This is a genomic window from Marinobacter sp. ATCH36, from assembly GCF_023555055.1.
GTDB lineage: Bacteria > Pseudomonadota > Gammaproteobacteria > Pseudomonadales > Oleiphilaceae > Marinobacter.
Genome location: NZ_JAMJPL010000002.1, coordinates 627079 through 672370, shown reverse-complemented (window position 1 = coordinate 672370; position 45292 = coordinate 627079). Strand labels below are relative to the sequence as shown.

Annotated in this window: 43 protein-coding genes, 2 rRNA genes and 1 other RNA gene (1 of these 46 cut by a window edge); 38 read left to right on the top strand and 8 right to left on the bottom strand. The window is 56.9% G+C overall.

Translation table 11 applies throughout. From position 1 onward, the window contains the following. The 14 genes from M8010_RS10905 to M8010_RS10840 all read left to right on the top strand — a co-directional run. Window positions 1-108 (top strand): 23S ribosomal RNA (locus tag M8010_RS10905); the annotation flags it as partial. A gap of 83 nt (window positions 109-191) precedes the next feature. Continuing rightward, window positions 192-307, top strand: a 5S ribosomal RNA gene (rrf, locus tag M8010_RS10900). Window positions 308-426: 119 nt separating this feature from the next. Further along, the gene (locus tag M8010_RS10895; protein ID WP_250091127.1) at window positions 427-1977 is read left to right on the top strand and encodes a 2-isopropylmalate synthase; all 1551 of its coding nucleotides are present in this window, start codon (window positions 427-429) and stop codon (window positions 1975-1977) included. 28 nt (window positions 1978-2005) lie between these two features. Then, window positions 2006-2830 (top strand): hypothetical protein, encoded by an 825-nt coding sequence (locus M8010_RS10890; protein WP_250091126.1) that lies wholly within the window; start codon window positions 2006-2008, stop codon window positions 2828-2830. A gap of 3 nt (window positions 2831-2833) precedes the next feature. Then, window positions 2834-3340, top strand: a complete 507-nt coding sequence (gene rimI / locus M8010_RS10885; RefSeq protein WP_250091125.1) for a ribosomal protein S18-alanine N-acetyltransferase — start codon at window positions 2834-2836, stop codon at window positions 3338-3340. 45 nt (window positions 3341-3385) lie between these two features. Beyond that, complete coding sequence (gene prfC, locus M8010_RS10880) at window positions 3386-4966, top strand: peptide chain release factor 3 (RefSeq protein ID WP_250091123.1); 1581 nt, start codon at window positions 3386-3388, stop codon at window positions 4964-4966. 17 nt (window positions 4967-4983) lie between these two features. Beyond that, window positions 4984-5772, top strand: a complete 789-nt coding sequence (locus M8010_RS10875) for a TatD family hydrolase (RefSeq protein WP_250091121.1) — start codon at window positions 4984-4986, stop codon at window positions 5770-5772. Between the two features lie 254 nt (window positions 5773-6026). Beyond that, window positions 6027-6455 (top strand): 50S ribosomal protein L13, encoded by a 429-nt coding sequence (rplM, locus tag M8010_RS10870; protein ID WP_250091119.1) that lies wholly within the window; start codon window positions 6027-6029, stop codon window positions 6453-6455. Window positions 6456-6467: 12 nt separating this feature from the next. Then, window positions 6468-6860 (top strand): 30S ribosomal protein S9, encoded by a 393-nt coding sequence (gene rpsI, locus M8010_RS10865; protein WP_250091118.1) that lies wholly within the window; start codon window positions 6468-6470, stop codon window positions 6858-6860. 239 nt (window positions 6861-7099) lie between these two features. Beyond that, window positions 7100-7696, top strand: a complete 597-nt coding sequence (petA, locus tag M8010_RS10860) for a ubiquinol-cytochrome c reductase iron-sulfur subunit (RefSeq protein WP_250091116.1) — start codon at window positions 7100-7102, stop codon at window positions 7694-7696. Beyond that, window positions 7696-8928, top strand: coding sequence for a cytochrome b (locus M8010_RS10855; RefSeq protein WP_250091114.1), 1233 nt, complete (start codon window positions 7696-7698; stop codon window positions 8926-8928). Before petA ends, M8010_RS10855 begins: the two co-directional genes overlap by 1 nt. Continuing rightward, entirely contained in the window at window positions 8928-9683 is a 756-nt protein-coding gene (locus M8010_RS10850; RefSeq protein WP_250091112.1) for a cytochrome c1, read from the top strand. The genes M8010_RS10855 and M8010_RS10850 overlap by 1 nt, the downstream gene beginning before the upstream one ends. Window positions 9684-9791: 108 nt before the next feature. Then, window positions 9792-10421: a glutathione S-transferase N-terminal domain-containing protein gene (locus tag M8010_RS10845; protein WP_137437372.1), complete on the top strand. Its 630-nt coding sequence runs from the start codon at window positions 9792-9794 to the stop codon at window positions 10419-10421. A gap of 56 nt (window positions 10422-10477) precedes the next feature. Next, window positions 10478-10894: a ClpXP protease specificity-enhancing factor gene (locus tag M8010_RS10840; protein WP_250091170.1), complete on the top strand. Its 417-nt coding sequence runs from the start codon at window positions 10478-10480 to the stop codon at window positions 10892-10894. Window positions 10895-10967: 73 nt separating this feature from the next. On the opposite strand, the gene M8010_RS10835 is transcribed toward M8010_RS10840, so the two are convergent. From M8010_RS10835 to M8010_RS10825, 3 genes are read right to left on the bottom strand one after another with little or no spacing between them, the layout of a single operon-like run. Next, on the bottom strand, window positions 10968-11558 hold the full coding sequence (locus M8010_RS10835) for an SIS domain-containing protein (protein ID WP_250091110.1): 591 nt from the start codon (window positions 11556-11558) through the stop codon (window positions 10968-10970). A gap of 2 nt (window positions 11559-11560) precedes the next feature. Then, the gene (locus M8010_RS10830; protein ID WP_250091107.1) at window positions 11561-11935 is read right to left on the bottom strand and encodes a YraN family protein; all 375 of its coding nucleotides are present in this window, start codon (window positions 11933-11935) and stop codon (window positions 11561-11563) included. Between the two features lie 18 nt (window positions 11936-11953). Next, a complete protein-coding gene (locus M8010_RS10825; RefSeq protein WP_250091105.1) occupies window positions 11954-13822 on the bottom strand; it encodes a penicillin-binding protein activator in 1869 nt (622 codons plus the stop codon). A gap of 159 nt (window positions 13823-13981) precedes the next feature. Between M8010_RS10825 and rsmI the strand changes: the two genes are divergently transcribed. From rsmI to lpxC, 18 genes are all read left to right on the top strand, one after another. Further along, window positions 13982-14875, top strand: coding sequence for a 16S rRNA (cytidine(1402)-2'-O)-methyltransferase (rsmI, locus tag M8010_RS10820; RefSeq protein ID WP_250091169.1), 894 nt, complete (start codon window positions 13982-13984; stop codon window positions 14873-14875). A gap of 63 nt (window positions 14876-14938) precedes the next feature. Continuing rightward, window positions 14939-15300: RNase P RNA component class A (gene rnpB, locus M8010_RS10815), an RNA gene on the top strand. Window positions 15301-15605: 305 nt separating this feature from the next. Further along, window positions 15606-16058, top strand: coding sequence for a division/cell wall cluster transcriptional repressor MraZ (gene mraZ / locus M8010_RS10810; protein WP_250091104.1), 453 nt, complete (start codon window positions 15606-15608; stop codon window positions 16056-16058). Beyond that, window positions 16055-17014: a 16S rRNA (cytosine(1402)-N(4))-methyltransferase RsmH gene (gene rsmH / locus M8010_RS10805; RefSeq protein WP_250091102.1), complete on the top strand. Its 960-nt coding sequence runs from the start codon at window positions 16055-16057 to the stop codon at window positions 17012-17014. The genes mraZ and rsmH overlap by 4 nt, the downstream gene beginning before the upstream one ends. Before the next feature lie 31 nt (window positions 17015-17045). Continuing rightward, window positions 17046-17453, top strand: a complete 408-nt coding sequence (ftsL, locus tag M8010_RS10800) for a cell division protein FtsL (RefSeq protein WP_250091099.1) — start codon at window positions 17046-17048, stop codon at window positions 17451-17453. Window positions 17454-17483: 30 nt separating this feature from the next. After that, a complete protein-coding gene (locus M8010_RS10795) occupies window positions 17484-19223 on the top strand; it encodes a peptidoglycan D,D-transpeptidase FtsI family protein (RefSeq protein WP_250091097.1) in 1740 nt (579 codons plus the stop codon). Between the two features lie 4 nt (window positions 19224-19227). Beyond that, window positions 19228-20715 carry a UDP-N-acetylmuramoyl-L-alanyl-D-glutamate--2,6-diaminopimelate ligase gene (locus M8010_RS10790; protein WP_250091096.1) on the top strand — a complete coding sequence of 496 codons (1488 nt, stop codon included), beginning with the start codon at window positions 19228-19230 and terminating at the stop codon, window positions 20713-20715. After that, on the top strand, window positions 20712-22103 hold the full coding sequence (locus M8010_RS10785; RefSeq protein ID WP_250091094.1) for a UDP-N-acetylmuramoyl-tripeptide--D-alanyl-D-alanine ligase: 1392 nt from the start codon (window positions 20712-20714) through the stop codon (window positions 22101-22103). Before M8010_RS10790 ends, M8010_RS10785 begins: the two co-directional genes overlap by 4 nt. Further along, window positions 22088-23173 (top strand): phospho-N-acetylmuramoyl-pentapeptide-transferase, encoded by a 1086-nt coding sequence (gene mraY / locus M8010_RS10780; protein WP_250091093.1) that lies wholly within the window; start codon window positions 22088-22090, stop codon window positions 23171-23173. The genes M8010_RS10785 and mraY overlap by 16 nt, the downstream gene beginning before the upstream one ends. 14 nt (window positions 23174-23187) lie before the next feature. Continuing rightward, window positions 23188-24528: a UDP-N-acetylmuramoyl-L-alanine--D-glutamate ligase gene (gene murD, locus M8010_RS10775; protein ID WP_250091091.1), complete on the top strand. Its 1341-nt coding sequence runs from the start codon at window positions 23188-23190 to the stop codon at window positions 24526-24528. Continuing rightward, the gene (gene ftsW, locus M8010_RS10770) at window positions 24528-25730 is read left to right on the top strand and encodes a putative lipid II flippase FtsW (protein ID WP_250091089.1); all 1203 of its coding nucleotides are present in this window, start codon (window positions 24528-24530) and stop codon (window positions 25728-25730) included. Before murD ends, ftsW begins: the two co-directional genes overlap by 1 nt. Beyond that, complete coding sequence (murG, locus tag M8010_RS10765; RefSeq protein WP_250091088.1) at window positions 25723-26808, top strand: undecaprenyldiphospho-muramoylpentapeptide beta-N-acetylglucosaminyltransferase; 1086 nt, start codon at window positions 25723-25725, stop codon at window positions 26806-26808. The genes ftsW and murG overlap by 8 nt, the downstream gene beginning before the upstream one ends. Then, entirely contained in the window at window positions 26801-28246 is a 1446-nt protein-coding gene (murC, locus tag M8010_RS10760; protein ID WP_250091086.1) for a UDP-N-acetylmuramate--L-alanine ligase, read from the top strand. Before murG ends, murC begins: the two co-directional genes overlap by 8 nt. Further along, window positions 28239-29213 carry a D-alanine--D-alanine ligase gene (locus tag M8010_RS10755; protein WP_284048050.1) on the top strand — a complete coding sequence of 325 codons (975 nt, stop codon included), beginning with the start codon at window positions 28239-28241 and terminating at the stop codon, window positions 29211-29213. Before murC ends, M8010_RS10755 begins: the two co-directional genes overlap by 8 nt. Continuing rightward, window positions 29206-30045, top strand: a complete 840-nt coding sequence (locus tag M8010_RS10750; RefSeq protein WP_250091085.1) for a cell division protein FtsQ/DivIB — start codon at window positions 29206-29208, stop codon at window positions 30043-30045. The genes M8010_RS10755 and M8010_RS10750 overlap by 8 nt, the downstream gene beginning before the upstream one ends. Window positions 30046-30081: 36 nt before the next feature. Then, entirely contained in the window at window positions 30082-31317 is a 1236-nt protein-coding gene (gene ftsA, locus M8010_RS10745) for a cell division protein FtsA (protein ID WP_250091083.1), read from the top strand. Window positions 31318-31417: 100 nt separating this feature from the next. Next, window positions 31418-32575 carry a cell division protein FtsZ gene (gene ftsZ, locus M8010_RS10740; RefSeq protein WP_250091081.1) on the top strand — a complete coding sequence of 386 codons (1158 nt, stop codon included), beginning with the start codon at window positions 31418-31420 and terminating at the stop codon, window positions 32573-32575. A gap of 206 nt (window positions 32576-32781) precedes the next feature. Then, window positions 32782-33696 (top strand): UDP-3-O-acyl-N-acetylglucosamine deacetylase, encoded by a 915-nt coding sequence (lpxC, locus tag M8010_RS10735; RefSeq protein ID WP_250091080.1) that lies wholly within the window; start codon window positions 32782-32784, stop codon window positions 33694-33696. A gap of 11 nt (window positions 33697-33707) precedes the next feature. On the opposite strand, the gene M8010_RS10730 is transcribed toward lpxC, so the two are convergent. Continuing rightward, complete coding sequence (locus tag M8010_RS10730) at window positions 33708-34154, bottom strand: DciA family protein (protein WP_250091079.1); 447 nt, start codon at window positions 34152-34154, stop codon at window positions 33708-33710. 221 nt (window positions 34155-34375) lie between these two features. Here M8010_RS10730 and M8010_RS10725 point away from each other — a divergent pair, with 221 nt between their 5' ends. The 6 genes from M8010_RS10725 (at window position 34376) to ribA (ending at window position 41821) form a co-directional block, all read left to right on the top strand. After that, window positions 34376-35329 (top strand): M23 family metallopeptidase, encoded by a 954-nt coding sequence (locus M8010_RS10725; protein WP_250091077.1) that lies wholly within the window; start codon window positions 34376-34378, stop codon window positions 35327-35329. Between the two features lie 176 nt (window positions 35330-35505). After that, window positions 35506-38253: a preprotein translocase subunit SecA gene (secA, locus tag M8010_RS10720; RefSeq protein ID WP_250091076.1), complete on the top strand. Its 2748-nt coding sequence runs from the start codon at window positions 35506-35508 to the stop codon at window positions 38251-38253. Between the two features lie 95 nt (window positions 38254-38348). Next, the gene (gene argJ, locus M8010_RS10715; RefSeq protein WP_250091074.1) at window positions 38349-39566 is read left to right on the top strand and encodes a bifunctional glutamate N-acetyltransferase/amino-acid acetyltransferase ArgJ; all 1218 of its coding nucleotides are present in this window, start codon (window positions 38349-38351) and stop codon (window positions 39564-39566) included. A 2-nt stretch (window positions 39567-39568) separates the two neighbouring features. Further along, window positions 39569-40528: a Nudix family hydrolase gene (locus M8010_RS10710; protein ID WP_250091073.1), complete on the top strand. Its 960-nt coding sequence runs from the start codon at window positions 39569-39571 to the stop codon at window positions 40526-40528. Between the two features lie 79 nt (window positions 40529-40607). After that, window positions 40608-41096, top strand: a complete 489-nt coding sequence (gene moaC, locus M8010_RS10705) for a cyclic pyranopterin monophosphate synthase MoaC (protein ID WP_250091072.1) — start codon at window positions 40608-40610, stop codon at window positions 41094-41096. 110 nt (window positions 41097-41206) lie between these two features. Continuing rightward, window positions 41207-41821: a GTP cyclohydrolase II gene (ribA, locus tag M8010_RS10700; protein ID WP_250091070.1), complete on the top strand. Its 615-nt coding sequence runs from the start codon at window positions 41207-41209 to the stop codon at window positions 41819-41821. Between the two features lie 18 nt (window positions 41822-41839). Here the strand turns inward: ribA and dxs are convergent, their stop codons facing one another. The 4 genes from dxs to M8010_RS10680 all read right to left on the bottom strand — a co-directional run. Then, window positions 41840-43774 carry a 1-deoxy-D-xylulose-5-phosphate synthase gene (dxs, locus tag M8010_RS10695; RefSeq protein WP_250091069.1) on the bottom strand — a complete coding sequence of 645 codons (1935 nt, stop codon included), beginning with the start codon at window positions 43772-43774 and terminating at the stop codon, window positions 41840-41842. Window positions 43775-43916: 142 nt separating this feature from the next. After that, a complete protein-coding gene (locus M8010_RS10690; protein ID WP_250091068.1) occupies window positions 43917-44816 on the bottom strand; it encodes a polyprenyl synthetase family protein in 900 nt (299 codons plus the stop codon). Next, complete coding sequence (locus M8010_RS10685) at window positions 44816-45070, bottom strand: exodeoxyribonuclease VII small subunit (protein ID WP_137437402.1); 255 nt, start codon at window positions 45068-45070, stop codon at window positions 44816-44818. Before M8010_RS10685 ends, M8010_RS10690 begins: the two co-directional genes overlap by 1 nt. A 48-nt stretch (window positions 45071-45118) precedes the next feature. Further along, on the bottom strand, window positions 45119-45292 hold the 3' end of the coding sequence (locus M8010_RS10680; RefSeq protein ID WP_250091066.1) for an NRDE family protein. 612 nt of this gene lie beyond the right edge of the window; 174 of the gene's 786 nt are visible here — the last part of the coding sequence; its start codon lies beyond the right edge, outside the window — the gene reads right to left on this strand; the stop codon is at window positions 45119-45121.

The window sequence follows — 45292 nt, the reverse complement described above, 5'->3', positions numbered from 1 at the left end:
TTGAGGTCCCTGAAGAGCCGTTCAAGACCAGGACGTTGATAGGTCGGGTGTGTAAGCGCTGCGAGGCGTTGAGCTAACCGATACTAATTGCTCGTGCGGCTTGACTATATAACACCCAAGACAATTGCGGATAACGCAACGAAATCAACATCACACGTTCCATCTCGTCCACCCAGTGATCAACCGTTTTGCCTGACGACCATAGCGGTCTGGAACCACCTGATCCCATCCCGAACTCAGCCGTGAAACAGACCAGCGCCGATGGTAGTGTGGCTTCTGCCCATGTGAGAGTAGGTCATCGTCAGGCTCTTAATACCGAAAAACCCCGTCAGCAAACGCTGCCGGGGTTTTTTATTGGCGGATGAAAAGTGCTTCAGTGATATACTTCCGGAAAACACTCGTTGAATCGTTCTGACGGAGATTGCTATGTCCGCTACAGACCACCTTGTTATCTTTGATACCACTTTACGCGACGGTGAGCAGAGTCCCGGCGCCACCATGACAAAAGCGGAAAAGCTGCGCATCGCAAAGGTGCTGGAAAAACTCCGTGTTGATGTAATCGAAGCCGGTTTTGCAATTGCCAGCCAGGGCGATTTCGAGGCGGTGAAAGGCATAGCGGAGTCCATAAAAGGCTCTACTATTTGCAGCCTCGCCAGAGCGCTGGACAAGGATATTGATCGGGCCGCGGAAGCAGTTAGACCGGCTGAACGCGGCCGGATACACACGTTCATTGCAACCTCCCCCATTCATATGAAACACAAGCTGCAGATGCAGCCTGATGAAGTGGTGGCGCAGGCGGTCAGGTCGGTAAAACGCGCCCGTGGTCATGTGGATGATGTTGAGTTTTCCTGTGAAGACGCCGGCCGCTCAGAACTCGACTTCCTGTGCCGTATTATTGAAGCGGCGATAAAGGCCGGAGCAACCACCATCAATATCCCTGACACAGTGGGGTACGCCATTCCGGAGCAGTTCGGTGAGACAATCCGTCAGTTGCTAAACCGTGTGCCGAATGCGGATAAAGCGGTCTTTTCCGTACATTGCCACAATGACCTTGGTCTTGCGGTTGCCAATTCTTTGGCTGCGGTAAGCAGTGGTGCCCGTCAGGTGGAGTGCACTATCAATGGGCTGGGCGAGCGTGCCGGTAATGCCTCCCTGGAAGAGCTGGTAATGGCTGTACGTACTCGTCAGGATCTCTATACCATCGATACCCGCATTGATACACAGCACATTGTTCCCGCGTCGCGACTTGTATCCACCATTACAGGGTTTCCTGTGCAGCCCAACAAGGCAATTGTCGGTGCAAACGCCTTTGCTCACGAGTCGGGAATCCATCAGGATGGCGTTCTGAAGCATCGGGAAACCTACGAGATCATGCGTGCTCAGGACGTCGGCTGGCACACCAACAGCCTTGTGCTCGGCAAGCACTCAGGCCGAAACGCTTTCCGTTCACGTCTGCTGGAGCTGGGGATTCAGTTCGAGACTGAAACCGAGCTCAACGAGGCGTTCACCCGTTTCAAGGCCCTGGCGGATCTGAAGCACGAGATTTTCGATGAGGATCTCCAGGCAATTGCCAGTGACACCCGCCAAAAAGAGGAAGATGGCCGGTATGGTCTTGTTACCATGCAGGTGTGCTCCGAAACCGGTGTTGTGCCGAAGGCCTACCTGACGCTGTTGATGGATGGCAAGGAGCACAAGGTCGACGCCGAAGGCAGTGGCCCGGTAGATGCGACGTTCAAGGCTATTGAATCCCTTGTGGATTCGGGCTGTAATCTTCAGCTCTATTCAGTAAACAACATTACCAGTGGAACCGATGCGCAGGGCGAAGTGACTGTGCGCCTTGAAAGGGGCGGTCGGATTGTAAACGGCGTAGGGGCTGATACCGATATCATTATTGCTTCTGCAAAGGCTTACATTGAAGCGCTCAACCTGATCAGCCGTGGTGGAATCCGGCAGCATCCCCAAGGAGCTGACGTCTGAGCACTAAAGTTAGTAACGGATCATTACTATGATGTCAGAGGCAGAGCGCCAGTATTACCTGGGAAGGGTCGGTGTCCATCTCTGGTATGCCCGCGCGCCCCTACCCGGCGCGGCTCCCAGTCCCGAATTCCGGTTTCCGTTAGACGACAGTACTCCGGAGCCTGAATCGGATCGGATAGTAACACGCTCTTCGCAGCCGTCAGCGCGGCGTAGTGTCAGCGATGGTGCGGCCAAGGATCGACTTGCCGGTCTGCAGGCGTTAATGGCGAACACCAAATCAGAAACCCATGAGGACACAGGGACTGTCGTACCAGAAGAGCCAGTTGATACCGATGCCGTCGAGTCACCCACTGCTGTAGCGGATGTGCTATTGCCGAAGGATCTATCTGCTGTTTCAGATACGGCTGCTGAACCCGATATGCAGGGCAAAATTGACGCGCATCTGGGCTTCTGGGTATCCGAGCACTTTGTGCTTGTCAGCAATGTATCGGAAGAGGCCAGTGAGCAATTGCAGAACACGCTTGCTGAAAATATTCTTGCGTCGATCGGAGGTTCCATCGTTAAAGAGGCCATCCACATCCGCTGGCCGGTTTTCGGGAACCCGCGGGTGCCTGGTAATAGCATCGATGATTTTGGGCAGGTTCTTCGGTCTGTCAGCAAGGGTTTCGGATCCAGAAAACTGCTGCTATTGGGCGTTCTGCCAGATGACATGCCCTCAGGTCGGTCTGAATGGCTGGTAACTGCTTTGGGAGCTTCCTGTGTTGATTTCCCCCGGAGTCTGGCCGAACTGGCTGCGGCGCCGGCCTACAAGCGTGAGCTTTGGCAACAACTCAAAGTCGCTGTCGGAGTCTGAACTGTGCCCCGAGACGTCTACCCTAAGGTCGAAGTCAGTGATATGACGATCAGGGCTCTGTGCGAGGATGACTTGCCTGAAGTTCTTGATATCGAACGCCAGGGCTATTCCTTTCCCTGGAGCGAATCGGTATTCCGCGGCTGCTTTCGTCCGGACTATCGGCTGTGGGCTCTGGATATCGGCGACGGACTCTCAGGCTATGCAGTGGTTGCGTATATGGCGGGTGAGGCGCATTTACTGAACCTGTGTGTTGCTGCCGGCCAGAGGAGGTCGGGTGCCGGCCGGCGACTGCTGAGGCATCTGGTTGCGGAATCCGCACGGGACGGTATGTCGCAGGTTCTTCTGGAAGTACGGAACAGTAATGACGGCGCGCTGGATTTGTATGTCAGCGAAGGCTTCTCTGTCATTGGTCGCCGCCCCGGTTATTACCCCGGGGGCCAGGAGCGGGAAGATGCGTTAGTGATGGCCTTGCAGACACGCACTCGCGTGAGTGGGCTATTATCCTTATAATGGCGTCCGTTTTTTCAGACTCTCCGATTCAGGCTTTTACCAATTATGACCAGCATTGCCAGCGAAGTATCCCATCGCCGCACATTTGCGATTATCTCGCATCCGGATGCCGGTAAAACCACGATTACAGAGAAAGTACTCCTGTTCGGCCAGGCCATACAGAAGGCTGGCACGGTGAAGGGCAAGAAATCCGGTCAGCACGCCAAGTCCGACTGGATGGAGATGGAGAAAGAGCGTGGTATTTCCGTCACCACGTCAGTGATGCAGTTCCCTTACGGTGGCAGGCTGGTGAATCTGCTGGACACTCCTGGCCACGAAGACTTCTCCGAGGATACATACCGGACCTTGACTGCTGTCGACTCGTGTCTGATGGTCATTGACAGTGCAAAAGGTGTCGAGGAGCGAACCATCAAGCTGATGGAAGTAACCCGGCTAAGGGACACCCCGATTCTTACCTTCATGAACAAGCTGGACCGTGAAACCAGGGACCCGGTGGAATTGATGGACGAAGTAGAAGAGGTCCTCAAGATCGCCTGTGCCCCGATCACCTGGCCCATCGGCATGGGTAAGAATTTCAAGGGCGTCTACCACCTGACTCGGGATGAAGTGATTCTCTACAAATCGGGGCAAGGACATACGATCCAGGAGAAGCGGGTTATCAACGGTATCGATAATCCAGAGCTGGACACAATTCTTGGCACTTATGCGGATGAGCTGAGGGGCGAGATCGAACTGGTGAAGGGTGCGTCCCATGAGTTCGATCAAGAGGCGTTCCTTGCCGGCGAACTTACTCCGGTGTTCTTCGGGACGGCCCTTGGCAACTTTGGTGTCGACCACATGCTCGATGGGCTTGTGGAATGGGCGCCGGAACCGCAGCCACGGGAAACGGACCAGCGTCTGGTTGAACCTGCTGAAGATGTTTTTTCCGGCTTTGTTTTCAAGATCCAGGCCAATATGGATCCTCAGCATCGGGATCGCGTGGCGTTTCTCAGGATCGTTTCGGGGCGTTACCATCAGGGCATGAAAGCGCGCCATGTTCGCATCGGTAAAGAAGTTCGGTTCTCCGATGCGTTAACCTTTATGGCAGGGGACAGGGAGCATGCAGGCGAAGCCTTTGCCGGTGACATTATAGGTCTGCACAACCATGGCACGATCCAGTTGGGGGACACGTTTACCTCCGGCGAAGATATGAAATTTACCGGCATCCCCAACTTTGCGCCGGAGCTCTTCCGCAGGATTCGCTTGAAAGACCCGTTAAAATCCAAGCAGTTGCAGAAAGGCTTGATTCAGCTTGCCGAAGAGGGGGCCGTTCAGGTTTTCCGGCCGTTGCGTAATAACGACCTGATTGTGGGTGCCGTCGGCGTACTGCAGTTTGATGTGGTGGTCAGCCGTCTCAAGAGTGAATACAAGGTAGAGGCGGTATATGAGCCGATCAACGTCGCAACTGCCCGCTGGGTGACATCGTCTGACGAGCGCAAGCTGGATGAGTTTGAGCGCAAAGCCAACGACTTTCTGGCGCTGGATGGTAGTGATCGTCTGACCTACATTGCCCCGACCATGGTCAATCTGCAGCTGGCCCAGGAAAGGTATCCGGATGTCAGCTTCCACAAAACCCGGGAGCACTAGATAGGCTGGGGTGGTGAATGAGACTCATCGACGCACATTGCCATTTCGATTTTGCGGAATTCGACGGGCGTCGTGAGGCTGTGCTTGAGGAGGCTCACGGAGCCGGCCTGTCCAGCCTGGTGATTCCCGGCGTGCGCCGCCGCGACTGGGACAGGGTGAAACAGGTTGCCGCGGAACATGAGGGGATTTACTACTGTCTCGGAATCCATCCCTGGTATTTCGGTGAGCATAACGATGACGACCTGACTGCCCTCGGTGAGGCGCTCGTGAGTCATCCCGGCCATTGCGTTGCATTGGGAGAGTGTGGGCTCGATCGTCTGCATGGCGAACTGAAAGACCAGTTTTACTGGTTCGAGGCACAGGTCGACATTGCAAGACAGACACACTTTCCACTTGTTGTGCATTCGGTGAAGACTCATGACGAAGTGCATGAAGTGCTGCGGCGAAAACGCTTTTCGGGGCGGGTGCTAGTGCATGGATTTTCGGGCAGCTACCAGCAGGCGTCAAAGTTGATTGATCTGGGCTGTTTTATCGGTGTTGGCGGTGTTATTACCCACGCCCGGGCCCGAAAGACCCGGGATACCATTGCCCGTTTACCTATCGATGCGTTGGTTCTGGAGACGGACGCACCGGACATGGCCCCGGAGGGAGTGGCCCCGGGGCACAATTCACCTGCATATCTGCCGTCTATTTTCAGTGCTCTCGCAGACTTGCGCGGTGAGAACCGCGAGGACCTGGCTGGCGCGCTGCTTGGCAATGTCCAGCGTCTCTATGGCTGGAATGAAATCGGATCATCCGAGCGTTAAGGCCTGTTTTTCTCAGCAGTGAGCGTGGGTATTGGTGAATGAGTAAGTGAATAACGAAACGGCCCGCTTCAGGGTTGGCTTTCCTTGGTGGTTCGGATATACTTCGCGCCCTGGCTTTTCAAGGCGATGCCATCATCTCAGCCCCGAATGATGTCACTGCCGCATAACATACAGGTAAAGATCCTCCTCCGGATGCCAAGCATTTACCGGTGGCGGTTTTTAACGTTTCTTATATAGCGTTCAAGGCGGAATCAATGAAGACTCTGAGTGCGAAACCAGAAACAGTAACGCGTGACTGGTACGTTGTAGACGCAGCCGGCAAGACGCTGGGTCGTCTGTCAACTGAAATCGCCCTTCGTCTGCGGGGCAAGCACAAGCCTGAGTACACCCCTCATGTCGACACTGGTGATTACATAGTGGTTATCAATGCCAGTCAGGTACGGGTTACCGGCAAAAAAGCATCTGACAAGATGTACTACAGTCACACCGGCTTTCCGGGTGGAATCAAATCCATCAACTTCGAGAAGCTGGTCGACAAGGCTCCTGAGCAAATCATCCAGAAGTCTGTCAAAGGCATGCTTCCAAATGGCCCGCTCGGTCGTGCCATGTTCAAGAAGCTGAAAATTTATGCCGGCGCTGAGCATCCTCATGCAGCCCAGCAGCCCAAAGAACTCGACATTTAACGGAAGGCGGATATGTCTGTAGCACAAAATTACGGTACTGGTCGCCGCAAGACATCCACGGCTCGGGTTTTTATCAAGCCGGGAAGCGGTAACATTTCCATCAATGGTCGCACTATCGAGCAGTTTTTCGGTCGTGACACTCTGCGTATGATCGTTCGTCAGCCTCTCGTGGTTGCCGACTCCACCGATCGGTTTGATATCAATATCACCGTGAAAGGTGGTGGAAGTAGTGGTCAGGCGGGCGCGATTCGTCACGGGCTTACCCGGGCCCTGATGGATTACGACGAGACTCTGCGTCCTGCTCTGCGCAAAGAGGGTTACGTTACTCGTGATGCTCGTAAGGTTGAGCGTAAGAAAGTTGGTCTGCGCAAGGCGCGTAAGCGTCCTCAGTTCTCCAAGCGTTAAGTTCGCTGGAGCAGACCCGAAGAACCCGGTCCGTTGGCCGGGTTTTTTTATGGATTCAAAATCAATATCAATTTGATCCGGAACAGGTAATGGTCCGGCCTGAGAGCTTTCCGACTTGTAAGGGCAGGGTAATTTCATTACCATTTGAGCGCTTATATTTTTGGGTTGAGAGAAGTCCTTTTCGATGTGCAGGTTCCCTTTAGACAGGGCTGCATGTCGCCTGATGGGAGAAAACCATAATGAATAATGGCGACGTGAGCCAAGGCAGGCGCCGATTTCTGATCGGTGCCACGTCTGTGGTGGGTGGTGTCGGCGTCGTCGGTGCGGCCGTGCCTTTCGTAGCATCCTGGAATCCCAGTGCCAAAGCGGAAGCAGCCGGTGCACCGGTAACCGTCAATGTCAGTAAGCTTGAGCCGGGTCAGCAGATGACTGTTGAGTGGCGCGGAAAACCGGTGTGGGTCATTCGTCGCACCGACGAAATGAATGAGAACATTCGCAAGCTCGATGATCGCGTGAAAGACCCGCTTTCCGAGGATGCGGCGCAGCCAGCCTATATTGATGGTGAATTGCGTGCTATCAAGGAAGACTACGCTGTCATTGTCGGCATTTGTACGCATCTGGGTTGTTCACCCACGTTCCGGCCCGAGGTGGCTCCTGCTGACCTTGGTGAAGACTGGCTTGGCGGATTTTACTGCGCTTGTCACGGTTCACGATTCGACCTCGCTGGCCGTGTCTTTCCGGGTATGCCGGCACCAACGAATCTTGAGGTGCCTCCCTATCGCTACGACGACGAGAATACCCTGACCGTCGGTCTGGATCCTGAGGGGGCCGCGTAATGAACAAGTTAGTAAACTGGGTTGACGAGCGTCTCCCGATTGTTGAAGCGTGGAACAAGCACTTGGGCAAGTACTACGCGCCCAAGAACTTCAACATGTGGTATTTCTTCGGCTCGCTGGCCATGCTGGTGCTGGTCAACCAGCTGATCACCGGTATATGGCTGACCATGAGCTATAACCCCTCCGGCGAGGGGGCCTTCGCGTCCGTGGAATACATCATGCGTGACGTGGAGTGGGGCTGGTTGCTGCGTTATCTGCACTCCACCGGCGCTTCTGCGTTTTTCGTGGTGGTGTACCTCCACATGTTCCGTGGCTTGATGTATGGCTCATACCAAAAGCCTCGTGAGCTGATCTGGATCTTCGGTATGCTGATCTACCTGGTGCTTATGGCAGAAGCCTTTATGGGTTATCTGCTGCCCTGGGGACAGATGTCCTATTGGGGTGCTCAGGTTATTGTGAACCTCTTCGGTGCCATTCCGGTGATTGGTGACGATTTGTCGCTGTGGATTCGTGGTGACTACCTGATTTCCGGTATTACACTGAACCGCTTCTTTGCATTACACGTCGTCGCATTGCCGATCGTCCTTCTCGGTCTGGTGGTGTTGCATATCCTTGCACTGCACGAAGTGGGCTCCAACAATCCTGACGGTATCGACATCAAGAAGAACAAGGATGAAAACGGTGTGCCCAAAGATGGCATTCCATTCCACCCCTATTACACCGTGCACGACCTGATGGGGGTTGGTGTTTTCTTCTTTATCTTCTTTATAGTGGTGTTCTTCTTCCCGGAGATGGGTGGCCTGTTCCTTGAGAAGCCGAACTTCGAGCCGGCGAACCCCCTCAAGACGCCGGACCACATCGCGCCAGTGTGGTACTTCACGCCGTTCTACGCGATGCTACGGGCGGTGACAGTTGACCTCTTCGGCCTGGATGCCAAGTTCTGGGGTGTTGTCGTCATGGGCGGCGCCATTGCGATATTGTTTGTCCTGCCCTGGCTGGATAGAAGCCCGGTTCGCTCCATGCGTTACAAGGGGTGGCTGAGCAAGATTGCCCTGGCGATCTTTGCGGTGAGCTTTGTCATCCTGGGGTATCTCGGTATCGTTCCGGCGACAGAGGGTCGTACTATCGTTGCGCAGATTCTGACAACGCTCTACTTCCTCTACTTTATTCTCATGCCGTTCTATACGCGTATGGAGAAAACCAAGCCAGTTCCAGAGAGGGTGACAGGATAATGAGAAAGCTGATAGTTGGTCTTTTCATAGCGATCCTGCCAGCCCTCGGGCTGGCGGCCGGGCCATCCGTTGAACTGGATACCATGGAACCGGACCACACCAACAAGGAGTCTCTTCAGCGTGGTGCGGCCCTGTTTACGAACTACTGCATGGGGTGTCACTCCATGGAGTACGCTCGTTACAAGCGGGTATCGGATGATCTGGGCATTCCGCAGGAGCTTTACGAGGAGAATCTGATCTTCACCGGCGCGAAAATCGGTGAACTGATGAAAAACTCCATGAGCAAGGATATGGCTGCGGACTGGTTCGGTGCTCCGCCACCGGATCTTACGCTCGAGTCCCGCCTTCGTGGTGAGGACTGGATCTATTCTTACCTGCGTGGCTTCTACAAGGACGATACTCGTCCGCTGGGCGTAAACAACGTTGTCTTTGACAACGTCGGCATGCCCCATGTCATGGCAGATCTGCAAGGCCTGTGTGCTGTAGAGCCGCGAATTGGCGAAGGTGCCAGCGTTGACCCTCTTAGTGGCGATGTCCGTAACGCGGACACGTGCCCCCAGTGGGAAACCGAGGGCTCCATGTCACCAGCGGAATTCAACAGCGCCATGTATGACCTGACCAATTTCATGTCCTACATGGGCGATCCGGTAAAGGTTGAGCGTGAAAGGCTTGGTATGTTCGCCCTGATCTTCGTGGCGATCTTCTTTATCTTTGCCTACCTGCTTAATCGGGAATACTGGAAGGACGTACACTGAGATTTCAGGTATAATCCTTATCCCTGAGTTCCAGCGGGCAATTGCCGGCCCGCTGGATTTTTGCGTTTTTCAGGGTCAATTCGGTTAGTCAAATCGTGAGGTAGTTCTATGGGCGTTGTGACCAAGCGGTCATCAATGACGTTTTTCTCGGACCCGGCCAGTCATTACAGCCACAGAGTCCGCATTGTACTGGCAGAAAAGGGCGTAACGGTTGACGTCGTTAACGTTGATCCGGACAACCCTCCCGGAGAGCTGGCTGACCTGAACCCGTATAATGCCCTGCCGACGCTGGTGGATCGTGACCTTGTGCTCTATGAGCCCAACATCATGATGGAATATCTGGATGAGCGTTTCCCGCATCCACCCTTGCTTCCGGTATACCCGGTTGCCCGGGCGAACAGCCGGCTGATGATTCATCGCATCCAGAAAGACTGGTGCGGGCTGGTAGATCAGATTCTTGCCCAGCCTAACGCCAAAGCCTCTGATGTCGCTCGCAAAGAGCTTCGTGAGAGTCTGCTGGCCACTGCTCCGCTGTTTGGCGAAATGCCATTTTTCCTGTCGGAAGAATTCACCATTGTGGACTGCTGTATCGCACCGATTCTTTGGCGTTTGCCGTCTCTGGGCATTGAGCTCAATGAGAAGCAGGCAAAACCGCTTCAAAAGTATATGGATAGCATTTTCAGTCGTGAAGGGTTCAAGGCGAGCCTGTCGGACCTGGAAGAAGATATTCGCAGTTGATTTGCAGAGCCTGAAACCGGTTCAGGAGAAAGGCAGTGCCTGATAGCAAGATAACCATGACATCGAGCCGTCCCTATCTCGTCAGGGCGTTCAATGAATGGATTCTCGAAAACGACTGTACTCCCTACATTGTGGTGGATGCAGGCGTTCAGGGGGTCCAGGTTCCTACTGAACACGTCGCCAACGGGCAAATCGTGCTCAATATCAGCCCCGGAGCTGTCCGGGGCCTGGTGATCGGCAACGGCGCGCTGGAGTTCAGCGCTCGCTTTGGCGGTGTGCCTATGCAGGTGTTTATTCCTCTGCAAGCGGTTATGGCGGTCTACGCCAAGGAGAATGGCGAGGGCATGGTGTTTGGCAGCGAGCCAGGTTCGCCGGATCCGGAAGGCCCCGATGGGGACACCACCGGTACCGGTGATGACGGGCAAAGTGGAGATCGACCCAGTGGCCGGCCAACACTCAAGGTGGTGAAGTAACGCTTCGCTATCCTGGAAGCAGTATCAAGCCATAAAAGCCAGCTGCGAAACCAGCTGGCTTTTTTGCTATCCGTTACCCGCCGAAGAGTTTTTCGTCAATCAGCCCGCACAGGGCGTTGATAATGACCAGCATGATAGGCGTTGCTGCAGTCGGTGAAAGATTGTCGAGCGCAATCTCATGATCTTCGGGGTGTAGCAGTGACGTGATGTCGGTTTTTTCCTTGGCACTGAGCACCACCACATTCATTTCCCTGTCATGGGCTGCCTGTATTGCCTGTATGAGATTGGCTTTGTGGCCATCGTCAACAAACACCATTAACACATCGTTGGTTTTGCCAATGGCCCGCACTTGCCTGGAAAATGTGTCGTTGAAACGATTGTCGCGGCAGATCGCAGAATAGGTTGTTGCGTCTGCTCCAAGGTTGATCGCCGGTAGTGCCGGGCGATCCTGCTCGAATCGATTCAGCAGGGCGGTACAGAAGTACTGGGCCAGGATGTTGGCATTACCGTTGGCACAGGTAATAATCTTGCCGTCACTGAGCAGGGTGCCAACGAGGGCGTCCGAGGCTCTTTCTATGCCCGGCGCTGAGGAGCTGGCAGCGTGCGCGGTGTGCTCCATATGATTGGCGAACCATTGATTTATCTGTTGTTCTGTATCGGTCATAGTCAGGCCTGGATGGCGTTCTTGATCCATTGTATCCGGTATTTTGTGCGTTCACCCGGGGCGATAGCAACAACGTCGATTCGGCTATAGGCATTCCACAGACCATGCTTGTGGAGATAGAACGAGGCCGCCCTGATCAGTCGCTTCTGTTTGGTAGGAGTTATGGATTCCGCCGCGCTGGCGAGGCTGCCACTTCCCCGGAAGCGAACTTCGAAAAAGACCAGGGTTCCGTTATCAATGCCGACCAAGTCAATTTCACCGCCACGGCTGAAGACGTTTCGTTCAAGGATATTAACGCCACGACTCATCAGGTAGCGTGCGGCGACACCCTCCGCAACGTTGCCGGTCGCCTTTCGGGTTTTCTGATCGCCGTCCATGGCTACACTCTGTGTTTGTTATTCCTGTCTGGGCAGCTCGTCGATTTCCTGTACTTCGCTGGCCGTGGGCTCTTCAAGTTCCGGCAGTCTCTCCGGGGTTCCGTTGCGGAAGCGTGCCCACAGTTGTTCCCGGTGAATGCTGCCGTCAGGAGTCATGGCCATTTCACCGGTCTGTCCGTCAATGGTTGCGCCGTCAACATGCTGGAGCAGGGGAAGGCGCTTGCTCAGTTGCCAGGCGTCTGCGCCCATGGCGAACAGGCGACCAAGCTGGCCTTTGATATCCGGCATGACGTCTTTCACAACCGCACGGAACTGGTTGTCTTCTTCAAGTATCCAGGGAGTGTCGGTAAAAATAACGTCATTCAGGTCGCGATCCCGGGATGGGTCCGGATTGCCCTCATAGACCATGGAGGGAGAGTAAACCGGCAGGTCGCCACCAAAATAGAAGGCGAATAATGGCTTGAACTGTCTTGCAACCGTAGGCTCGGCGACCATAACGATGCCATCAGCATCCTGCCGGCGCCTCGGTTCGAACTCTACGTCGATGCCGGCGGTGCGCTCAACATCAATGGCGCGATTACGGGAGACGGTGATCCCCAGCAAATCAGCGGTCACTGCTCGCAGATTGTCTTCGCGGAAGTAGCGCTCTATATCTAACGCGACACCTTCCTTTTGTTCCAGGCGTTGCAGCAGGGCGCCCTCAAGTCTGTCACCCCACTCCCCAGCAGGGATCAGTACAAGAATCTGGTTGATACCCTCGGCCGCCAAGCGGTCGGCGATCTGTCGTGCTTCATCTTCTGCGGAGAGACCGAACTGGTACAGCCCGGAAGGAGCTTCAGTATTCGAGGGCAAATAATTCAGCCCAAGAACCGGAACCGGCAATGATTCCATATCAGACAATGTGGCCAGTGCGTCCTTCTCCAGCGGGCCGACGATCAGGTCCTGATTCTCATCGGCCAGTTCGCGATAAAGTTGGGGGAAGGAGCGGTCAGACGTGTCCACGACCCGGACGCTGATCTTGGAGCGATCCGCGGAATCGTCCTCATAATAGGCAGCGAAGAAGCCATCGCGGATGGCCGCGCCGGCGCTGGATAGGGGACCGCTGAGTGGAACTGCCAGTGTGATTCTTTCCGGGCGGGTCTCGGCCAGGCTGGCAATAAGCTGCAGCTCTGCTGGCGGCATAGAGGCTGCGGGATGGTCCGGCCAGTTGTTTTGCCAGCTGCGGATCATTCTGCCTTGCTCGTCCAGGCTGGCATCCGGCTCTCTGAGAATGCCCGCCAGCTCAAGCCAGCCCTGAGCCTGATAACCGATAGCGCGACCCTCCACATCCGCGAGTTCACTGTCAGAGGTCTTTTTCAGATTCTGCCAGATGGCGTCGTGGAGTGACTGGGTGTCTGCGTCGGTGTCTGCCTCTGCCAGAAGTATCAGGGTGACGGCAGCTGCCAGGTTATCGTCCGCAAGCACGTAGGTCTGCTCCTGGAGTCTTCCTGCACGGTTGATCAGGCCCGGTTCGAAGTTGAGAAAAAAATCGGGTTCAATCCGTGATGCGACTTCCGCTGCCCACCGGGCATCGTCCAGGGCTGTTGCGCTTGCCATCGACAGGAGCGCCAGTTGGTTAGCGGTTTCGTCGTCAGGTGAGTCAAACTGGTCACTTTGCAGGAGTGTTCTGGCGTCCCGGTGCTGGTTCTGACTCTGAAATCTGTCCGCGGCGCGTAACAGGTAGGCCTGTGCCTCTCTCCGGTCGGATACAATGGCAGCGACATCAAGGGCTTCGTTGGCGCTCTCGGCAACGTGAGATTCGAGGTTCACACTGGCGCAACCCGCAAACAGCAGTGCCAACGCCATCATTAGGGCGGTGATTCTCAGGTTCAGACGGTATCTGGTCATGGCTGGCTCACAATACTCCGGGTTATTACGCTTGTGGCGCCGGGTAATCGGCGGCATCATGCCGGAAGCCCTGTTCCCGCCGGGCTTCCTGTAATTGGTTTGCTTAATCAGGCCCGCAAGTTTAACAGCTCCCACGTGAATTCACATGACGTTGGTGTCATGCGCTGGAGCAAAAGAGAGGTGTTCGTGCATTCCGAGAATCATCAGCCAGAATACTCTGGCACACTCTATATAGTGGCTACTCCCATCGGTAATCTGGACGATATGTCTCCCAGGGCCGCGACGATTTTATCACGGGTTTCAGTGATCGCAGCAGAAGATACCCGGCATAGTGGTCGCCTGATGCAGCACCTGGGTATAAGCAAGCCCATGATGGCGTTACACGATCATAATGAGCGGGACAAGGTCGGTCAGGTTCTGGACAGGCTTGCTGCCTCCCAGGACGTTGCGCTGATTTCCGATGCAGGCACGCCGCTGATCTCTGATCCGGGCTATGTGCTTGTGCGCGAGGCGCGGCTGCGAGGGTTTCGGGTCAGCCCGGTGCCCGGGGCCTGCGCTCTTGTTTCAGCGCTGAGTGCAGCGGGTCTGCCGACCGACCGTTTCCTGTTCGAGGGGTTTCTGCCGGCCAAGCGGGGCGCAAGAAAAGCTGCACTGGAGCGACTGGCCAGAGAGACGGCAACCCTGGTGTTCTATGAATCGCCGCACCGAATTGTTGATGCTGTCAGGGATATCGAACTGGTCATGGGAAGCGAGCGGGAGCTGGTGTTGGCGCGGGAGCTTACGAAAGCCTTCGAGACATTCTATGCAGGTGCAGCGAGGTCGGTGGCAGAGGCTCTTGAGGCCGACCCCCACGGCAGTCGCGGCGAATTCGTGGTTATGGTGCACGGTGCCAGCGATGCAGAAACTGCCGTTGGCTCAATCGAAGTGGATCGTGTATTGAGTCTACTGTTGAGGGAATTGCCGGTGAAAAAGGCGGCGAAGCTGGCGGCGGATTTGACGGGTAGCTCCAAGAACGAACTTTATCAGCGCGCGCTGGAGTTGAAGGCGGAATGACCGACGTGTTGATGTTTTGCGTTTTCCCTTGCCTGCCATCATGAGCTGGAGTATGGTCTCGCCCGAGCTCGCCAGACAGTCGCCGCCGGTTTTACCGGGGGAGGAAAGTCCGGGCTCCATAGGGCAAGGTGCCAGGTAACGCCTGGGCGGCGCGAGCCGACGGAAAGTGCAACAGAAAGTATACCGCCTAAGTGGCCGTGACATGTTCGCGGGCACCGGTAAGGGTGAAATGGTGCGGTAAGAGCGCACCGCGTGACTGGCAACAGTTCACGGCGATGGTAAACCCCACCTGGAGCAAGACCAAATAGGAATCCTATGGCGCGGCCCGCGCTGGATTCGGGTAGGTCGCTTGAGGCCTGTGGTGACGCAGGCCCTAGATGAATGACTGTCCCAGACAGAACCCGGCTTACCGGCGAGCTCTTTTTTTCTTTCCGCTTTGTGTGACATTTGTCATTCTCACCAGCAAGCTTTTATAGCCAAAAAATCTTAGAGCTCACTTTTCCTCTTCAGTTCTGTCTGCAGGTGATTGATTTTTAGGTTTTTCTTTTTCGTAATCTCCAGCCTTTCACCAATCTTGTTATGTAACCTCTTGTCATAAAAGGAACTTTCCCGAGTCTGGCGCTGTTCGCGGCGCTTGCATTGTGTATTGCGTGTTTCTATAGTGTGCACAAGTGGGAAAAAGTGGTTTCTAGTGGTTATTTGTGGTTTCTAAACCCCGGAATTGGTGCAAATGAGCAATTTTCTTGGCAGTCATGCCATCAATATGGATGCGAAGGGTCGCCTTGCGATCCCCGCCAAAGTGCGTGAGGAGCTCGCGCACGCCTGTGGCGGCCGCATTGTGTTGACGGCCAATGCCGATGAAGAGCGCTGTCTGTTGGTCTATCCGGAGCCGCAGTGGGAAGCACTGAGGCCACAGATCGAAGCCCTTCCCAACATGAACAAGGCGGCCCGCAGGCTGCAGCGCCTGCTGCTGGGGCATGCCACGCAGCTGGAGCTGGATTCTGCCGGCAGAATCCTGGTGCCGCCCACATTGCGCAGTTATGCGCGCCTCGAGAAAAAGCTGATGTTGATTGGTCAGGGCAAAAAACTGGAGCTCTGGAGTGAAGAGCGCTGGTTCGCATGGCTCGACGAGTCGTCGGATGAAGACGAAATGCCACCGGAAATGGAGGCACTGTCGCTATGACCACTGGCCGCGGACAGGGGCCGGCCGCGCAGTACCGGCATCGTTCTGTGCTCCTGGACTCGGCGGTCGATCTGCTGGTTAACGATCCGGATGGGATTTATATCGATGGCACCTTCGGTCGCGGTGGCCACAGTCGCCTGATTCTCAGTCAGCTTGGGTCGGGCGGAAAGCTGCTGGGTATCGACAAGGATCCTGAAGCTATGCGGGTAGCTCGTGAGCTTGCGCTTGAAGACTCGCGTTTTCGAGCGTTCCACGGCTCCTTTGCCGAATTGGGTAAGGCTGCCGACGCCGAGGGATGGATGAAGGTTAATGGCGTGCTGCTGGATCTTGGTGTCTCATCCCCGCAGCTGGATGACGCGACCCGGGGATTCAGCTTTATGCGGGATGGACCGCTGGATATGAGAATGGATCCGGGCCAGGCGCCGAGTGCGGCGCAGTGGCTGGCCGAAGCGGACGAAAAAGACATTGCGTACGTTATCTGGCGATACGGTGAGGAGAAGTTCTCCCGCCGTATCGCCCGTCTCGTTGTGGAGCGCCGTAAGGAAGCTCCGCTCGAGACCACACATCAACTGGCATCACTGGTGAGTGAGGCGGTTCCAAAAAAGGAAAAGCACAAGCATCCGGCTACCCGGACGTTTCAGGCAATCCGGATTTTTATCAACCGGGAGCTGGAAGACCTGGAAGCCGGGCTTGGTGCTGCCGCTGAAAAGCTGATGCCCGGTGGAAGGCTGGTGGTTATAAGCTTTCATTCACTGGAAGACCGGCTGGTCAAGCGGTTCATGCGGGACCTGGCTCGTGGCCCGAGGCTGCCAAAAGGCGTCCCGGTGACTGCGGAGCAGGAAGCATCGGCATTCCGGCTGATCGGCAAGGCGAACAAAGCGGATTCGGAAGAAGTGGGTGACAACGTACGGGCGAGAAGCGCGGTCATGCGTGTTCTTGAGCGGATATCGGAATAACACAAGTAAAACAGGTAGGGAGCGCGTAACGATGGGCGCGGTAGCCATTGAAAGGCCGACAAAGACAGCACGACTTAACAAACAGCGTGTCAGGGATAGTGTAGCTACGGCAGTCAGACTGTCGCAGCAGGTATTCGCAGCGCTTCAACAAAAGCATGTACTGATATCCATGGGATTGGTGATGCTTCTGGTGATGTCATCGCTGGGTGTTGTGGTCAGTGCCCACGAGAACCGGGAGCTGTTCAATACTCTGTCCCAGTTGCAGCAGCAGCGTGATAATTACCAGCGGGAGTGGAGCCAGCTTCTGCTGGAGCAAAGTGCGCTGAGTGCTCATGGACGGGTAGAGCAGTTGGCTGCTGAACGTTTTGACATGGTTGTACCTGGCAAACAGGACATCGTCCTGGTGCCATTGATGGCGCCACTTGTCGGGGCTCGCTAAACGAACATAACAAACCGTAAGGTGAAGACATTGTCCGATCAGGGAAAGACAGCAACATGGGGCCAGCGACTGGCTGCCGGGCTTGGAGCCTGGCGGTATGGCACCGTGCTGGGTGTGTTTCTCCTGGTGGTCGGTGCCCTGGCCTGGCGTCTGGTCGACCTGCACGTTGTGGATAACGAGTTCCTGCGAAAGCAGGGTGATGTCAGGACTATAAGGGTAGAAAGCATTGATGCCCACCGCGGGGTCGTCACCGACCGTCATGGTGAGTCGCTGGCGGTCAGCACGCCGGTTCAGACGATCTGGGCCAATCCGTCCGAGATCGATGCTGCAGAACCCGGGTTGACGAATGTCGCGCGGTTACTTGGTCTCAATGAGGCCAGGCTGCGGGAGCGCCTGCGGAAATATTCAGAACGGGAGTTTGTCTATCTGCGTCGCAAACTGCAGCCGGAGACCGCAAGGCAGGTGCTTTCCATGGGCATTCCCGGATTGTACAGCCGCCAGGAGTATCGCCGTTATTATCCGGCCGGAGAGGTGACCTCCCATGTTGTCGGTTTTACAAATATTGATGAAAGCGGTCAGGAAGGCATCGAACTGGCCTACAACCAGTGGTTGAGTGGCGAAAGCGGTCGCAAACGTGTGCTCAAGGACAATCGCGGCCGGGTGATCAAGGATCTGACCCTTATTCGTGATGCCAAACCCGGTCGCAACCTGTCTCTCAGCATTGACCTGCGGCTGCAATATCTGGCGTATCGCGAGCTCAAGGCAGTGGTGGGTGCGCACGGTGCCAGAGGTGGCACCTTGGTGATGCTGGATGTAGACACCGGCGAAGTGCTGGCCATGGTGAACCAGGGCTCTTATAACCCCAACGACCGCACCCAGCTCAGCCCTGACCGATTGCGAAACAAGGCGATTACCGATCTGTTTGAGCCCGGGTCGACGATGAAGCCGGTTTCCATGGCGGCGGCCCTGGAGTCAGGAAAATTCAAGGCATCAAGCACTATAGACACGGCGCCGGGTTTTCGGCGCTTTGGTCGTTTCACGATTCGTGATCACCGGAATTATGGCGTGATCAGCCTGACTGACGTGATTGCGAAGTCGAGCAACGTGGGTATCAGCAAGATTGCCACCGAGCTGGGTGGAGACACCATAAGAAATCTGTACGCCCGCCTGGGGCTGGGGCAACCCACGGGGATTGGCTTTCCCGGAGAGGCGGTTGGCGTGTTGCCTGCGCCACCGAAATGGAGGCCAGTTGAAGAGGCAACCCTGTCTTATGGCTACGGCATGAGCGTCAACGCTCTTCAATTAGCGCAGGCTTACATGGTGCTGGCCAATGGTGGTATTCGCTACCCGTTAAGCCTGTTGAAAACTGAGGAACGGCCGGTCGGGGAACGAGTTCTTTCTGAGGACGTCTCATTTCAGATCAGGGAAATGTTGCGGGAAGTGGTGGAAAACGGTACCGGAAAACGCGCTCAGCCGGGCTTTTACTCCGCCGGGGGCAAAACCGGAACCGTTCACCTGGTCGGCAAGGGTGGATATGAAGACAGTCAGTACAAGGCAATATTTGCCGGTATGGCTCCAATCGACAATCCGAGAATTGTCACAGTGGTGGCTGTTGATGCTCCCCAGTCTGGAGAATATTACGGTGGCGAAGTTGCGGCACCGGTATTTGCCAGGGTGATGGGAGACGCGTTACGGCTGCTGAACGTAAAGCCGGAACTGGAGCTTGGCGAGGCGAAAGAGCCGCGTCGGGCTTCCGGGGAGCGGGGTTAGGGTTATGTGTATTACATCGCTCAGCACATTGTTGCAGGGGATAGCACCAGTGCCATCGGTGTTTGATGTCACAATTCACGGCCTGAAAACCGACAGCCGGGAGGTCAGAGCCGGCGATGCGTTTATTGCTCTGGCTGGCGCCCGAACGCCCGCGGACCATTACATAGAGCATGCCATCGGCGCTGGCGCCACCGTTATCCTGCTTGAGACAACACAAGCAGACGAAGAGTGCCACGAACATGAAGGTGTGCTGATTGTACCGGTGACAGATTTGCGGCCCCAACTCGGTAAGATCGCAGACCGGTTCTTCGAACACCCATCCCAGCGATTGCGGCTGATAGGCGTGACCGGCACCAATGGCAAAACTTCGGTCAGTCACTACATAGCGACGCTGTTGCAGGAAACCGGCACCCCCTGTGGGGTGATAGGCACAGTTGGTTACGGCATGCCCGGTTCACTGCAGCAGGGGTCGCACACGACACCGGATGTTGTTCAGGTCAATCGCGTTCTGTCGAAGATTATTGCCCAGGGTGGGCGCGCAGCGGCGATGGAGGTGTCTTCTCACGCTCTGGACCAGGGGCGCATTGATAACCTGACGATGACTGGAGCGGTGTTTACCAACCTCACCAGGGATCATCTTGATTATCATGGATCCATGGAGGCCTATGGTGCTGCAAAAGCGCGCCTGTTCGAGCGTGAGGAATTGCATTTCGCCGTGGTCAACTTTGATGACCCATTCGGCCGGCAGTTGTATGAACAGCTTGAGGGCAAGTGCGACCGTGTCCGTTACAGTCTGCACGAAGCCCAGACTGAGCTCTGGCTGACAGAGTTCTCGCCGTCCATTGACGGGTTTCATGCCAGTGTCGACGGTTTATGGGGCCGATTCACGATTTCTGCGCCGGTACTGGGCAGCTTCAATGTCAGCAACATTCTGGCGGCCATGGCAGCAGTTCTCAGCCTCGGTGTTCCGGTGGAGCGGGTGCAGCGCGCGGTCGAGCGCCTGTCACCGCCACCGGGGCGACTGGAGCCATTTGCCGGCGCAAACGGTGTCCGTGTGGTTGTGGATTACGCCCATACTCCCGATGCCCTGAACAGCGCCCTGGCAGCATTGCGCCCTCACGTGAGTGGCCGCCTGTTCTGTGTCTTCGGCTGCGGTGGGGACCGCGACACCGGCAAGCGCCCGGAGATGGCGCGGGAAGCGGAACAGGCAGCCGACGTGGTTATCGTGACGGATGACAATCCCCGCAACGAGGCCCCGGACATTATTACGGCGGATATCGTGGCCGGGTTCGTTCACCCGGACCGGGTTGCAGTTATCCACGATCGCGCCGAGGCCATTCGTCAGGCTATTCACTCAGCGGTGGAAGGGGACATTGTTCTGATTGCCGGTAAGGGACATGAAGCCTGGCAGGAAATGGCCGGGCAGCGGATTCCGTTCAGCGATGCCGAGCAGGTAAGGCACGCGCTGTCACTGAACGGAGGTGTCGCATGATGCAGGCGTTTGCCTTGACCGAGGCATTGAACTGGGTTGGCGGCACAGGAGCTGGAGGCAGTCTTGAAGGGTTGGTGTTCCGTGGCGTCTCCACCGATACGCGGAAAATAGCCCGGGGCGACCTGTTTGTAGCGCTGAGGGGTGAGCACTTTGATGGGCATGACTATCTGGATGTTGCCGAAAAGGCAGGCGCCGTGGCTGCAGTGGTGGATAAGGCAAGCCCGGATCTGGCGCTTCCGCAGATCCTGGTGCCAGACACTGTAGAAGCGCTGGCAAAACTGGCGGCGGGGAATCGTAACGCCAGTCCGGCGCGGTTTGTAGCCATTACCGGCAGCAGTGGCAAAACCACAGTGCGGGAAATGGTTGCCGCAATTCTCTCGCGTGTTGGCAACACCCTGGCTACCGAAGGCAACCTCAATAACCATATCGGTGTTCCCCTGACTCTGTTCCGACTCGCTCCCGAACATGAGTTCGGGGCTATTGAGCTTGGTGCCAGCGGACTGAATGAGATTTCTCACACAGTAAACATCGTGCGCCCGGATGTATCAATGCTTACCAATGCGGGGCAGGCCCATCTTGAGGGTTTCGGTGGCTACGACAATATCGTACTTGCCAAGGGTGAAATCATCGATGGTGTCGTCGAATCGGGCCTCGTCGTGCTGAACCGGGATGACCCTGCGTTTGAGCAATGGCAACGGCGAGCCGGTGAGCGCCGGGTTGTTGGTGTCAGCATGAAGGCCAGTGCCGGTGGAGACTATTTTTCCGAAGCTTTCCGCGATGACGGCACTTCGCAGAATTTCCGCGCCTGTGGCCCTGACGGCTGGTTCTGTGATGTGAGTCTGCCGTTGCACGGTGAACACAATATAACCAATGCATTGCTGGCGCTTGCAGCAGCGCGTGAACTGGGTGCCAGCGACGAAGCGGTCCAGCAAGGGCTGGCGTCAGTGCAACCGGTAAAGGGTCGCCTGCAGATTCTTGAGCTGTCGCCCGGGTTAACGATCATCGACGACAGCTACAACGCCAACCCTTCGTCGATAAAGGCAGCACTCGGTGTGTTGGCATCGCGTCCCGGCAATCGTGTTGTGGTGCTGGGAGCCATGGCGGAGCTGGGGCCGGATAGCCTGGCGCTGCATCGTGAGGTGGGTGAGTTTGCCAAAGCCCTGGGCGTCGAGCGCTTGCTGGTCGTGGGTAATGGTTGTGAAGGGTACGTTGAAGGGTTCGGAGATGCCGCTGAGGTGTGTGCGACCCATGACGACGCGGTGCGTCGTCTGTTGGAGGGGCCTGCCGATTCGCAGACGGTGCTGGTCAAGGGTTCTCGCAGTTCCGCCATGGATAGCGTGGTGGAGGGAATAAAAGAAAAGGTGGGTAACACATGCTGCTCTGGCTGACAGAGGCTCTTTCACATTACTTCTCAGCGCTGACGGTTTTCCAGTACCTGACAGTACGGGGGATTTTCGGGGTGCTGACCGCATTGCTGATTTCCCTGCTCATTGGGCCGTTCATGATTCGCAAACTGAGCCAGTACCAGATTGGTCAGGCGGTGCGTGATGACGGACCTCAGACACATCTGAGTAAAGCAGGTACGCCAACCATGGGCGGTGCGCTTATTCTGGTGGCTGTGGCCGTCAGCTCCCTGCTTTGGGCCGACCTGAGCAACCGCTACGTCTGGGTTGCGATTCTGGTTACGTTGTTATTCGGTGCCATCGGCTGGGTCGATGATTATCGCAAGGTGGTTGAGCGCAATCCCCGCGGTTTGCCGGGCCGCTGGAAATATTTCTGGCAGTCGGTGATTGGTGCCACAGCAGCCGTGGCACTATTCATGAGTTCCTCGCTGCCCCAGGAGACCTCGCTTTATGTGCCCTTCCTGAAGGATGTGTCGCTGACGCTGGGACCGGTTCTGTTCATCCTGCTGAGTTATTTTGTGATTGTTGGTAGCAGTAACGCGGTCAACCTCACCGACGGACTTGATGGCCTCGCGATTATGCCAACGGTGATGGTTGCCGCGGCCCTGGGCATCTTTGCTTATGTCTCCGGCCATGCGCAGTTTGCCGACTATCTATTGATACCCCACCTGCCGGGCACCGGCGAACTGATCGTTTTCTGCGGTGCATTGGTGGGCGCGGGGCTGGGTTTCCTGTGGTTCAACACCTATCCCGCTCAGGTATTCATGGGGGATGTGGGTGCCCTGGCCCTTGGCGCAGCGTTGGGCGTTGTGGCAGTCATCGTCCGGCAGGAAATTGTGCTTTTTATCATGGGTGGTGTGTTCGTGATGGAGACCATCTCGGTGATTCTGCAGGTGGCGTCTTTCAGGCTGACCGGCCGGCGGATATTCCGCATGGCGCCATTGCACCACCATTTTGAACTGAAAGGCTGGCCCGAGCCGCGCGTAATTGTGCGCTTCTGGGTCGTTACCGTTGTACTTGTACTGGTTGGCCTTGCCAGCCTGAAACTGAGATAGGGAAGCAGAGCACCATGGGTGTCATCGTTTCAGATCGTCGTACGCTGGTCGTAGGGCTCGGTCAAACCGGGCTCTCCTGCGTGCGCTATCTGTGCGAAAAAGGCCGCGATGTTGCCGTGGCTGACAGTCGTACTTCGCCTCCCGGCCTGGAGCAACTTACCGCCGGTTGGCCAGGGCTACCCGTGTATCTGGGTGATTTCGATCCAGAGGTATTTGCCGGCTTCAACGAACTGGTAGTCAGCCCCGGTATCAGCATTGCAGAACCTGCTATCCGCCATGCAGCGGAGCAGGGTGCCGTGATCCGTGGTGACATCGATCTGTTTGCAGAAGCGGCGGACGCACCGATCGTTGCCATTACCGGCTCCAACGGCAAAACCACGGTGACTTCCCTGGTGGGGGAAATGGCCAAAGCAGCGGGTCGTCGCGTGGAAGTGGGCGGCAATATCGGTACGCCTGCGTTGGACCTGCTTGGTCGCGGTGCCGATCTCTACGTCCTGGAGCTATCAAGCTTTCAACTTGAGACAACCCGTGAGCTCAATGCCCTGGCTGCGACAGTCCTCAACGTCAGCGATGACCACATGGACCGTTACCCCACCAAGATGGCCTATTTCCAGGCCAAGCAGCGGATTTTCAACGGCTGCAAGAATGCGGTTGTGAACCTGGATGATGCACTGAGTACACCCATGGCGAGGGACAGCCTCCGTTTCCTGTGTTTCGGGTTTCACCGGGTCAACCCGGATACCTTCAGCACCCGGGATGACGATGAGGGAACCTGGATTACTTTCGGCTTCGATAACCTGTTGTTGGCCAATGAGTTGGGCCTGATGGGTCGTCATAACATCAGTAATGTGATGGCTGCGCTGGCACTGGGACATGCGGCGGGACTGCCAATGGCTGTGATGCTGGAGACCGCAAGGAATTTCAGGGGGCTGCCGCACCGCTGCGAGTTCATCCGTCGGGTTGATGACGTGGATTACATCAATGACTCCAAGGGTACCAACGTGGGTGCGACTGTGGCCGCCATCGAAAGCCTGGTACCAGCCGACGGGAAAGTCGTTCTTATCGCCGGTGGCGAAGGCAAGGGTGCGGATTTCTCACCGCTGGCAGGGCCGATTTTAGCCCATTGTCGGGCTGCAGTTCTGATTGGCGCCGATGCCGGGCTGATTGCCTCTGCACTCGGTGATCAGGTTGACGTTGTTAACGTCGCCAGCATGGAGGATGCGGTCCACAAGGCAGCAGATCTGGCAGAGCCGGGAGACAGGGTGCTGTTATCTCCGGCCTGTGCCAGTTTCGACATGTTCCGCGATTACAAGGATCGCGGAGACAGTTTTCGTAAACAGGTGGAGGGGCTTTGATGAACGCTGATCTGTCGCTCTCTGGCCATCAAAGCCTGTTCCGCGATCTGCGCCCGTTGCCGTTGCTGATCATCAGCTCTGCGGCACTGTTGGTGATGGGCATTGTCATGATTTCATCCGCATCCATGGACATGGCAGCGGAAACCATGGGTAACAGTTACCACTATGTGATCCGGCAGCTTATCTTTGCCGGCATCGGTTGTGTGTTCGCTCTGATTGCGGTCAATGTTCCGATCTCCTGGTGGGAGCGCAGTGGCTGGCTGCTGCTGGGAATCGGGCTGCTATCTCTTTTGCTGGTTCTGACGCCACTGGGGCGCACGGTTAATGGCTCCACCCGCTGGATCTCCTTCGGCCTCTTTAATGTTCAGGTTTCAGAGATCGCAAAACTGTGCCTGATTGCCTATCTGGCAGGGTACGTGGTTCGTCGGCGGGAAGAGCTTCTGAATACCTGGGCAGGGTTTCTCAAGCCCCTTGGTGTTCTTGGTATTGCGTCTGTTCTTCTGGTTATCGAACCTGATTTCGGGGCCACGGTAGTACTCTTGGCAGCGGCTGCCGGCATGATCTTTCTGAGTGGGGTTCGCCTGAGCCGCTTTATGCCTCTGATTGGTGTGCTGGTCGTCATGGGTGCAGTACTGGTGTTCACACAGCCCTACCGGTTGAAGCGGGTTGTCAGTTATCTCGATCCCTGGAAGGACCAGTTTGATACCGGCTACCAGCTCACCCAGTCGTTGATAGCTTTTGGCCGTGGCGAATGGGCCGGAACGGGGCTTGGCAACTCGGTGCAGAAACTGTTTTACCTGCCAGAGGCTCATACCGATTTTATCTTCGCAATCATTGCCGAGGAGTTTGGATTACTCGGGTCGCTTATCGTGCTGGGTCTTTTCACCATTCTGGTGGTCACAGGATTCGTGATTGCCAGAAGGGCAGAAAAGGCTGGGATGCCATTCGCGGCGTGTTTCTCCTATGGCATCACGCTGCTGATCGGTTTGCAGGCCGGTATCAACATGTCCGTCAGTACCGGACTGCTGCCAACCAAGGGCCTGACACTGCCCCTGGTGAGCTATGGCGGTTCGAGCCTGATGATTACCGCGGTCTGTATTGGTGTATTGGCGCGGGTGGAAATGGAGCGTATCGACCGCGAAAAAGTGGCCGGTGACAAAGCCCGTAAGCCGGCGGCCAGGGGAGGTGCGGTTTATGACTGATAAACGGCGCTTTCTGATAATGGCCGGCGGTACCGGTGGCCACGTATTTCCGGCCCTGGCAACAGCAAGGAAGCTTCAGGAAAAGGGCCATGACGTTTTCTGGCTTGGCTCCCGGGGCGGCATGGAGGAGCGGTTGATAAGCGAAACCGACATACCCCTGTCGTTGATCCAGATTTCAGGCCTGCGGGGCAAGGGTCGGCTGGCGTTGTTGATGGCGCCATTCAGACTGATGCGGGCACTGGGTCAGGCTTTTACCGTTGTCCGGGGCATCCGCCCCCACTGCGTGATCGGAATGGGTGGGTTCGTGACTGGTCCCGGTGGTGTCGCAGCCTGGTTGACCAAAGCGCCCCTGGTCATCCATGAGCAGAATGCGATCGCGGGCATGACCAACAGGATTCTGGTGCGCTTTGCCACTACGGTGTTGGAAGCCTTTCCCGGTAGCTTCGGTGCGGATGTGGTTACCCGGTGTACCGGTAACCCGGTGAGGCAGGATCTGGCGGCACTCCCGGAACCGGAACAGCGGATGTCGGGCCGCGCCGGGGCGATCAGAGTGCTGGTGGTGGGAGGCAGCCTTGGTGCACAGGTCTTTAATCGCACGGTGCCCGCAGCCCTGGCGACGATGCCTGAATCCGAGCGCCCGACGGTGCGACACCAGTGTGGCGAGAAGAATGTCGAGGAAGCCCGGGAAGCGTACGGCGAACACAGCGTAGAAGCCTCTGTTGAACCCTTTATCAAAGATATGGCTGAGGCCTATGGCTGGGCGGATATTGTGTTGTGCCGGGCCGGCGCCTTGACGGTTTCAGAGTTGTGCGTTGCTGGTATCGGTGCAGTTCTGGTGCCTTTTCCCCATGCCGTGGACGACCATCAGACCAGGAACGCCCAGCAAATGGTCGAAGCCAAAGGCGCGATTCTGATTCCACAACCAAAGCTGACGGCGGATCTGTTGGCGGAAACCCTAACGGACCTTGGAAAGGATCGCAGCCGGATTATCGATATGGCGAAGGCCGCAAAGATGCTGGCCCGCCCTGATGCAACGGAGAGAGTCGTGAATTACTGTCTGGAGGCCGCCAATGGCTGAGCCCACTAACCCCCCGCTGGTCTATCAGGTGCCTGAGATGCGCCGTATCCGCAACATCCACTTTGTGGGGATTGGCGGTGCAGGCATGAGCGGTATCGCCGAAGTGCTGAAGAACCAGGGCTATGACGTTTCCGGTTCTGATATCCGTGAAGGCGCGGTGACTGATCGCCTGACTGCCATGGGCATCGAGGTTTTCATCGGGCATCGTGAACAGAACAGCGCCAAGGCGGACGTGGTGGTGGTTTCCTCAGCTGTGACGGGAGAAAACCCGGAAGTTACCTCTGCCCGCAGCAGGCGGGTACCGATCGTACCCCGGGCTGAAATGCTGGCGGAGATCATGCGTTATCGCCATGGCATTGCCGTGGCCGGGACCCACGGTAAAACCACGACGACCAGCCTGATCGCCTCAGTTCTGGCCGAAGCAGGCCTGGACCCTACGTTTGTGATCGGCGGCAAGCTTAACAGTGCCGGCACGAATGCACAGTTGGGCGGGTCCCGTTATCTGGTGGCAGAAGCCGATGAAAGTGATGCGTCGTTCCTGCACCTGACTCCGGTGATTTCGGTTGTCACCAATATTGAAGCCGACCATATGGATACCTATGGCGGCGACGTCGGGCGCCTGAAACAGACCTTTGTGGACTTCCTCCATAACCTGCCGTTCTACGGCGTTGCAGTGATGTGCGTGGATGACGATTACGTGCAGGAAATCATTCCCAGAATTTCCCGCGCCATCATTACCTACGGCATCGACAACCCGGAGGCGGATTACCGTGCTGAGAACATTCAGTCCGATGGGCTCCGAACCCGCTTTGTTGTTCGTCGCCCCGGGGGACGAAGTGACCTGGCCGTGGAACTGAAAATGCCCGGGCGTCACAACGTACTCAATGCCCTGGCCTCCATTGCGGTGGCCACGGATGAAGGCGTGGACGATGGCGCTATCTGTCGTGGTCTTGCGGGGTTTGCCGGTGTTGGTCGCCGCTTCCAGGTCTACGGCGATTACAAGACACGCAAGGGCACTATTACGCTGATCGACGACTATGGCCACCATCCCACGGAAGTCGAGGCGGTTATTCGCGCAGCCCATGACGCCTGGCCGGATCGCAGGCTGGTGATGTTGTACCAGCCCCACCGTTATACCCGGACCCGGGATCTTTACGAGGATTTCGTGCGGGTGTTGTCGGAAGTGGATGGTCTGCTGTTGATGGAGGTCTACTCCGCAGGTGAGCCTGCCATTACCGGTGCGGACAGCCGCGCGCTGTGTCGCAGTATTCGCCAGCGCGGCAACGTTGAACCGGTTTTCGTCGAAGACAACGGCGAGATTGAAGCCTTGCTCGCCAATAACCTGCGCGATGGCGACCTGCTGATTACGCAGGGGGCGGGGGATATCGGTGGTGTTGCGGCTCGTCTGGCGGCGGCAGGAGTGATTGCCGATGAGTGAATTGAATAAGGTGGATACCCAGGGCTATCAGGCCGATCCGGCAATGCTGAAAGCATTCGGGCGTGTCGCCGTCTTTATGGGCGGGGACTCTGCTGAGCGAGAGGTTTCTTTGAAAAGCGGCCAGGCGGTGCTGTCTGCCCTGCTGTCCGCGGGTGTCGACGCCTACCCGGTGGATGTTCGTGGCTGCCTGCTCAAAACCGTGGAAGACCCTCAGTTTGACCGGGTATTCATCGCATTGCACGGCCGCGGCGGAGAGGACGGCACCATTCAGGCAATCCTTTCCCAGGCGGGTATTCCCTACACAGGCAGCGAGCTCCTGGCCTCGGCACTGGCCATGGACAAGCTGCGGACCAAATACGTTTTTGAAGGCTGCGGCTTGCCAACACCGAAGTTTCACGCCATGGGCTCGGTGTCCGAAGCCGACAACATTCTCCGGGAGCTGACCCTGCCGCTGAGTGTCAAACCGTCGCGGGAAGGCTCCAGCATCGGTATTCGCAAGGTGGCGAGCCGTCAGGAGTTGGTGGAAGCCTATGAACAGGCAGCGATACTGGATCCGCTGGTTCTGATTGAAGAGTGGGTTGAGGGACCAGAGTTTACGGTCAGCCTTTTGCAGGACCAGGCTTTGCCAGCCATAGGCCTGAGCACGGACCACGTGTTCTATGACTATGACGCCAAGTACCTGGCCGACGACACCCGTTACCAGATTCCTTGCGGGCTTGATCCGGACAGCGAACTGAAACTGCAACACCTGGCACTGGAAGCGTTCAGGGTTCTGGGCTGCCGCACCTGGGGGCGGGTCGACATCATGCAGGACCGGAAGGGTGACTTCTGGTTGCTGGAAGTTAACACAGTTCCGGGAATGACGGATCACAGCCTGGTACCCATGTCCGCCAAAGCGGCGGGAATCAGTTTCGAAGAGCTGGTGGTGCGGATTCTTACCGACACACTGGAGGCTGGCGATGCTTGAACGGCTGCTGATCCGGAGTCGGGCGGTCCCGTCTGACCCTCCCAGGCGCAAGGGAGCGACTTCCCTGGGGCCTGAGCGGGACCGGTTTGGTTTGCTGAAAGCGGTTCTGGCTTCTGCGCCCTGGGGACAGGTAATGATGGGCGCGCTCATTGTGCTGCTGGCAGCGATGGTGCCCTGGGGGACCAGCCAGGTGCTCAGTGCCATGGATCGTCAGGTAATGGGTATTGATGTGACCGGAACCCTGGTGGGCGAAAACAGAACGGATCTGGAACGCAGTGCAGGTAAATGGATCGGGCGGAGCTTTTTTGCCACCGACCTATCGGACATCAAGGACAGTCTGGAGCAAAGGCCATGGGTGGAGTCGGCAGCGGTCAAGCGGGTCTGGCCAGACCGGCTACAGGTAGAAGTTCGCGAGAAGAAGCCGCTGGCCTACTGGAACAGCGACCAGCTGGTGAGCCGTAATGGCGAGCTGTTTACCCCGGGCAATCCGGAAGTGGCCGGAAAACTGCCACGTCTTGCCGGGCCGGACGAGCGAGTCAAAGAAGTGATCAGCATGGCACGTGGTATGGCAGATACGCTGTCGGGACATAACCTCGGATTTGCAGGATTGACCCTGGAACAGCGGGGTGCCTGGACACTGACTATGGCCAATGGCATTGAAGTGGTTCTCGGCAGGGATCAGGTGGAGGAGCGCTTCGAACGGTTTATTACGGTTTATCAGGAACGGCTGGCTGCACGTGCGGATGAGGTCAGCCGGGTGGATGCCCGCTACAGCAATGGCGTAGCGGTTCAGTGGAAGCCGGTGGAAACGGCATCCCGGTCAAAATCATAGCAACGCTAAATTCAGACCTACGGTTTGGTGGAATACATGTCATCGGTTGAAACGGAAAACATGATTGTCGGCCTCGATATCGGAACCTCGAAAGTGGTTGCGATTGTCGGCAAGCGAAAAATGGACGGCACCATTGAAGTGGTGGGTATCGGTTCCAACCCGTCCCGCGGGCTCAAGCGTGGTGTGGTGGTCAATATCGAGACCACTGTCCAGGCGATACAGCGTGCGGTGGAGGAAGCGGAGCTGATGGCCGGCTGCCGGATCCATTCGGTGTATGCAGGCATTGCCGGCAGCCACATCAAGAGCCTGAACTCCCATGGCATTGTGGCTATCCGTGACCGTGAGGTTACCCAGGCGGATATCGACCGGGTGATTGATGCGGCGCAGGCCGTGGCTATTCCGGCGGACCAGAAGATTCTCCATATTCTGCCTCAGGAGTTCGTGATTGACAGCCAGGAGGGCATCAAGGAGCCCATGGGCATGTCCGGTGTGCGCCTGGAGGCGAAGGTGCATCTGGTGACCTGTGCGGTAAACGCTGCCCAGAACATCGAGAAGTGTGTGAAACGCTGTGGCTTGGAAGTGGATGACATCATCCTTGAGCAACTGGCATCCAGCCACGCCATCCTCACCGAGGATGAGAAAGAGCTGGGTGTGTGCGTGGTCGATATTGGTGGCGGCACGACGGATATTGCGGTATTCACCGGCGGCGCTATACGCCATACGGCGGTAATACCCATTGCCGGTGATCAGGTTACCAACGACATTGCCATGGCGCTGCGCACACCGACCCAGAATGCCGAGGAAATCAAGATCAAGTATGCCTGTGCCCTGACGCAGCTGGCCGGGGCGGATGAAACCATCAAGGTGCCCAGCGTGGGCGACCGGGCGCCGCGGGATCTCTCCCGCCAGGCCCTCGCCGAGGTGGTGGAACCCCGCTACGAAGAGCTGTTCACCCTGGTGCAGTCAGAACTGCGCCGTTCGGGATTTGAAGACATGATCCCGGCCGGCATTGTGATTACCGGCGGTTCCTCAACCATGGAAGGCGTGGTGGAACTGGCCGAGGAGATCTTCCACATGCCGGTAAGGCTGGCCTGTCCGCAGGCGGTTTCCGGCATGACGGAAGTGGTCAATAACCCAATCTACGCCACGGGCGTGGGGTTGTTGATTCATGGCTTCCGCCAGATGGACTTGGGGCGGGCGCCCGCGCTTAAGGGTGAAGATGCACCCACGCTGTTTGAGCGTATGAAAGCCTGGTTCACCGGTCATTTCTGACGGCGGGCCGGGAGAAGAATTACACGAAGGTATCTCGAAAATCATAATCTCGAAAAATCAGTCTGGAAAAGGCTGATAAACAGCACGAAGGAGTAGGGGAATGTTTGAACTCGTCGATAATGTCCAGCAGAACGCTGTCATTAAAGTAGTGGGTGTTGGCGGTGGTGGCGGCAATGCCGTACGTCACATGCTCAACAGTGATATCGAAGGTGTGGAGTTTATCTGCGCCAATACCGACGCCCAGGCCCTGACGGACCTGGACGCACGACAGATCATCCAGCTTGGCGGCAATATCACCAAGGGCCTGGGTGCCGGAGCCAATCCGGAAGTGGGACGCCAGTCCGCCCTGGAAGACCGCGATCGCATCGCTGAGGCCCTGAAAGGTGCCGATATGGTGTTCATTACCGCCGGTATGGGTGGCGGAACCGGTACCGGTGCGGCTCCTGTAGTCGCAGAAGTGGCCCGTGAACTGGGCATTCTGACCGTTGCTGTTGTCACCAAGCCGTTCATGTTTGAAGGCGGCAAGCGCATGAGCGTGGCAGACGAGGGGCTCAAGGAACTTGAAGAAACGGTCGACTCCCTGATCACCATTCCCAACGAGAAGCTGTTGGCGGTGATGGGCAAGAAGACCAGCCTGCTCGACGCTTTTGCGTCGGCGAACGACGTTTTGCTGGGTGCGGTCCAGGGCATCGCCGACCTGATTACCCGCAACGGCATGATCAACGTCGACTTTGCCGACGTGAAAACCGTCATGTCGGAAATGGGCAACGCGATGATGGGTACCGCACGTGCCACTGGTGAGAACCGGGCCCGCGAAGCCGCTGAAGCCGCTATACGCAGCCCGCTGCTGGAAGATATCAACCTGCAGGGCGCCAAGGGTATCCTGGTCAACATCACCGCGGGTATGGACCTCAACCTGGGCGAATTCTCCGAGGTTGGCGATATTGTGCGCGAATTTGCATCCGATTCCGCCACGGTCGTCGTAGGTACGGTCATCGATCCGGAAATGACCGACGAACTCAAGGTAACGGTGGTTGCAACCGGCCTGGGTGGCGATCGCGAAAAACCCACCAAGGTAGTGGACAACACCCGCAGCCTTGACGGCACAACGGATTACAACCAACTTGATCGACCGGCAGTGCTGCGACGCAGGGCGGTAGCCCATGGCAATGTGGCGATTGATCAGAGCAAGGATCGCGAAGAGCAGGGAGTCGACTATCTCGATATTCCCGCATTCCTTCGTCGTCAGGCTGACTGATAATCTGTTACACGGGCGTTCAAATGTGGAACCATTTTCGCTGATTGACGTGTGCTGATTACCAGTCCGGCCATGCGCCGGCAAGCCAGTCGCGGAATTACGAAGCGTTACGATTGGTTAAATGGTATTCAGTTTTACTTTCTGGTATTCTCCGGGCAGATTTTTGCCTCGACTATATCGCATTTATGTGACGGAAATATGTACCGATGATCAGACAACGGACACTCAAAAACACCATCCGCGCCACTGGTGTCGGCCTTCACTCAGGTGAAAAGGTTTACCTGACCCTGAAGCCGGCACCCGTGGACTCGGGCATCGTTTTCCGCCGTACCGATCTCGACCCTGTGGTCGACATCCGTGCCTGTGCGGAAAACGTCGGTGAGACCATGCTTTCCACGACACTGCTTAAAGACGGTGTCCGGGTTGCAACAGTAGAGCATTTGTTGTCAGCCATGGCTGGTCTCGGGATTGATAACTGCTTCGTCGAACTGAGCGCGGCGGAAGTGCCCATCATGGACGGTTCTGCCGGTCCTTTTGTGTTTCTTCTGCAATCTGCCGGCATTGCCGAGCAGGACGCGGCTAAGCGATTCATCCGCATCAAGCGTGAAGTAACGGTTGAAGAAGGTGACAAAAAAGCGACCCTGCTGCCATTCGAAGGCTTCAAGGTCAGTTTTGGCATCGACTTCGATCACCCTGTATTCAAGGGGCGCGCCCAGACTGCAACCGTTGACTTCTCCAGCACGTCTTTCGTGAAAGAAGTCAGCCGCGCACGGACTTTCGGGTTCATGCGTGACATTGAAAAGCTGCGCGCCATGAACCTGGCGCTGGGCGGAAGTGTGGATAACGCTATCGTTGTTGATGACTACAAAATTCTCAACGAAGACGGGCTGCGCTACGACGATGAATTCGTCAAGCACAAGCTGCTGGATGCCATCGGTGACCTCTACCAGTTGGGCAATAGTCTGATTGGCGAGTTCCGCGGTATCAAATCCGGCCATGACCTGAACAACAAGCTGCTGCGTAAGCTCAGGGCGGAAGAGGATGCCTGGGAAGTGGTGACCTTCGATGATGAGGCCGCTGCTCCGATATCCTATATGAAACCCGTGCTGGCGGCGGGCTGAGGCAGGACGCCTTAATCCCGGACGTGGCTTGCGAGTTTTTCGAGAACCTCGCGCAATTGTTTGTCCTTCGTGTGCCCGGCTTCCTCTTTGAGGAGCCGGGCATTTTCGTTACTAAGGGGTGTCATCCTGTTTTCTGGCCGCTCGCTGAACCTTGGCGGGACAACCTTCACTTTCAGTTTCCAGACAAAACGGAAAAGTTCCTGCTTGCGCAGTTGCTCCATGATCTCTTGCTGACGAAACCGGATCTGGCTGGCGGTCGTGGCTGTTGCGGCGGACAGTATCAGTTCACCTTCCTTGCAGCTGACAAAGCGGGTGCCCTTGGCAAGGCTCTCAGGCAGTGCCGTTAAAACCATCTGTTCGGCCCGGGCATGATGTTGGGCCTTTGCCATCAGATCCCGCAATGCCGAGGCTCTGGAGAAACTGTCCGGGGTCAATTCGAGGTCGGTTTTCTTTTTCATGGCAGTCAGTAACTCTCGACGACAACAGTAACAATTGGTTACACTTCGGCACGGTTAATAGGCAGAGCCTGTATTACACTCGTTTTACATTGCTTGATGCGTGTATGTCTACGAGTGGCTGCCATTTTATTGATTGTAGTCGTTGCGATGGATGACGCGACCGATTTCAGGCGCGGTCAGAACATTCGGGATGCAACACTACAGGATCAGGTGGCATCCCCATGAAACCAGAAGACGATATGAATATTATCCTCGTTGGCAAACGCCATGGGAAATCCCGTTCAGTTTCGATAAATGCTCCGGTTGCAGCTGGCCTGGCCTTTCTCGTAATCGCACTGCTGGCGCTGGCAGGCTGGTCCGGTTATCAGGTGGCCATCGGGCAGGTCGAAGCGACCGAACCCGAAGAGTCGGAGCTGGTGGCCGAATGGCGTTCAAAGCTGACTGAACAGAAAGAAGAACTCGCGCAGCTGGAGCAGAACGTAATGCAGCAGGTGGATGCCCTTACACTTCGTCTCGGCGAAATGCAGGGGCGTTTGCTTCGTCTTGATGCTCTCGGGCAGCGCTTTGTTGAGTCCGGTCTTGTGGCCAGCGATGAGTTTGACTTTGATCAGCCGGCGGCGGTAGGTGGTCCCGAAGACAGTCTGGATGGCGACTCCTACACGGCTCCGGAGCTCACCGCCATGATTGATCAGCTGGCAAAGCGTATTGAAGACCGTGAGCAACAGCTCCGCATGTTGGACATGGTCACCTCCCGCCAGAAACTGGAAGACGAGCTCTTCGTTCAGGGCCGCCCGATTACCTGGGGGTGGCTGTCATCCAAGTATGGCTATCGATCCGACCCTTTTACCGGTAAACGTACCTGGCATGCCGGAGTGGATCTGGCCGGTAAGGAAGGCAGCGATATCATTTCAGTTGCCGGCGGCGTGGTTACCTATGCCGATGAACGGTATGGTTATGGCAACCTGGTGGAAGTTGATCATGGTGATGGCCTGCTGACCCGTTACGCCCATGCCAAGACGATCAAGGTTAACGTGGGGGACGTCGTCCAGAAGGGCCAGGTCCTGGCGCTGATGGGGAGTACGGGTCGTTCCACTGGCCCTCATGTGCATTTTGAGGTCATTCGAAACGGCAAGTCCGAGAACCCGGAAACCTATATCAAGCGAGCCAGCCGCTAAGCGGTTTGTCAGGTGCCAGAACCGGCGCCTGACTCCCTCCAGTTGGCCCCCGGCCGGCACCCTTTTTTCAATCTTTTCAGCGTTGTGACAGGCTTCTGTGAGGCCTGACTTTTGTACTGCTGCGAAATAAGGTTAGAATGCCGGCTTCCTCCGTTTAATCAAAGAAGCAGTGGTCTATGTTCACAAAGCTTGCAACCAAGATGTTCGGCAGTAAGAACGCCAGAGAAATCAAGCGAATGCGCAAAACCGTGTCGCGCATTAATGAACTTGAAGAGCAGTATGGCAATTTGTCGGACACCGAGTTGCAGGGCAAGACTGCGGAATTCCGCCGTCGCTATGAAGAAGGCGAAAGCCTCGACGCACTGCTTCCGGAAGCCTTTGCCACCACCCGGGAAGCCAGCCGGCGGGTAATGGGCATGCGCCACTATGATGTGCAGATGGTCGGCGGTGTTACGCTGCACGAGGGTCGGATTTCCGAGATGAAAACCGGTGAAGGTAAAACCCTTGTGGCGACATTGGCGGTTTACCTGAATGCACTGACCGGAAAAGGTGTTCACCTGGTGACGGTGAACGACTATCTGGCTCGCCGGGACGCCGAGTGGATGGGTAAACTGTATCGTTTTCTCGGGCTCCAGGTGGGCGTGGTAGCCGCCGGACAGCCACAGGAAGAAAAGCGGGCTGCCTATCAGGCCGACATTACCTACGGTACCAACAACGAGTTCGGCTTCGATTATCTGCGCGATAACATGGCCTTCAGCACTGAAGACAAAGTGCAGCGCGGGTTGCACTTCGCCATCGTGGACGAAGTGGACTCCATCCTGATAGATGAGGCCCGTACACCTCTGATCATATCGGGTGCAGCGGAAGACAGCTCGAAACTTTACCTGGCCATCAACGAACTGGTGCCAAGACTGGAGCAGGGCGAAGTCAGCGAAGAGGAAGCTGAACCAAGCGGCGACTTCACCATCGATGAGAAATCCCGTCAGGTGGAGCTGACCGAAAGCGGTCATGAAAGGGTGGAAGAACTGTTACTCGAGCGGGGCCTCCTGAAGGAAGGCGAGAGTCTTTATTCCGCTGCCAATCTCAGCCTGTTGCACCACATCCATTCAGCCCTCAGGGCGCACCACCTGTTCCAGAAAGACGTGGACTATATCGTTCAGGGTGACCAGGTGGTTATCGTGGATGAGCATACCGGCCGCACCATGCCGGGCCGCCGCTGGAGTGAAGGTTTGCACCAGGCGATCGAGGCCAAGGAAGGTGTCCGTATCCAGGCTGAAAGCCAGACTCTGGCCTCCACCACCTTCCAGAACTATTTCCGTCTTTACGAAAAACTCGCGGGCATGACGGGTACCGCTGATACGGAAGCCTTCGAATTCCGCCAGATTTACGGTCTGGATGTTGTGGTGATTCCGCCCAATAAACCGATTCAGCGGACCGACTATAACGACCTGATTTACCTGACCCAGGACGAAAAGTTCCACGCCATCATTGATGAGATCAAGGACGTAACAACGGAAGGCAGGCCAATTCTCGTGGGTACGGCCTCTATCGAGGCATCCGAGCTCTTGTCCATGCTACTCAAGAAGGCGCGGATTGATCACAAGATCCTCAACGCCAAACAACACGAAAGCGAAGCCCAGATCATTGCCCAGGCCGGTCGCCCGGGTGCGGTCACCATTGCCACCAACATGGCGGGCCGTGGTACCGACATCGTGCTGGGTGGCAACTGGGAATTTGAAGTGGCGGGTATGGAAAACCCCACCGAGGAAGAAGTTGCCCGTATCAAGGCCGAGTGGACCGAGCGTCACAATCAGGTGCTGGAGGCCGGTGGTCTGCACATCATCGGTACCGAGCGGCATGAGTCCCGACGTATCGACAATCAGCTTCGTGGTCGCGCCGGTCGTCAGGGCGATCCGGGCTCGTCACGTTTCTTCCTGTCCCTGGAAGACAACCTGATGCGGATCTTCGCTCCGGATCGGGTGAAGAGCCTGATGCAGGCCATGGGCATGAAGAAAGGGGAGGCCATCGAACACCGCATGGTCACCAACGCGATCGAGAAGTCCCAGCGCAAGGTGGAAGGCCGCAACTTTGACATGCGGAAAACCCTGCTGGAGTACGATGACGTTGCCAATGACCAGCGCACGGTCATTTACGACCAGCGTAACGAGGTGATGTCCTCGGAGGACATATCCGACATGGTCAAGACCATCCGCGAGGACGTGGTCGACTCGTTGATCAGCGAATTTATCCCACCGCAAAGCATGCCTGAGCAGTGGGATGTGCCAGGACTTGAAAGCCAGCTGCAGTCCGAATTGGCTATTAATCTTCCCGTTCAGAAGTGGCTGGATGAAGACAGCAAACTGTTCGAGGAAAATCTCCGGCAGCGGATTCTGGACGAGATTGTCGCGGCCTATGAGGCCAAGGAAGAGATCGCCGGTTCCGAACCGATGCGCAAGTTCGAGAAACAGGTATTCCTCCAGGTACTCGATACCTTGTGGAAGGAGCATCTGTCGAACATGGATCATCTGCGCCGTGGTATTCACCTGCGTGGTTATGCCCAGAAGAACCCGAAGCAGGAGTACAAGCGCGAGGCGTTCAACCTGTTTGAAAGCATGCTGGAAACCATGAAGCGCGATGTGGTGCGGGTGCTTTCACACGTTCGCGTGCAGAGCCGTGAAGAAATGGAAGAAGTGGAGCGTCGCCGCAAGGAGGAGTTGGAGCGAGAACTTGCCCAGGCTCGCCTGCGTCATGACGAAACCAGTGCCACTGGTCAGAAGCAGGACGACAGTGCCGGCGCTACCGGCGCGCAGCCCCAGGGCACGCCGGAAACGTTCGTTCGACAGGACCGGAAAGTGGGCCGCAACGAGCCTTGTCCGTGTGGGTCTGGCAAGAAATACAAGCAGTGTTGCGGAAAGGTCAGCTGATTTACGGTACTGGCCAGTAGAATAACGACCCGCACCCTGATCCAGTCAGGCTGCGGGTTTTTCGTTTGGTAGCTGTTGATGAAAGGAGAACAAAGATGGCAGTTGGTCCAGGAACCTTGCCGACATTTTTCCCGGTTGCCGGCGTCAAGCTGGGCATCGGTAGTGCGGGCATCAAAAAATCCGGGAAAAAAGATCTGGTGGTCATTGAGTTGGCCGAAGGCAGCCGTGTGGCGGGTATCTTTACCCGAAACCAGTTCTGCGCGGCTCCGGTTCACATCACCCGCGCCCATCTTGCCAGCAGCGCACCACGCTACCTGTTGATTAACACCGGCAATGCCAACGCGGGCACCGGCGAGCAGGGTATGAAAGATGCGCAGGCCTGTTGCCAGGCGCTGGCGGATCATGCCGGTGTGGCTGCTGAGGCCATACTGCCGTTCTCCACCGGCGTTATTGGTGAGCCACTGCCAGTGGACAAGATTGTCGCCGGTCTGCCGCAAACGCTGAAGAATGTTTCCGAGGCCCACTGGGCAGAAGCGGCTTCCGGTATCATGACCACGGATACCCGGCCGAAAGGGGCGACACGTCAGGTCCAGCTGGATGGGCACACGGTCTCGATTTCCGGTATCAGCAAGGGTGCCGGCATGATCCGTCCCAACATGGCAACCATGCTGGGTTTCATCGCCACCGATGCGAAGATTGCCCCGGAATTGTTGTCGTCACTGGCTTCGGAGCTCGGGGAAAAGTCCTTCAACCGGATCACCATCGACGGCGATACCTCCACCAACGATGCCTGCATGCTGATTGCCAGCGGACAATACGATGGGCCGGAGATCACTACCGACAGCCCCTGCCTTCCTGAGCTCAGGGCAGCGTTACAGGAAGTGTTCCTGGAGCTGGCCCATGCGATTGTTCGCGATGGAGAAGGCGCCACCAAGTTTGTGACCATCGAGGTCAGCCGGGCGCGTTCGATTCAGGAGGCCCTGGACGTTGCCTACACCGTTGCCCACTCGCCCCTGGTCAAGACAGCCCTGTTTGCTTCCGACCCCAACTGGGGCCGGATCCTGGCGGCGGTAGGCCGTGCCGGCGTGGACGGGCTCGATCTGAATGCCCTGGAAATCTGGCTGGGGGATGTCTGCCTGGTGCGCAATGGCGGCCGAGCCCTGGATTACAGTGAATCCCGGGGACAGGCCGTGATGGATGGCGAGGAAATAACCATTCACATAGACCTCAGGCGTGGGGATGTCATGGAGCGGGTGTGGACCTGCGATTTCTCCCATGACTACGTCACCATCAATGCCGAGTATCGTACCTGATTATGACCGCTGTTCGGGAAATACACGTGGCGGTGGGCGTTATCCTCCGCAAGGGCAAAGTACTGATTGCCCGTCGTCCGGACCACGTTCACCAGGGTGGACTGCTTGAGTTTCCCGGTGGCAAGGTTGAGGCCGGTGAAACCGTTCAACAGGCCCTGGTCAGGGAGATCCGCGAAGAAACCGGGTTGCGGATTGCCCCGGGCTCCCTCGAGCCTGTTATCGAGGTTCGTCATGACTACGGTGACAAGCGGGTGTTTCTGGATGTCTGGGAAACCTCATCGGCCGAAGGTGACCCTGAAGGCCGCGAAGGGCAGGAGGTGCACTGGCTTGATGTCAGTGAGCTGGTCGATGCCGACTTTCCCGCTGCTAACCGGCCCATCATCCGGGCCCTGCGCCTTCCCCGCCAATACGCCATTACCGGTGGTGCTTCCGGGCCAGGGGCTTATCTCCGGCAGCTGGAGCAGGGACTCCTGGCGGCGAAACCCGGCCTGTGCCTGCTCCGGGCACCGGATTTGAGTGGCAATGCCTACACAGAGCTTGCTGCCCGCTCACTGGACGCCTGCAGCGCCAATGGTGTGAAGCTGATGCTGCACGGTGAGCCATCCCTGCTTGAACGCTTCCCCCAGGCTTGCGGAGTGCACCTTCCGTGGCGTGAAGCCAGGCAGCATCTTGCCCGGCCTGTCCCCGAGGATCATCTGCTGGCGGTTTCCTGTCACAATGAGCACGAAGTTGCCCACGCCTTACGGTTGCAGGCAGATTTCATTACCCTTGGTGCGGTGAAACCTACCGCCTCCCATCCTGGTTCGCCCGGGCTGGGTTGGAACCGATTCCAGGAACTGGTGGCAGACGCCATGGTTCCTGTTTACGCTCTCGGAGGCCTGTCGTTGCCGGACCTTGCTGAAGCTCGCAATGCCGGTGCCCAGGGAATTGCCGGCATCGGTTTCTGGTGGCCAGGCAGCTGATATGGATCAGGCTGCAGAGCGTGTGCCCTCTGGTATGATGGAGACAACTCCACTCACTCGATATCCCCTGGAGAAGTTTGTGAGCAAACTGACGCATCTTGATGAAAAAGGCGCCGCACGGATGGTGGACGTGACGTCCAAGGCGGTCACGGAACGAGAGGCCAGAGCGGAAGCACTGATCAGGATGGCGCCTGAAACCCTTGCAATGATAGTGGAAGGGCAGCATCCCAAGGGTGACGTGTTGGCAGTCGCACGGGTGGCTGGGATTATGGCGGCCAAGAAAACCCACGACCTGATCCCGCTGTGCCACGCACTGAATCTCACATCGGTAAAAGTGGAGCTGACACCGGGTGACGATGGTGCTTCGGTGCATATCGCCACGCTGTGCAAACTTTCGGGGCAGACCGGGGTCGAAATGGAAGCATTGACGGCTGCCAGCGTGGCCGCGCTGACTCTCTATGACATGTGCAAAGCGGTTGATCGCGGCATGGTGGTGGACAATGTTCGCCTGCTGGAGAAAAAGGGCGGCCGCAGTGGCCATTGGTCTGCTTCTGACTCCGCTTCGTAAGAGCTTTATACATCAGCCTTACCGGAGGAATGAGCGTGCAGAGACTACGCCAGGACGGTGGCCACGTGCTAGAATGCGCGGCCCGATTGACTGAACCACGAGGAACCACTGTGGCCGTTCGTTACATCCAGACATGCCGGTTGCCCACCCCTTTCGGCGTTTTCGACATGCACGGTTTCGAGGAACCGGAAACCGGAAAGGAACACGTGGCACTCACGCTGGGTGATCTTGAAAGCTCCGCGCCAATGTTGGCGCGGACGCATTCCGAATGCCTGACCGGTGATGCTCTATACAGCATGCGGTGTGATTGCGGTTATCAGCTTGAGGAAGCGCTGCGCAGCATTGCCCGCGAAGGCCGTGGCATTCTTATGTACCTACGCCAGGAAGGTCGCGGTATTGGCCTGCTGAACAAGATTCGCGCGTACAATCTGCAGGATCAGGGGGCCGACACGGTTGAAGCCAACGAGCAGCTCGGGTTTGCCGCTGATTTGCGGGATTACACCATGTGTCGGGATATGCTGGAGCACCTGGGCATCAGTAGCCTGAGGCTGATGACCAATAATCCCCGTAAGGTGGATGCGCTGACTGAGCTGGGTATTGAAATTGCGGAACGTGTGCCGCTGCACGTGGGGCGAAATCCTCACAATGAGCATTACCTGAACACCAAGCAAAGCAAACTCGGCCACTGGTTCGAGACCCATCAGGACGACGATCCCGCCCTCTGATGCTGCGCTGTTGTCCGCTTACTTTACGGCCTTGAGTGACTGGCTGTACTCCATTCGTTCATGGCGGGTTTCAATAGCGCGTTTGATGCCTTCTGCGTCCAGGCCGCAGGAAGACAGCAGTTCACCGTGCTTGCCATGATCGATAAACGTATCGGGAAGTCCTATCTGCAGCACAGGCTGGCTGACATCGCGACTGTTGAGAAATTCCGTTACTGCACTGCCTGCCCCCCCGGCAATTGCGTTTTCCTCGATCGTCACCAGAAGTTCGTGCTGCTCTGCCAGTGACAGAATCAGTTCTTCATCCAGTGGCTTGACAAAACGCATGTCGGCCACCGTTGCGCCCAGTGCCTCAGCTGCCTCCAACGCCGGAGTTAGCAGTGTGCCGAAGTTCAGGATGGCGATGTCTGAGCCTTGTTTTACCAGGCGCCCCTTGCCGATGGGCAAAGTGGTGAGCTCTTTGACAATCTCTGCGCCGGGGCCGGTTCCTCGGGGGTAGCGGACGGCTGCGGGACCTTCGTACAGCATGCCGGTATGCAGCAACTGACGGGTTTCGTTTTCATCGGATGGTGTCATTACGATCATGTTGGGGACGCAGCGCAGGTAAGTGATATCGAAAGCACCGGCGTGCGTGGGACCGTCTTCGCCCACCAGGCCAGCGCGATCGATGGCAAACAGCACATCGAGATTCTGTATCGCTACATCGTGAATCAGCTGGTCGTAGCCACGTTGCAGGAACGTGGAATAGATGGCCACCACCGGTTTGGCCCCGTCGCAGGCAAGCCCCGCCGCGAGCGTCACCGAATGCTGTTCGGCAATAGCTACATCAAAATACCGATCCGGGAATCGCTGGGAAAACGCCAGCAGGTCGGAGCCCTCACACATGGCGGGAGTAATGCCTACGATTCGCTCGTCTGCTTCTGCGGCGTCACACAGCCATTGCCCAAAGACGTTGGCGTACTTGGGCTTCGATGGCTTGGGTGCAACCGGCTCTGGTTTGCTGGGTGGTACCGGCTCGATCTTGTTAATGGCGTGGTAACCAACCGGGTCTGCTTCTGCAGGGGCGAAACCCTTGCCTTTGGTAGTGACGACATGGAGGAATTGTGGCCCGTCCAGCTCACGGATGTTCTCCAGGGTTTCCACCAGCAGCGGCAGGTCATGACCGTCGATGGGGCCGATGTAGTTGAAGCCCAGCTCTTCAAACAGGGTACCGGGAGAGATCATGCCCTTGAAGTGTTCCTCGGTCTTGCGCGCCAAAGCCATCAGGTGAGGCGCTCCCTGAAGCACTCGCTTGCTGCTGTCGCGAACCTGGTTGTAGGTGCGGCTAGCCAGCAGCTTGGCAAAATAATTCGACAGCCCGCCGACATTGTGGGATATGGACATGTCGTTATCGTTGAGGATAACCAGCATATCGGCATGTAGATGGCCAGCGTGATTCAGCGCCTCAAAAGCCATGCCCGCAGTCATGGCACCGTCGCCGATTACGGCAATGCTCTTGCGGCCTGTGCCCTGCATGCGGGAGGCGATAGCCATACCCAGGGCGGCACTGATCGAGGTGCTGGAGTGGCCCACACCGAAGGTGTCATATTCGCTTTCGGCGCGCTTAGGGAAACCCGCCAGGCCGTCCTTGCGGCGAATGCTGTGCATCCGTTCGCGCCGGCCAGTGAGTATTTTGTGAGGGTAGGCCTGATGTCCGACATCCCATACCAGACGGTCTTCCGGGGTGTTGAACACATAATGCAGCGCGACGGTCAGCTCCAGAACGCCCAGGCCAGCACCAAAGTGCCCTCCGGTCTGCCCAACGGACCACAGCAGGAACGCTCGCAGTTCCCGTGCCACCTGGGTCAGCTGGTCGTCTGCCAGCTCACGCAGCTGCGCGGGTTCATCAATCCTGTCCAGAAGCGGCGTATTGGGCCGTTTTGACGGGATTTCCTTGAAAATATATGTGTCCTGCATCTGCTCGGGTCTTTTCCGGGTGATTCAAAGTGTCACTAGTATTATAGGGGATGAAGGCACCCGGTTTCATACTGATTGGGCCGATCTGGCTTCACCAGTCCTTCATCTTCATTGCCAGTGTGCATGTCAGTGCCGGGATGGTTCAATGGGTGCGCGCCACCACGTAACCCGCCATGTCCCTGAGTATGTCGCCTTCTTCGCCAAACCCGTCCAGGCTTGACAGTGCGGAGTCCAGCAATTGTGACAGGTAGTCCCGGGCGCCAGCGGAGCCAAGCAAAGACGGGTAGGTGGGTTTGGAACGCGCCAGGTCCGAACCCTGGGGCTTGCCGATGACCGTCGTGTCACCTTCAATATCCAGCAGATCATCCTGCACCTGGAAGGCAAGCCCCAGGGTTTGTGAATAAATGGTAAGAGCTGCCAGCTGTTCGCTACTGACATCGGGAGCGGTCAACGCGCCCATCCGCACACTGGCGGCAATCAGGGCTCCGGTTTTGTGGCGGTGCATCCGCTCCAACTGGTCGACGGTCAGGCTCTTGCCGACCGATTCCAGGTCAATGGCCTGGCCGCCCACCATGCCCTGGTGCCCGCTGGCAAAAGCCAGCTCGCGTATCATCGCCAGGCGAACCTGGTTATCCAGCCCCGGTGCTTCTGCCAGCCAGCCGAACGCCATTGTCTGCAGGGCATCACCCGCAAGAATGGCGGTCGCTTCGTCAAAGGCAATATGGGTGGTGGCCCGGCCCCGGCGCAGTTCGTCGTCATCCATGGCGGGCAGGTCATCGTGAATCAACGAGTAGGCATGGACCAGTTCCAGAGCACAGGCCGGAACTGTCGCCTTGTCCTGTGGCTGTCCCACGGCTGACGCAGCCGCCAGGCACAGGGCAGGCCGAATACGTTTGCCGCCTCCCAGCACGCTGTATTGCATGGCCTGTTGGAGGCGGACAGAACCATCGTCTGAAGTGGAAAGCCGGCGCTCCAGCTCTGCGTCGACCCGGTTTCGGCACTGTTCCAGAAACGTCACCAGGCGGGTGTTGGGTGTTGGCATCAGGCGGGTTCGTCCGGGGTGAAAGGTCTCGTTTCCAGCGTGCCATCGCTGTTTTCCACCAGCTGTTCCACTCGCTGCTCCGCTGTCTTGAGCGCCTGCTGGCACTCACGTGTGAGCTTTACGCCGCGCTCGAATGCCGTCAGTGACTGCTCCAGGGACAATTCACCCTGCTCCAGATCACGCACCAGTTTTTCCAGCTCATCCAGGGATTTTTCAAAGTCGGCAATCGACGCCGTGCTTTTCTCACCGGCCATACAGGGCCTCCGGTTGCTTCGCGGAATTTCGCGAATTATACCAAAGCTTCAGGCCGGCCGCTGCCAGCAGAACTCCCTTGCGCCTTCATTTTTGCCCTCAGGGCCCCAGACTTGCTCGGTCACACGGATTTCGCCCCGGGCACTGACGGTTACGATGGTGGTCGCGCGTGTGCCGTAATCGCTGCCGATAATAAACGGTGAAGAGAGGAAGCGTTCGGTTTC

Excerpts from the sequence above, each read along its gene's own strand:
- M8010_RS10895 (WP_250091127.1), top strand. The coding sequence starts at position 427 with ATGTCCGCTACAGACCACCTTGTTATCTTTGATACCACTTTACGCGAC.
- M8010_RS10890 (WP_250091126.1), top strand. The coding sequence starts at position 2,006 with ATGATGTCAGAGGCAGAGCGCCAGTATTACCTGGGAAGGGTCGGTGTC.
- prfC (WP_250091123.1), top strand. The coding sequence starts at position 3,386 with ATGACCAGCATTGCCAGCGAAGTATCCCATCGCCGCACATTTGCGATT.
- M8010_RS10875 (WP_250091121.1), top strand. The coding sequence starts at position 4,984 with ATGAGACTCATCGACGCACATTGCCATTTCGATTTTGCGGAATTCGAC.
- rplM (WP_250091119.1), top strand. The coding sequence starts at position 6,027 with ATGAAGACTCTGAGTGCGAAACCAGAAACAGTAACGCGTGACTGGTAC.
- rpsI (WP_250091118.1), top strand. The coding sequence starts at position 6,468 with ATGTCTGTAGCACAAAATTACGGTACTGGTCGCCGCAAGACATCCACG.
- petA (WP_250091116.1), top strand. The coding sequence starts at position 7,100 with ATGAATAATGGCGACGTGAGCCAAGGCAGGCGCCGATTTCTGATCGGT.
- M8010_RS10855 (WP_250091114.1), top strand. The coding sequence starts at position 7,696 with ATGAACAAGTTAGTAAACTGGGTTGACGAGCGTCTCCCGATTGTTGAA.
- M8010_RS10850 (WP_250091112.1), top strand. The coding sequence starts at position 8,928 with ATGAGAAAGCTGATAGTTGGTCTTTTCATAGCGATCCTGCCAGCCCTC.
- M8010_RS10845 (WP_137437372.1), top strand. The coding sequence starts at position 9,792 with ATGGGCGTTGTGACCAAGCGGTCATCAATGACGTTTTTCTCGGACCCG.
- M8010_RS10840 (WP_250091170.1), top strand. The coding sequence starts at position 10,478 with ATGACATCGAGCCGTCCCTATCTCGTCAGGGCGTTCAATGAATGGATT.
- M8010_RS10835 (WP_250091110.1), bottom strand. The coding sequence starts at position 11,558 with ATGACCGATACAGAACAACAGATAAATCAATGGTTCGCCAATCATATG.
- M8010_RS10830 (WP_250091107.1), bottom strand. The coding sequence starts at position 11,935 with ATGGACGGCGATCAGAAAACCCGAAAGGCGACCGGCAACGTTGCGGAG.
- M8010_RS10825 (WP_250091105.1), bottom strand. The coding sequence starts at position 13,822 with ATGACCAGATACCGTCTGAACCTGAGAATCACCGCCCTAATGATGGCG.
- rsmI (WP_250091169.1), top strand. The coding sequence starts at position 13,982 with ATGCGCTGGAGCAAAAGAGAGGTGTTCGTGCATTCCGAGAATCATCAG.
- mraZ (WP_250091104.1), top strand. The coding sequence starts at position 15,606 with ATGAGCAATTTTCTTGGCAGTCATGCCATCAATATGGATGCGAAGGGT.
- rsmH (WP_250091102.1), top strand. The coding sequence starts at position 16,055 with ATGACCACTGGCCGCGGACAGGGGCCGGCCGCGCAGTACCGGCATCGT.
- ftsL (WP_250091099.1), top strand. The coding sequence starts at position 17,046 with ATGGGCGCGGTAGCCATTGAAAGGCCGACAAAGACAGCACGACTTAAC.
- M8010_RS10790 (WP_250091096.1), top strand. The coding sequence starts at position 19,228 with ATGTGTATTACATCGCTCAGCACATTGTTGCAGGGGATAGCACCAGTG.
- M8010_RS10785 (WP_250091094.1), top strand. The coding sequence starts at position 20,712 with ATGATGCAGGCGTTTGCCTTGACCGAGGCATTGAACTGGGTTGGCGGC.
- mraY (WP_250091093.1), top strand. The coding sequence starts at position 22,088 with ATGCTGCTCTGGCTGACAGAGGCTCTTTCACATTACTTCTCAGCGCTG.
- murD (WP_250091091.1), top strand. The coding sequence starts at position 23,188 with ATGGGTGTCATCGTTTCAGATCGTCGTACGCTGGTCGTAGGGCTCGGT.
- ftsW (WP_250091089.1), top strand. The coding sequence starts at position 24,528 with ATGAACGCTGATCTGTCGCTCTCTGGCCATCAAAGCCTGTTCCGCGAT.
- murG (WP_250091088.1), top strand. The coding sequence starts at position 25,723 with ATGACTGATAAACGGCGCTTTCTGATAATGGCCGGCGGTACCGGTGGC.
- murC (WP_250091086.1), top strand. The coding sequence starts at position 26,801 with ATGGCTGAGCCCACTAACCCCCCGCTGGTCTATCAGGTGCCTGAGATG.
- M8010_RS10755 (WP_284048050.1), top strand. The coding sequence starts at position 28,239 with ATGAGTGAATTGAATAAGGTGGATACCCAGGGCTATCAGGCCGATCCG.
- M8010_RS10750 (WP_250091085.1), top strand. The coding sequence starts at position 29,206 with ATGCTTGAACGGCTGCTGATCCGGAGTCGGGCGGTCCCGTCTGACCCT.
- ftsA (WP_250091083.1), top strand. The coding sequence starts at position 30,082 with ATGTCATCGGTTGAAACGGAAAACATGATTGTCGGCCTCGATATCGGA.
- ftsZ (WP_250091081.1), top strand. The coding sequence starts at position 31,418 with ATGTTTGAACTCGTCGATAATGTCCAGCAGAACGCTGTCATTAAAGTA.
- lpxC (WP_250091080.1), top strand. The coding sequence starts at position 32,782 with ATGATCAGACAACGGACACTCAAAAACACCATCCGCGCCACTGGTGTC.
- M8010_RS10730 (WP_250091079.1), bottom strand. The coding sequence starts at position 34,154 with ATGAAAAAGAAAACCGACCTCGAATTGACCCCGGACAGTTTCTCCAGA.
- M8010_RS10725 (WP_250091077.1), top strand. The coding sequence starts at position 34,376 with ATGAAACCAGAAGACGATATGAATATTATCCTCGTTGGCAAACGCCAT.
- secA (WP_250091076.1), top strand. The coding sequence starts at position 35,506 with ATGTTCACAAAGCTTGCAACCAAGATGTTCGGCAGTAAGAACGCCAGA.
- argJ (WP_250091074.1), top strand. The coding sequence starts at position 38,349 with ATGGCAGTTGGTCCAGGAACCTTGCCGACATTTTTCCCGGTTGCCGGC.
- M8010_RS10710 (WP_250091073.1), top strand. The coding sequence starts at position 39,569 with ATGACCGCTGTTCGGGAAATACACGTGGCGGTGGGCGTTATCCTCCGC.
- dxs (WP_250091069.1), bottom strand. The coding sequence starts at position 43,774 with ATGCAGGACACATATATTTTCAAGGAAATCCCGTCAAAACGGCCCAAT.
- M8010_RS10690 (WP_250091068.1), bottom strand. The coding sequence starts at position 44,816 with ATGCCAACACCCAACACCCGCCTGGTGACGTTTCTGGAACAGTGCCGA.
- M8010_RS10685 (WP_137437402.1), bottom strand. The coding sequence starts at position 45,070 with ATGGCCGGTGAGAAAAGCACGGCGTCGATTGCCGACTTTGAAAAATCC.